This is a genomic window from Vibrio alginolyticus NBRC 15630 = ATCC 17749 (genome assembly GCF_000354175.2).
In the GTDB taxonomy this organism is placed as follows: Bacteria; Pseudomonadota; Gammaproteobacteria; order Enterobacterales; family Vibrionaceae; genus Vibrio; species Vibrio alginolyticus.
Genome location: NC_022359.1, coordinates 230,686 through 288,356, shown reverse-complemented (window position 1 = coordinate 288,356; position 57,671 = coordinate 230,686). Strand labels below are relative to the sequence as shown.

The window sequence follows — 57,671 nt, the reverse complement described above, 5'->3', positions numbered from 1 at the left end:
ATTTGTTCACACTAAATATAAGCCAATTGCGATTATTGCGGTTGGCTATTTTTTTATATGAACAACGTTACTTACGTGCTTTGCAAATTGCACTTCTCTTACTGTCAGTCATAAAAAAGGGCTGACGTGTTACGCCAACCCTTGTGTTTTACTTTACGTTTTAACCCGTTTATCGAGCAGTTCAGTATCCCATCAACTGCAGCAAATTTTCAGCTGTCACAATGGCTTCTTTACGATTAGCAATATTAAGCTTTTGGTACAGGTTGCGAATGTGGGTTTTAATTGTCGTACCTGCCACATCCAGCTCTTGTGCGATTTGCTCGTTACTAAAGCCTGAATAAATCAGTCCCAGAACCTGCCATTCGCGTTGTGTTAATGGGCTGGTACGTACTAGCTCTGGCACATTAGGGTGATTCACCAACTTTTCAATAAAGTCTTCATCAAAGTGAATTGACCGGCTACGTTGATTCGATGAAATGTCCTTCATTAACTGTTGAGCACGGTGACGCTCAAGATCGCCCAGTTCATGGCGGAGGCTCAACTTCTCCAGCAGACCGCCAATGGTTGCACCATCAATCAGGAAGTTTCCGACCATGCCAGTTTGGTTCGTCATTACTAATGCTTCTTTTAACAGTGCCTTGGCTTGCTCCTCATCTTTTTGGCGAGCAGAAAGGACCGCTTCAACCACTAAGTTGCGATTAGTATCTGTGATTAGGTTAGTGCGACGAGCTTCACCTTGGAGAAAATCTAACGCAGCACGAGCGTCGGTATATTGGCCTAAGTTAATGTGGGCGCGAGCAATGTTACGCCATTGCAATTGAGAAAAGTGGTTGCATGCCGATTCAGGACGAACCGCAGTGTTGAGCCATTCTTGCATTGCATCGGTATTCCCGCGCGCTTGCCAAAATAGAATCAACGATAGTGAAGCGTTTGCAGTCCAATCTACGTGGTAAGTCGACTGTTTCATCAAGTGTTGGATGTGCTCAATGAATTTACCGGCTTTGTCTAATTCACCGCGTCCAATCGCAATACGCGCCAACATCGAATAGCTATGTAAGTGCTTGCTTGGTGAATGGTTTTCGAGAATTTGCAGACCTTTGTACGCGCATTCTTCCGCTTCATCAAGTCGGTTCCAGCACCAAAGTACTTGCGCGCGAATACGCAGCAAAAATTCATGAAGAGGAACATGCTGAAGCTGCTGATCTTCAATCAGACGAAATGCGGAATCTTGTAGTTCAAAGGCAGCTTGCACGTAACCTTGTGCAATTAAAATCTCGCTTTGCTGCAATATTGCCCATAACGCTTGGTGATATACCTGATACTGACGAGCTAGCTTTTCAGTTTGTTGCATCATCGGCAAAGCACGGTCTAGTTTACCTAGCACGTGGTTAACTTCACCAACAACCGAAGTCGCCACAATTCGGCTACGGTAAATAGTGTTATCAAGTTGGCTAAGCGCTAGCTCCGCTAATTCGAGAGCTTTTTCTGGTTGGTTACTGTTGATAGCCACTTGAGCAAGCAACGCGTTTGCTTGACCTTGATAATGAATATCTAACGCAATGTTACGCTTTTTGTGTTCCTCTTCCGCTTCTTCAAGCAGGTGGCCCACTTGGTTATAACGATGCTGACTTTGAGCCAACCATGCTCGGAGCATCGTAAGTTTTGGGTGGCTGAACAACAGATCATCGTCCAACTTGTTAATTGAGCTTTCCAGTGTGCTGAGTTCGCCTTGGTTAAACATCTTCCAGCCGAATTCGTTTAGGATCTCTACCACTAAGTCCTTATCATTCGATTTTTGTGCATGATGAATCGCTTGGTGTGGTGCTTTTTGTTGTAACCAAGCGATAGCAGCATTGCGGTGGAGATCTTTTTCTTGCTGAGGAATACGAGCTTGGCGCTCATGAGATAAAAACTCGCCAAATAAGTTATGGAACCGGAACCAGTTCTGTTCCCCTTCGAGCGGGTAAATGAATAAGCCGTAACGGTTAAGCGATTCAATCATTCCCAGTGCATCTTCGCGTTGGGTAAGGGCAAACACTAACTCATCATTGAAGTGGTCAAGCACGGATACTTGCATTAAAAAGTGACGAGTTTCGTGATCGAGTAAGTCAAACACTTCTTCGACCAAGTAATCCCACAAGTGCGCGTGATTGAACTGCGATACCGACTCTACAGTTTGTGCCAATGTGCGGTTTTGATGTTGGGCTTGTAATGCGATCAACTGCATCGCCGATGGCCAACCTTCAACATAGGTTCTTAGGCTGTTCGCCATGTCTTCATCGATACCATCGGCGATACGCTGGTTAAAGAAGCGAGTGGTTTCTTCGGTATCAAACGCCAACATCTCGTTGCCGATTTCGATCATTAAATCACGAACACGTAAGTTTGCAGTGCCCAGAGGCGGCGCTGCACGACTGGTTACCACAACGGTGAGGTTGTCTGGCATGTGCTTTAAGAAGAAACGCATGGATTCATGGATTTCATCATTCGTGATTAAATGGTAGTCATCAAGCACCACGTAGCACTCTTGATGAAAGTCAGCCATTTCAGCGAACACTTCGCTAAATAGGGAGCGTAAAGACGAGATCTGACGTTTTTCCGCCAGTTTTTGTGCGTTAGCGCAACTGAAGTTGGTGGCTTTGTTTAATGCTTGAAGCAGATAGTTTACAAAGCGAAAGCCGTCGTTATCGCTGTCATCAATGCTGTACCAACCGACGTTTGGCTTATCGGATAGCCACTGCGCTGCCATTGTCGTTTTTCCGTAACCTGCTGGGGATCGGAATAAAACCAATTTGTAGTAAGGCGCTTGCTGTAGTAAGTCCAACACTCGTGGGCGCACGATGGCATTGTGCAGGCGTCCTGGTCGAGTAAGCTTAGATGGAATCCACATTAGTAGTTATGTCCTTATTTATGTATACCCAAATGACTGCAACGTGATCATTCTAGTAAAGCCCCCTTGAAAGCCGTCTTACTGAATGATGTCATCAGCATCAAAAACACTGTTTGAATGCCGGATAATGTCGCTACTGTTGGGGCTTGCGTCCGTCTGAAAAACCATTCCATACGGTCACTTAGATATAAAAGCTAGCGAAAACTAGAAATAACTCACATCGCCTAATTCTAGTTTGTATAAAAAGCGTACAATCCTGTGAGCTGAGTGGGATGTTACGACATCAGAAATGTTCGTTACTTTGATCCACTTCCTAATTCTCAAGGGTTGATGGATTTACCATCAACTACGCCCTTTATTTGTGATTGTCGTCACTTAAATATCGTTTGTTTCGTTAGCGTTAAGATCGCGTTGCACATAGATTACGAAAAGTTCTTCTACGCTGACCGAGTTAATGTGACCGATATTACAATTTTCACATCATCAGATGAGTGGACTATAAAAAGCGTCATGAACGGGTTTTAACCTTTCTCACATTCCATTGTGATCAAAATCACTAAGAACTGGTGCAAAGTTCACTTTGTTGAGATTTGGATCACTAACCTAGCAATGGTACCCCCTCTACGCCCTCAGCCCTCCTCCTTCAAAGGATGAGAATTAGGAGGATGTTTATTCACAGAGGTAAATGCACGATGTATGGCAGATGAATTACCAAAAGACGTGAGAATTTCGTAATGAAACCTACTCAACAAAAACAATTTGACAAGAAGTCGTTCCAAGAAAGCGTAAAGAAACACCTATCTGTAACTTACGCTCATACGATTGAAAACGCAGACAGCCGCGCATGGTACCTAGCAATGGGGCATGCTCTGGCTGAATTTACTACTCTAGATTTGCTTGCGACAGAAGAAGATCCACGCATTAAAAGTGCGAAGAGCGTTAACTACCTTTCGCTAGAATTCCTTATCGGTCGTTTGACTGGTAACAACCTAATCAGCATGGGTCTGTATGAACAAGTAACAGAAGCAATGGCTGAACTGGGTTACAACCTAACTGATCTGCTAGAAGAAGAGCGCGACCCATCATTGGGTAATGGTGGCCTTGGTCGTCTGGCTGCGTGTTTCATGGATTCATGTGCGGCACAAGAATTCCCAACTGTCGGCTATGGTTTACATTACGAATACGGTCTATTTAAACAGTCATTCAAAGATGGTCGCCAGCAAGAAGCACCTGACGCTTGGCGCGGTGTAGAAGGCTACCCTTGGGAAATTGCGCGTCCAGAACTTGCGCAAGAGATCGGTTTCTACGGTCACGTTGAAGTGATTAACGAGAACGGTAAAGAAGTTCGCAAATGGGTACCAGGCATGACAGTAAGAGCAATGCCTTGGGATCTTCCAATTGTGGGTTACGAATCAGACACGGTTTACCCGCTACGTCTTTGGGAATGTCAGGCGATTGCACCATTCTCACTAGCAAGCTTTAACAATGGTGATTACTTCGAAGCTCAGCACGCACTGATCGACGCAGGTAACATCACTAAAGTGCTTTACCCGAACGACAACCACGAGAAAGGTAAAACACTGCGTCTAATGCAGCAGTACTTCCACTCAGCAGCGTCTGTACGTGACATCCTACGTCGCCACGAAGCTGCGGGCTACTCGCTAGCGGATCTACCTAAGCAAGAGACTATCCAGCTTAACGATACGCACCCAACGATTGCGATTCCTGAACTAATGCGCATCCTGATGGATGAAAAAGGTTTAGCTTGGGAAGCGGCTTGGGAAATCAGCTCTAAGACATTTGCGTACACCAACCACACGCTACTTCCAGAAGCACTAGAGACATGGCCAGAGTCGCTAATCCAGCACCTGCTACCACGTCATATGGAGATCATTTACGAGATCAACCACCGCTTCCTACAAGACGTACGTGCAATGTGGCCGGGTGATGTCGCGAAGCAACAGAAGCTTTCTATCATCGAAGAAGGTTTCCACCGCATGGTTCGCATGGCAAACCTATGTGTAATCGGCTCTTACGCAGTAAACGGTGTAGCAGCACTTCATTCTGAATTGGTTAAGAAAGACCTATTCCCAGAGTTCCACGAAATGTACCCGACACGTCTACACAACGTAACGAACGGTATTACGCCACGTCGCTGGTTGAAGTTCTGTAACCCAGGTCTGTCTCAGCTTATCACTGAGAAAGTCGGCCCAGAATGGCCAGCGAAACTAGAGCAACTTGAAGGTATTGCGAAGTACTCTACTGACGCGACATTCCAAAAAGAATTCATGGCAGTGAAGAAAGAGAACAAAGAACGCCTAGCAACTTGGGTGAAAGAGAACATGGGTATCGAGCTCGATACTAATGCAATCTTCGATGTCCAAATCAAGCGTCTGCACGAGTACAAACGTCAGCATCTAGACTTGCTACACGTACTGTCTCTGTACCACCGTATTCTTAATGAACCAGGTTTTGAGTGTACGCCACGCGTTGTGTTCTTCGCAGCAAAAGCAGCACCGGGTTACCACCTAGCGAAAGAAATCATCTTCGCAATCAACAAGATTGCAGACAAGGTGAACAACGATCCTCGCATCGGTAACAAGCTGAAAGTGGTATTCATCCCTGACTACCGCGTGAGCATGGCTGAAATCATTATCCCTGCGGCTGACGTTTCTCAACAAATCTCGCTAGCGGGTAAAGAAGCATCAGGTACAGGTAACATGAAGATGGCGCTAAACGGTGCGCTAACTATCGGTACAATGGATGGTGCAAACGTTGAGATTCGTGAGGAAGTAGGCGATGAGAACATCTACATCTTCGGTCTAGATGTTGAAGGTGTGAAAGCGCTGAAAGCTCAAGGTTACAACCCATTTGATTACTACAATGCGGATCACCTACTCAAAGCGTCAATGGACTTGCTATTGGGTGAAGAGTTCACACCAGGTCAACCAGGCTTACTGCGTGCAACGTATGACAGCCTACTAGACGGCGGTGACCCGTACTTATGTCTTGCGGACTTTGCATCTTACGTGAAAGCGCACGAAGACATGAGCGAACAATATAAAGATCAAGCTGGCTGGGCGAAGAAGGCCATTCTTAATACCGCCCTTGTTGGCAAGTTCACGTCAGACCGCTCAATCCGCGACTACGTGAACAATATCTGGAAACTTGAAGCGGTGAAACGCTAATAGAACCTAGTTAAGACCAAGGTAGCCAAGCGCTACCTTTGGTCATTTTCCAAAAGAAGTTATTGATAACAATAAAACCCTACATGGAAGGTGTTGGTATTACCTTCGGAGAAAGCGATGAAAGAACAAACAGCATTAAAGAAAGTCGCGGAAATGGCGAGATTGGCTGATAGCTATGTCAGTGCTTGGGGAGATGAGGCGAAAGTGTCTGAGGAGACGCTACGCCGCTTGCTCGCTTCGCTTGGCTACGATACTAGCAGTGATGAAAAACTACTGGCTTCTGCTGAAAAGAAACATAAAAAAGACGTACTAGCCCCTGTTCTTGTTTTACGCGACGGCGAACCAGTCGAAGTGGAACTAAACCTAGGTACGAGTGCTCGTGAGAGTGAATTCAGCTGGCGTTTAGAAACAGAACAAGGAGAGGTACTTGAAGGCTATCTTCAGTCCCAAATTGTTCGTGATGAGCGTGCTGAGGGTGGCCCTCTAGTGTTTGCATTGCCAAAGAACTTGGCTTGGGGTTATCACAAACTGATCATCAGTCGTAAGCGTCGTAAAACACCTTACGAGATGTCATTGATCATTACGCCGAAAGCGTGTTTCAAACAAGACGATCTAAACCAACACAAAAAGCTATGGGGTCCTAGTATCCAGCTTTACACACTGCGTACTCAGCATAACTGGGGCATCGGTGATTTTGGCGACCTAAAACAACTGGTGAGTGATATTGCCTCTCGTGGCGGTGACTTCATTGGCTTGAACCCTATTCACTCGCTGTTCCCTGCGAATCCAGAAGGGGCAAGCCCATACAGCCCGTCTTCTCGTCGTTGGTTGAACATCATGTACATCGATGTAAGCTCTGTACCTGAGTTCGCGCTAAGTGCAGAAGCACAACAACGTGTTGGTAGCGCAGAGTTCCAACAACGTCTACAAAAAGCGCGAGACTCTCATTGGGTGAATTACACCGAAGTTTCGCAACTAAAAATGAGTGTTCTTCCGCTGCTATTCAGTGAGTTTAAAGCTCGCCATTTAGACAAGAACACCGATCGCGCTCGTGCCTTCTTGGACTTTGTTGAAAAAGGCGGCGACAGCTTGCTACACCAAGCTGCATTCGATGCACTTCATGCTGATTTACATGCAGAAGATGCAAACATGTGGGGCTGGCCAGTATTCCCTGAGAAATACCGCACATTCGACGCAGCTGGTACTCAGAAGTACATCAAGGACAACCAAGATCGCGTTCACTTGTACATGTACCTACAATGGATCGCAGACGATCAAATCAAAGAAGCGCAAGCTCTAGCAGAAGAAAAAGGCATGGCGGTTGGTCTGTACCGCGACCTTGCTGTAGGTGTTGCAGATTCTGGCAGTGAAACATGGGCGGATGAAGGCAACCTAGTGCTGGATGCAAGCATCGGTGCGCCACCAGATATTCTTGGCCCTCTAGGTCAAAACTGGGGTCTGCCACCGCTTAACCCTCAAGTGTTGGAAGCGACAGGCTACGATGCGTATATCAAGTTGCTACGTGCCAACATGAAGCATTGTGGCGCACTGCGTATCGACCACGTACTTGGCCTATTGCGTCTATGGTGGATTCCAAAAGGCGAGAAAGCGACAGAAGGCGCGTACTTGTACTACCCAGTGGAAGACATGCTCGCAATCCTAGCGCTTGAGTCGCACCGTCATCAGTGCTCTGTGATTGGTGAAGACTTAGGTACTGTACCAGATGAAATCGTTGATATCCTACGTGATGCGGGCGTGCATTCGTACAAAGTCTTCTTCTTCGAAACCTCAAAAGAGGACGGCGGCTTTATTTCTCCGAAGCATTACGCAGAGCAGTCTATGGCGGCATTGTGTACACACGACATGCCAACCCTACGCGGTTTCTGGCACTGCGATGACTTGAAAATGGGTCGTGAGATTGGTCTGTACCCAGATGAAAAACAGTTGGAAGGCTTATTCGCTGACCGCTTGAAGTGCAAACAAGGTATCCTAGACAGTGTTCGTTGGCACGGTTACTTGCCAGAAGGTATTGGCCATGATGCGCAGTTCGTACCAATGGATTCATACCTAAGCGAAGCGCTTCAATTGCACGTTGCGGCGGGTGATTCTGCACTGCTTAGCGTTCAGCTTGAAGACTGGCTAGAAATGGATCAACCGGTCAACATTCCTGGCACGGTTGATGAGTATCCAAACTGGCGTCGTAAGCTGTCGATGAACCTAGATGAAATCTTCAGTCGTGAAGACGTGAATCGCATTTCTAAACGCCTTACAGAAGTTCGCGCACAGGCGAGCAAATAAGATGCGTAGAGTGACGTAGAAGAATGAGCGGATTACTAATTTTGTTAGCTCAGAGGTACGAAAGTTCCGTCTAGGTCACTCATTCAACCCACACAATCCGTTAGGATGAAGTACCGTTATTATGCCCGCGACAATAGCGGGCATTTTTGTATTTTGACGCCGTTTACGCGACGAACGTGAGAAGCGGAGTCTTTTGTGAGTTCACAACGTTGGCTGTGGAGAAACCAACATTCGGTTCAAACGAATATTGGCTCTAGGGAGAAAGATTTGAAAATCACCAAAACAAAGAAAATAAAGAAAAAACACGAACGCGCGTACGAACTGCTTGCTGAGGCGGCTTACTCAGATCCATTTGCGGCGTTGGGCCCATTCATTGATGACGGCGAAGGTTCGCTGCGAGTGTGGATGCCAGGCGCAAACAAGGTTGAACTGCTTGTTAATGGTGAACCTCGCGTGGCGCTTGAACGCGATGGCGACAGCGGTTTTATCTTAAAAGAGCAACGCGACTTACACCTGACCCACTACCGTTTAGCGGTCGATTGGAATGGTGTTGAACAAATTATTGATGACCCGTACCAGTACCACAATATCTACCAAGAGTACGAGCATCTGCATACGCCAAAAGACATGTATCACTACATGGGCGCGCACTTTGTCACGCTAGAACGTGGCGGTGAAAACATTTCCGGTGTTCGTTTCCTTGTCTACGCTCCACATGCATCGGCTGTTAGCCTTGTGGGTTGCTTTAACCAATGGGATGGTCGTCGTCACCCAATGCAACGTTTAGATTATGGCATTTGGGGTTTGTTCATTCCTGGTTTAGAAGAAGGCGTTCAGTACAAATTTGAGCTCAAAGGGCCAAATGGGGAAGGGCTGCCACACAAACAAGACCCTTGGGGTTTCTACTCTGAGCAATACCCATCGTTCGCATCCATTACTTACGATCACAAGCGTTACCAATGGCAAGATGCGAAGTGGCAAAACCGCGCAGTGACACAAAAGCGTGATGAAGCGCTATCGTTTTATGAGCTGCATGCTGGATCATGGAAACGCGACGAGAAAGGTGATTTCCTCAACTACCGCGAACTCGCGGAGCAGTTGGTGCCATACCTTGTGGATATGGGCTACACCCACGTTGAGCTGATGCCTGTGTCTGAGCATCCATTCTATGGTTCATGGGGCTATCAACCCGTTGGCTTATTTGCGCCAACCAGCCGTTACGGCTCTCCTGATGATTTCAAATTCTTCGTGGATGCGTGTCACCAAGCTGGTATCGGTGTGGTGCTGGATTGGGTTCCGGCGCACTTCCCATCGGATGACCACGGTTTAGCAAACTTTGACGGCACACCGTTGTTCCACGACCCGGACCCGCGTCGCGGTTGGCACCAAGATTGGAACTCATACATCTATGATTTAGGCCGTGAACATGTGCGTCGCTTCCTTGTATCGAATGCGCTGTACTGGTTTGAACAATTCCATATTGATGGCATTCGCGTGGACGCAGTCGCATCGATGCTTTACCTCGACTACTCACGTAGCCACGATCAGTGGGTACCGAACGTCGACGGTGGCAATGAAAACTACGACGCAATCGCAACCTTAAAATGGATGAACGAAGAAGTGTACAAGCACTTCCCGAATGCGATGACGATTGCGGAAGAGTCAACGGCGTTTCCTGGGGTGTCTGCGCCAACCTTTATGGGTGGTTTAGGTTTTGGCTTCAAGTGGAATATGGGGTGGATGCACGACAGTCTTTCATACATCAAAGAAGATCCTGTTCACCGCAAATACCACCACAATACCATCACATTCCCGCTGGTTTATGCGCACAGCGAGAACTACGTCTTGTCTCTCTCTCACGATGAGGTGGTGTACGGCAAAGGCTCTATCCATAACAAGATGCCGGGTGATGAATGGCAGCAAACCGCAAACCTACGTGCATACTACGGTTACATGTATGGTCAACCGGGCAAAAAGCTGAACTTCATGGGCGCGGAAATCGGCCAAACGGCGGAGTGGAACCACGATGATCAGTTGCAATGGTTCTTGCTGGAATATGAGCGTCATCAAGGTGTCCAAAAGCTGATGCGAGATTTGAACCACTTGTACCGAAATGAAGCGGCGATGCACGATCAAGATTGTGTTCCTGCTGGTTTTGAGTGGCGTCTACAAGACGAAGCGGATGCGAGCATCCTAGCGCACGAGCGTATTAGTAAAGAAGGTGAGCGTATTCTGATCATCACCAACTTTACGCCCGTACCACACGAGCGCTTTCGTTTAGGCGTTCCAAATGCAGGTCAATACGAACTGCTACTGAATACAGACGACAGCAAATACGGCGGCAGCGATTTTAAAGTGCTGACCAGTGTGAAAACGGAAAAAGTTGAAAGTGAATCACTGCCTCAATCACTTGAGCTTCGTTTGCCTCCACTTTCAACCGTGTTCTACAAGCTGCACAAATAATTTAGTCTAATCAAATTCTAAGCCCGTTTTACATTGTAAATCGGGCTTTTTTTGACCAAGTTTTCACTAACGATAAACAGACTGCATACTCTATACTTGCATCATATTGTTTTATTAAATCAGGCTAGGTCGGACTTTGAGAAAGATTAAATCCCTTCTGTTCAATATCTTATTGGTGCTTTTGCTTTTACCAGTGATGCTCGTTGGCATAGTGAAATACATCGATCCACCAATTTGGGGATGGAAGATCAGCCGCATGATTTCTCCTCCTGAAGGATTTCCTGAAGAGAGTCAAAATGAATGGGTGCCTTTGAGTGATATTTCTAAACACATTCAACTGGCCGTGATTGCGACAGAAGATCAAAAGTTCCCGACCCATTACGGAGTGGATTTTGATTCCTTGTTTAAAGTGATCTCAGAGTCTGGCGAGAGCGGTCCCTCTCGCGGTGCGAGCACGATTACTCAGCAAACTGCAAAGAACGTGTTTCTGTTTCCTTCACACTCTTATGTGCGCAAAGCGTATGAGCTTTATTTTGCTCTGCTGATGGAAGCAATGTGGAGTAAAAAACGCATTCTTGAAGTGTATTTGAATGTGGTGGAGTTTGGTCCAGGTATTTATGGCGCGGAAGCCGCTGCGCAAAACTACTTTGGTATTCCTGCTAAACAACTTTCAACACGCCAAGCAGCAAGGCTTGCGGTGGTGCTGCCAAATCCGTATCGCATCAAAGTTTACCCTCAGACTTCTTACACCATCAGCCGCGTCAATTGGGCGATGAGACAAATGCGTAACCTTGGTAGCGTTCAGCTTTAAACTCCTTTTTACCCTGCTCATAAGTAGAACTACGCCCCCATAAAAGCAAAATGTGAAGCGTCACAAGCTTTAGGGCGTAGCTTTTCAGAATGATGTGCTCAGTTTTTCATCCATTTACTATTAGTGTGAATAAAACTACAACACGAATACTGCGCCTATGCGCAACCAATGGACTGAACGATGAAACTGAACCTGATTACCACTACTTTACTGCTTGCGTCGGCAAGTGCCATCGCCGAGCCTAACATCACCATTTCTACCACGACCAACAGCCGTGACTTTCCGTTAAGTGCAGAGCAGCCTTTGGTTGTGCCCTTAACCAAAGACGGATACACGCTCAAAATCACGGGTGTTGAAGGCGACTGTGTCGCGCCTGATGGCCAGAAGGTCAAATTCAACAAACCTATCGCGCTAAATTGTGGCAAGCCGACCGAACTGCCACTCAAAGTTCGCTTTACTGGCGACTATTCCTTCGCTTATGACGACGCGGCTAAGACGTTGCTGTTTAAGCGAGAGCCGAAAAAAGCAGCAAAAACCGAATTTAAACGCCCGATCCCGCAAGTACAATGTGAAGTCTACCAAGGCGGTGAAGTGACGATCGCTGTGGGGGATAGCTTTCCTGAAGGCACCAAGTTACGCGATGCTTATTCAGGTCAAATGGTTGAAGTGAAAGAGCAGAAAGTATCGCTGACGCCAAGTAAAGACTCTGGTGGCCTAGTGCTGCTAGAGCCTGTGCAGAAAACCAAAGAGGCGGTGCTATTTGATTACCGAAACGCGAACATTTACTTCGTGATGGTTGATCGTTTCAACAACGCAGACGCAAGTAACGACAACAGTTATGGGCGTAAAAAAGACGGCAAAGATGAAGTTGGCACGTTCCACGGCGGTGACCTTAAAGGTGTAATTGAGAAACTGGATTACATCAAGAGCCTAGGTACAGACGCGATTTGGTTGTCGCCAATCGTTGAACAAGTGCACGGCTTTGTCGGTGGTGGCGATAGTGGCTCATTCCCGTTTTATGCATACCACGGCTACTGGACGCGCGATTTCACCAAGATTGATGAGAACTTCGGTAACGAAGAAGATTTAAAAACGCTGGTGGAAGAGGCGCACAAGCGTGGCCTCAAAGTCTTGATGGATGCGGTTATCAACCATTCTGGTTACTCAACATTGGCAGATCTACAGTTCGACGGTATCGATGTGTTAAAGCCTAATGCCGAACTGCCCAAGAAATGGGGCGACTGGCAACCAAAAGCAGGCGAAAATTGGCATAGCTACCACCAGAACATTGATTATCAGAGTCCGAACTGGGCGAAGTGGTGGGGCGGCGATTGGGTAAGAACCGGCTTGCCGGGTTACCCAGCTCCGGGCAGTAGCGACATTACGATGTCTCTTGCTGGCTTGCCAGATTTCATCACTGAATCAGACAAAGCAGTGAAGCCCGCGCAGTGGCTATTGGATAACCCTGGCACTCGCGTAGAAGCTCGTGACAACTACACCGTGGCGGATTACTTGATTGAGTGGCAAACTGATTGGGTGAAACGCTTTGGCATTGATGGTTACCGTGTCGATACGGTGAAGCACGTTGAAGGCGATGTGTGGAAACGCTTGAAAGAAGAGGCTTCAAGCAGTCTTGAGCAGTGGCGTAAAGAGAATGGTAAGTCAGGTCAGCCGTTCTGGATGATGGGCGAAGTCTGGGGACACACTGCGTATCGTAGCCCTTATTTCGATGATGGTTTTGACGCGTTGATCAACTTCGATATGCAGAAGAAGCTAGACAAAGGCGCGGCGTGCTTTAGCCAAATGGCAGACACTTACCAAAGCTATGCGGACACTATCGCGAACGAGAAAGACTTCAACCCAGTCAGTTACATGTCTTCTCACGATACGGAGTTGTTTTTCTCACGTTTTAAAGATTACGGCATGCAACGTAACGCCGCGAACGCATTGCTCCTTAGCCCAGGAGCGGTTCAGGTTTATTATGGCGATGAAGTAGGCCGTAACATTGGCCCTTACGCGGATGATTTCCACCAAGGCACACGTTCAGACATGGTTTGGAAGCTATCTGATGATAAACAAGCTTTGCTGAAACATTGGCAAATCCTTGGTCAGTTCCGTCAAGCACACCCTGCCATTGGCGCAGGTCAGCATCGAGTGATTGCACAGGAAGGCGCGTACGTTTTCTCTCGTTCGCTTGGCAATGACAAAGTCGTCGTGGCGTTTGTTGGACGTGATAAGTAACTAAACGCTCTTTATGTCGGTAAATATAAAGCCCTTCCTTGAGTTATCAGGGAAGGGCTTTGTTGTTTTAGTTCGCCAGTTCTTGGTCGATGACTTTTTCTAGCTCGTCAAACGGCACATAACCAGGAATGATCTGATCATTAATGATCAACGCGGGCGTGCCGCGTAAACCAAGTTGCGTGAAATACTGATAGTTTTTATCAAGCAGCGCTTTGGTCTCTTTGTCGTCGACAAGCTGCGCTTCTGTCCCCGTTTTCTTCGCGATCTGTTTTAACGAACGTACATCATGTGCGCCCGGTTTTTTCACCAATAACTCATGCACTTGTTCGTACTTATCTCGCTGGTTTTGCCAAACATTTAATGCGTAACTTGCCGAGTTGTAGCCGTTTTTCTCGTATTGTTCTTTAAAAGAAACATTGAGGTTAAGCACTTTTATCTGCGGATATTCCTTACCAACTTTGACCAGTTCTCCTTCTAAACGTTTACAAAAAGGGCAACTGTAGTCCGTTACGTTAATAATGGTTAACTCAGGGGTTTCAGCACCAAAAGAGGAATGTTTGCCATCATTTAGATATTGACGAACCTCCTTCAAGGTGTCGCCAAATGACTGCTGATACGCAATGTACTCTTGCAGGTTTTGGTGCAATGAATCAAGAATTTGAGGGTTCTCTTTTAGTATCTGAGTAATTTCCTCTAGCTTTTGTTCTGAGGTCTTTTCTGATGCGAAAGATACGGCAGGTACGATAGCCATCGTTAACGCCAAAAGTGTACGAGTGAATGTCATAATATTTCCTAAAACTTTTAGATTTCGTTGTTTGTTGTGTGAAGTGAATAAAATACGTACAAAAGTCAGGCGAGCGGGTTTCTCGCCTTGCTGGGTTTATTCTCTAAACACGCAAAGTTTTAGGTGAACCCGATACTTTTCCCGTATCGGTTCTGTGTATTCCAGATAACGAATTGCTGTGGATGCCATCGGCAGCGCCACAATCAAAGCAAACAGAAAAAATGGAATAAGAATATGATCAAACTGGTGTTGGTACGCTTGAACCAGCTTCTCTGAAAGGTCGCAAGATGGTGATAAATTCACGCTTTCATTTTGCTGACTCTGTATTTGGTGAGCCTTAGGGCAGCTTTTCGAGAAGCCGGAGTTTTGGCTTAAACATACCATCACCACCCAAAACACGAGGGCGAGTGTCCACTTGGCTATTTTAGGTTGTGAGCGTAACAATGGGCTGCCTAGTCCTGTTGATTCTGGTTTAATCCGTTTGCATATGACCGGACAATCCTAACCTAAATTTCATTATGGAATGTTACTTTCGAGTTAATCGATATCGCCTCAATGCCAAAGTATGAAGTACGTCATGAATGTTGTAGAAAGCAATATTCGTTGGAATCATTGGTCGGATTAATGAAGAAGTCCTGAGGTATCGATATAGATTAATATACCTAATTGTTAGCACAAATTTTTATTATCTTTCAAATGTGATTAAAATCATAAAACAAAACTTCATAACTGAGTCGCCAGAATGTTCGGCAGGCGGATTGATTTTGATCATCTCTCTAGCACATTATTCGGGTGAGCATATGTGTCCTGTCCCACATGTGTAGGTAATGTTATGAAAAATCCTGTTCAAACCGAGCGCAAGGTTACGCTGGGGTGCTACTTTGTACTGGCGTTTGCGGTCGTCTTCTTTTCTGGTCTCATGCAATCGAACGAATGGTATGGCGTATTTGATTTCACCACGTTGAATGGCTCTTTTGGCAAGGTGGCTTATGGTGTCACCGAAACGGCTGACGGTGTGCAAGTTGCAACAACGTCGCTTCGTGGTACTGGTGGTAGCGGTGCACGTGACGGTTTCATTTTTGCACTTACTTTGATTCCTACCGTTATGTTCGCACTGGGTATGATCAATGTACTTGAGCACTATGGCGCACTAGAAGCGGCACGCAAACTGTTAACGCCGCTTCTTCGTCCAATTATGGGTATTCCGGGTAACTCTGGTTTGGCTCTTATCGCTTCGCTGCAAAGTACCGACGCGGGCGCTGCGATGACTCGTCAGCTTAAAGATGAAGGCCATCTTACCAAACGCGAAACCGATGTGTTCACTATGTTCCAGTTCACCGCTGGTGCCACCATTGTTAACTTTTTCTCCTCAGGGGCGGTGCTGTTTACGTTGACGATGGCGGATGGCTCGCTTGCCGTAACGTCTTCTATTGGTTTGGCGGTTGTGGTGATGTTCTTGTTTAAAATCGTGGGTGCGAACTTATTCCGTATCTACCTAAACATCACAGAAGGTAAAGAAGACAAGCAAGAGCAAAGCAAATCTGAGAACTTAAAAGAGGAGACGGCGTAATGAGTGACGTAAAAGTAAGTAAGCCGATGGTGACGGATATTTTCGTTGAAGGCGCTAAAAAAGGCTGGGTTATTGCGACAACATCAACCGTGCCTAACGTTCTTATGGCGTTTGTCATCATTAAGGCGTTGCAGATTACTGGCGCGTTGGATTTGATGGGCTCGGTATTTTCTCCAGTAATGGCGGTTTTTGGTTTGCCAGGTGAAGCGGCTGCGGTGCTGATTGGTGCTTGGATGTCGATGGGCGGGGCAGTTGGCGTGGTTATCACATTGTTTGACCAAGGCATCTTGAACGGTACGCACATCGCGATTCTTGCACCTGCAATTTACCTAATGGGCTCACAGGTTCAGTACATGGGTCGAATTATGGGACCTATCGGTACTGAAGGTCGTTACATCCCAATTATGATTGCGATTTCCGTATTGAACGCATTTGGCGCAATGCTAGTCATGAACTTGTTTGTTTAGGGGGCAATCATGCAGTTTTCTCTCAATGAATATCTCGAAGAACTTCGTCCTCTCATCAATGTCGATTGTGGCACGTACACCACTGATGGCATTGAGTTTATCGCTTCTCAATTTGAAGAGAAGTACCAAGCGATGTCAGGTTGGAGCGTAAAACGCATCGACTGTGGCAGAGCGGGCATCGGTCTTGAAGTTCGAAACAAGCCTGAGGCTGAGCAAGTTGACGTGATGCTGATTGGTCACATGGATACAGTGTTCCCTGTCGGCACCGCTGGATTACGTCCTATGTCTCAAGACGCTGACAAAGCGTACGGTCCGGGTGTCTCGGACATGAAATCTGGCTTGCTGAATATTGTGTACGCGATGCGTAACCTCGACCAAGCGGTGTTGGATAAACTGTCGATTTGTATCTGCATGAACCCAGACGAAGAAACCGGATCGTTAGATTCGGTCGACTGGATTCAATCTGTTGCAAAAAACGCGAAAAACGTATTGGTGGCAGAAGCAGCACGCGCAGACGGAGGTTTAGTCAAAGCGCGCAAAGGCATGGCGCGTTACAAAATCACGTTTAATGGCATTGCAGCCCACGCTGGCAACGAGCCAGAAAATGGCCGCAGTGCAATTACCGAGATGGCGAACTGGATTCTCGCAATCAATGCCATGACGAACTTCGAATCTGGCACCACATTAAACGTGGGTATTGTGTCTGGCGGTAACGGCGCAAACATCGTCCCTGAGCACGCTGAAGCGATCGTGGATGTGCGTTTCTGGAGTAATGAAGAATACGATGATGTCGATAGCAAGCTAAACGGCATGCTGGAAACACCATTCGTTGATGGCGTTAGCATCGAGTTGGTTCGTGAAGCTTACAAACCCTCTATGGTGCCAAGCACGCAAACTGAAAGCTTGATGGCATTAGTTGAAGAAGCAGCAAGTGAACTGGCTATCGACATCAACTGGAAAGAAGTGGGTGGCGGCTCTGATGCAAACAATACGGCAATTCTTGGAGTTCCAACTTTGGATGGTCTAGGACCTATCGGTGCAGGTTTCCACAGTGACCAAGAGTACTTGTTGCTTGAGTCTATCGAACCACGTATCAAAATGCTTATGCGTGTATTGGAGAAGATTGCTCAATAAGGCATTCTGCTTCTAAAGCTTGGTTCCCAAAGTTTTTGGTTTCAAAACCATTTGGCTTCCAAGACATTTGATTTCCAAAACTTTTTGTTTCCAAGGCAATAATCCCCGGACTTCGGTTTGGGGATTTTTTATCTAGCCATTTTGTTTCCTTTCTTCATTATCATTACTCGCTATTAATCCTACGTTCAGGTTCATCGTCTTAATATCTTTGCCACAGTCATAAATTTAGGAGGCACGATGACCACAAGCATGTCTGTAAATTCGGCGTCCGATGACGTCTTAGACCAAACGATGCAAGCGCCAGATGAGAAAACATTCTGGCGAAAAATGAAAGGGTCGGTTAAGAAAGCGGGTGAAGAAATTGCCGTAATGGGCATAAAATCATGGCTCGCGATGGCAGATTCCAACACCTCTGTTCGCCACAAGGCTATTTTAGGTGGCGCGCTGGCTTACTTCGTCCTACCAACAGATATGGTGCCAGACGTACTAGCTGGCGTCGGTTTTACCGATGATATGGCGGCACTTACCTTAGCCGCGAACTCAGTCGGTAATGCCATCACTAAAGAACACGAAGCACAAGCTAGAGAAAAACTGAATTCGATGGTGGATTAGAAAGAATATTTCTAGACGCGGAGAAAACAAAAGCCCCGATGTTTCCATCGGGGCTTTCTTTTAGACAGGACTATATAATTTCAGAATGGTAATCGTAGAACGATTTAGGCGTCAGCGCGTTTAAGATGCACTTCTTCTTCGGCTACGCCTGCCATTGGGTCGTTGAAGCGAGCCTCATCCAATGCACCCTCTGATTTTGCAACGATGACGGTTACAGCACTGTCACCAGTGATATTTACCGCGGTACGAATCATATCAAGAAGACGGTCAACACCCATGATGAGCGCGATACCTTCAAGCGGCAGACCAACTTGGTTCAATACCATAGCAAGCATGACAAGACCCACACCAGGAACACCTGCGGTACCGATAGACGCCAGAGTTGCCGTCATGATAACCATTAGGTAATCGCCCATAGTTAAATCAATATTGAAAGCTTGAGCAATAAACGCAGTTGCTACGCCCTGCATGATCGCCGTACCGTCCATGTTCACGGTTGCACCAAGTGGTACTGTGAACGATGATACACGGTTCTCAACACCCATGCGGTGCTTTGCTGTTTCCATTGTCACTGGAATCGTCGCGTTCGATGATGCTGTAGAAAAAGCAAACATGATCGCGTCTTCCATCTTACGTAGGAATGTAATTGGGTTTAGACCTGTGAAACCTTTTAACATTAAGCTGTAAGTAACTAGACCGTGTAGGACAAGCGTACCAGCCAGTACTAAGAAGTACTCTGCCAGATTGACGATCGCGCCCAGACCAAGACCAGTAAATAGCTTCGCCATTAAGAAGAACACTCCATAAGGCGCCAAGTTCATCAAAATCGCGACCAGTTTCATGATCACTTCATTCAGATCAGAGAAGAATGCTGCGATGCGTTCGCCTGGTTTACCCGCTGCACTGATCGCGATACCGAATAGCACGGCGAACACGATAACTTGCAGAGTTTTACCTTCTGCCATTGCGCTGATTGGGTTGGTCGGGAACATATCGATGATCACCTGACCTAAAGATGGCGCTTCGGCTGATTTGAATGAACTTGCTGCCGTTAGATCTGCCCCTGCCCCTGGCTGGAATAGAGTACCCATAGTTAGAGCAAGCGTAATCGCGATAGCCGTTGTCGTAACGTAGAAAGCGAGGGTTTTACCGCCCATGCGACCCAGTGTAGAGAGGTCTTTGAGAGAGCTAGTACCACAAACTAACGAAACAAATACTAGCGGTACAACAAGCATTTTTAAGCTGGCAACGAAGATCTGTCCACCAACTTCGAATAATCCATTAACAATGTATGCGTCGACAAATCCGTTGTCGGCAAAAAGTGTGCGAATTGCAAATCCTGTCAAGATACCCGCAACCATACCTAAAATTACGCGGCTGGTAAGCGACATCGGTTTCTTGGTATTCATGAGAACACTCCTTATAGTTATGCACCTTGAGTTCACTTCAAAGCGGCGAGCAGATTAGCAGCGGAGTGAGAAAATACGAAAGAATAATCCTCTAAATGGTTAATAGATGTGAACTTTATCACTATTAAAAATGGGATTTTAACCAAATATTAACGAATTGGTCGGGTGAAAAGTTTGTATTTTAACACTTTTATCGAATATACAACCGATAACAAAGAGGATTTACAATAAATTTTAATAAGAGATAGAGTGCATACTCTCTTTGAGTGGATGCATTTCTGCATAACTATTTAAGTTGTATTCAGACTAGCGGTCGCTTCTTTAGCGATACTTTAGTATTGAGTGTTCATCAGAGCCAACGAACCTTTTATGCTTTCATATTTGTCAACTCAATGATGGTTGGCAAGTGTAGTTAGTTGGAGGTGATCCCAGCTCCAATAACTTTGACTGGTATTTTTAATCCCTCCAACCCAATAGCATTGTTTCGCTCGTATTAAACCCTCCAAACACTGCTTGCCAGCCTCAGTGATACGGACGCTTTGTTCCCACCAGTGCCTTTCACGTGACTCAATCGTGATCAAAGGTGTTTGACACTGTGCTAGAGGGAGGAGTAACGCGTAAAACATCACGTCTCCTAGGTAAGGAAGAGGTTCTAGTTGTTGATATTGCTCAAACCAATCTTTGATGGGAATTGAACGATTTTGCGAGTTCAAAACCTTTAGTGCGAGGTGTTGTGTCAAGCTCAATCCAGTTTGTGAATTAGGTAACTCTTGCAAATGGCGTTTAAGCACGTCGAGTATATTGGGTAAGCAATCCAGTTGATGTTGCTCTATCAAACTGACGATAGCTTTTGGTGAGGAACATGACACTGCTTTCCAACACTGCTTTGCTTGGCTCAATAACTTAGCAGATACGGGTTTACGATATCGCCAACAAGAACGAATAGCTTCTTCAGGCAACTGCCCAAAGCCGATGAATCGCTCAGTACCCGGAAACTGGTTCAACTCAATGATCTCTATCACTTTGTTCTCTACATTCTCTAACAGTGTTAGAGCACGAATTAGCATCAATTGATCATAGCTGTCATGTTCGACCCAAAAGACGATTCGTTCAAATACATCACTTTGCAACAGATCGAGGTTTGATTGTTCCAATGTGACTATATCTTGAACCGAGTCTTCACGCTTCATCACAGGCAGCAGAGTCTCTACGACATATTGGGCACGAATGGCAAGGAAGTTCTGTGGTGTTGCTGGTATGGGGCCAATACAAAGCGGATCGATCAGGGCTAAAAATGTCCCTTCAAATCCGCTGGCTTTAAGTTGTTGTTGAATGTCGTGGCCACAACGAACGTGTAGCGTTTTTACTTTCGCATCTAGGGGCGTTTTTTGTTCTTTGATGGCTCGTTTGTGCGCTTCTAGCTCTTCGACATGAGCTTTTAGTTTACTCCAACTGGATAAGCCCAGTTCTCTTGCGAGTGCATGTTGAACGTCAGCCAATTGAATTGTATTGGGAGTCAATGACTCTGGTTTGGAGTGACATCGCTTAACTAACTCCAACGTAGCGTCATCGTATAGGCGGATAGCTTTGAGCCTTTTTTTAGCAATGGATTTTTGCTGATTGATATTGATCGAGAAGCTATTTGTAGAGTTCATATTTCACCTTTCTTATTTCTTCCACACTCGCCTAAATAGAAGCTAAAAAGAAGGTAAAAACAGATTTTGCCTGCTAAACCAAGCAGGTGAGGATATTGCCGTGAACCGAGTTCTTTCCGCGAGTGTTGGGTGCTTTAGGCATGAGCAGAGTGATAGTAGGTGGTCGCTATCCTTCGTGCAACCTTTTGTGAGAGTGTAGCGTCACAAAATGGCCGTTTCTCTATATTTAGGGAGAATCAATAGGCGATAACACTAGCGATTCAACTCAATACCACTGTCGCTAGGCTCGAGTTTCTACACTTTTGAGTAAAGTACGATAAAGCGCTTGAGTAGCAGGACCACTTTTGGCTCCTTTGGGTAAAGTGAGGTGCAGCGCAACTTGATATTGATGGGAGTGTTCGATCTCCAATACTTTAATTTTATCGCTCTTGCGGGCTGCGACTAAGTGCGCTGGTAGCCGACAAAATCCAGCGCCTTGCTCTACGGCGTGAAAAGCGTGGTCGAAGTTATCGACGGTAATACGCTGACGTGCGCGTAACCAACCCACATCTCTTTTCGTTTTGTCTGAATCACCTAAGTCACGGATGACAATTTGGCTGGTGGTTGCAAAATCGTCGATGGAAACATGCGGCTTTTTAGCGAGTGGATGGTGTGCTGCGATTACAGGCAGCATGGTTGTTACGCCAAATGCTTCGGCAGGGTAGTTGGTTATCGGTAAGTTGATGATTGCGATGTCAGCGAGCTCATTTACGACCATTTCGGTTGTTTTGCTCAGTGACGTTTCAACCACTTGAACGGAGGTCGTGTTGTTGTCCTCCAAAAATTGACTGAGTGGTGCATAAAGCCAACAAGGGTCACAAAGATGATCTATTGCGACCGTGATTTGAGATTCCACCCCACTTTTTAACTGCTCGCTGATGACTTCTAGTTCCCGCGCTTGTTCAAGCATGGATTGTGCACGACGCAGTATGGTTTTGCCGTGCTCTGTCAAACCCGCTTTGCGCCCTCGTACTTCGATAAGTTGAATACCAAGTTGGTCTTCTAACTTCCTCACCGAGTAGATCAATGTGGTATGGCTCTTGTTGAGCAGTAAAGCTGCGGATTGAATGCTGCCTTCTTGATTAATCGCTTGTAGCGTTTGCCATTGTTCTAAGGTCGTTTTTAGTCTCATGAGTCAATTTTTTAGACAGTTAATGGCAAAATTATGAACTTTTCTGTCAGTTTTATAAAGGTAATAATCTTGTCATCGAAAATGAGTCAATAAGAAGAGGAGACTCAAGATGGCGAAATTATTGCAAGTTGATTTTGAATTTCATGGTCCGTTTGGTGAAGAGATGTCGAATGCTTTGGTCGACTTAGCTAAGTCGATTAACCAAGAGCCGGGCATGATTTGGAAAATCTGGACGGAAAGCGAAAAAGACAAACTCGGTGGTGGTATCTATCTTTTTGAAGATGAAGCCACGGCGCAAGCTTATCTCGAAATGCATGCCGCACGCTTGCGAAAAATGGGTGTAGTCGAAGTACGAGGTCAAATCTTCGATATCAATGTGCTGTTAACGACGCTCAATCAAGGGCCTATTAGAGGATAAGGAGATGATGACCAACCGCACTTTTCTAACCGTTCATGGTGTCGTATATACGGTATTCGCTTTTGCGTTGTTTTTTGTACCAACCATAATGTGGCCGATGTATGGAGTACAAATTAACGACCAGTACGCGCTGTTTTTATCGCAGCATACTTCGATCTTTTTAGGTGGAATCGCTGCGGTGAGTTTGATGTTACGTAATGTGGAATCAGGGCATACTGCGAAACAGCTGTTTAAAGCATTATTGATTACTAATGGCTTAGGGGCAGTGATTACTACCTATGCCGGCATTATCGGAGTATTTGTCGGTTTTGGTTGGAGTGACCCAATATTCTTTGTCTTGCTTAGTTTGATTACGTACAAGCAATTAAGAGTGCAATAGAAAAAGCCCTGCTGTTTCTAGCAGGGCTTTGTCATATTTGGTTTAATCAGCGATCTAAATTCAAGTTATGATTCGCTTTTGTACGCGTAGTTATAGTAGCCGTATCCATAGCCGTATGAGTTAGATGCTTTTTTCTCAACTGCATTGAGAATCACACCTTTAACTTCAACGCCTGATTGCTCGAAGCGACCTTGCGCGACTTCAATCTCCTTCAAAGTCGTTTGATCAAAACGAGCGACCATCAGAGTTGTTCCTGCAAGCGCGCCAACAATGCTTGGGTCGGTAACTGCGAGTACAGGCGGTGTATCGATGATGACTAGATCGTATTGTGCAGACATCTCGTCAACAAAGCTCTTGAAGCGAGGGTGCATAAGAAGTTCTGACGGATTTGGTGGTACTTGGCCGCGAGTCACAACATCTAAATTATCAATGGATGTCGATTTAATGATGTTGCTAAGGGATGTCTTACCGCTCAAGTAATCAGAAAGACCGTTGTCCCAACGTAGACCGAAGCATTGCTGCAAATAACCTTTACGCATATCCGCATCAATAAGCAGCACTTTCTGACCGGTTTTCGCAGCGACGGCCGCAAAGTTGGTCGATACAAATGTTTTGCCGATAGATGGTGCAGGACCTGAAATCATAAGAACGTTATTCTTCGCTTCCATCATTGCAAAGTGCAAGCTAGTGCGAAGACTACGTAGAGCCTCAATGGAAAGATCGGCTGGGTTAGCTTCCGCTAGAAGGACTAGCTCATTGTTGCTGCCTTTGTTGCGCTTAAGCTTGTTTGCAAATTCCAGTTGTTGAATAGATTTTGGAACGCTTGCGTAAACTGGCATGCCAATTTGTTCAATTTGATCTGGTGTTTCCACACCACGGTGGAATGCTGCACGAATTAATACGAAAGCCACGCCTGCCATACCGCCAAGCAGTGTTGCTAGCACAACGATAAGCGCTTTTTTCGGCTTAATTGGCTTAGAGGAAGATTGAGCGTTATCTAAGATTCGAACGTTGCCAACTGTTCCGGCTTTAATAATGTTGAGCTCTTGAACCTTGTTCAATAGTTGGATGTAGATTTGTTGGTTTACTTCTACATCGCGTGTCATACGTAGAACTTCACGCTGTGTTTTCGGTAACTTTTGAACTTGTTTATTAAGACGTTCTTTCTCTTTTAATAGTGTTTCACGTTTATCAAGTAGCGACTTATAAGCTGGGTGATCCTGTGTGAAGCGTTGGCTGATCTCACTTTCTTTGAATGTAAGCTCATTTAGCTGTGCTTCTAACTCAACCATTACTTTCAGCGTTGACTGAGCTTCAAGGCCTAAGTCGATAGATTCATTTTCTTGACGGAACCGATTTAAAACGTCTTCAGAAGCGGTCAGTTTTGTTTTGATGTCTGGGAGGTGACCTTTCAAGAACTCGAGGCTTTGCTCTGCCTCTGCAGAATTTCTTTGAACGTTTTGTAAGAAGTAGTTTTGGCTAATGTCGTTCAAGATATCTTGAATCTTAGCGCGGTCTTCACCAGAGAAGCTTAAAGATATAATCCCGGTTTGCTTACCACGTTCGCTAATCGATAAGTTTTCTTGAAGTTTATTAATTGCATCTAATTTACTGATTTTGCTGACCGTGAATGAGTCACCAGTTTGAGCCACAAGTTCAGTCGCCAAAAACTGGTATCCATTCTTCTCAAGCAGTTCACCAACTTTACCTTCTAGAATGACGTTATTGTCATCTTCTAAGAGCCTGAACGTCTGTTTTTCAGAATCAATAACTTCAAGAGTTAAAGGAACGCCAACTGCGTAAGAAGGAGCATTAAATCGTGAAACGCTCAGACTGATTTGCTCACCTTGTAGTCGAGCTAGGCCTTTACCAATAATTGGCATGTAGTTTGGAGAAACGACAGTCGTTAAGTTGAACTTATCAACAGTACCGCCCAAGATCATACGAGATTTGATGATCTCTATTTCTGTTGTCGCTGATGATTCTGCTGAAAACAGCTCTCCCATATCACCAACCATCGCTGAAATACCACCTGAACTCTTACTTTCGATTTGGATAAGAGCGTCAGCTTTATAGATAGGTGTTGATAGAATGGCAACGCCGACGCCTATAATCGAAAATAGGACTACGGTACATAGAATGAGCCATTTGGCATCGAGAATGATCCCAAATAACTTTCCCAAATCGATCTCATCGTCGGCTTGACGTGATTGCTTAATAGTTTGTGTTGTCATTACTTTAACTTCTTAAATACCTTACCATTGGCGTTTATTTAGCCTTGCGGCTTATAGTTTTTGAGACCACGCTTTTGCTGCTTTTTCTATAAGCGTATATGCATGTTCGAAAGCTTCTCTACTTTGTCTGTATGGATCAGGGATGTTTTGTTCATTTATCCACTGTCCAAACAGCATCGTTTTACCTCGTGCCTCAGGAGCGATTTTGGTTAAGGCTTCTAAATGACCTTTTTCCATAACCAATATCAGATCGTATTGAGCGCAAAGCTCAGGTGTTAATTGTCGTGCTTCGTGTCCATCTAAGCTTACGCCATGTTCGTTCGCGATAGTGGTTGCCATCTCGTCAGCAGCTTTTCCCGTTAGATGGCTCTTATCTACTGCGATTCCTGCTGATGCGACATGTTTGTTTGGTAGTAAAGACTGCAAAAGCCGCTCTCCTGTTGGAGAGCGGCAAATATTACCGACACAGACGACAAGAATATTAGAAAACAAATGCTTACCCTACTTTAAGTTGTATGCTTATGATCTCAACTGAATTGCTGGCTTCTTTATATTGCGCAATTGAGCTGAGTAGCTATCGATTACGTGCCGCAAGAGATAATTTTCTTGCGGCACGTTGTTTTACGGCCAAGTGCGTACTCGTAGTACACCTTCGGTTAGTTCATTAAAGCCGGAAATGGTTGGAACGAGCTGAGCAATCACACGATTCCAACGACTAACAGGTGCAGCCGTCACATAGACTATGTCGTAAGGGTTGAGATCAAACTCAGTACCAATCACCAAAGCAGAAGCGTCAGAAACATCTAGCTGATAAATGTCCGCCATTTTAGCTTCTTCTTTTGAACGTCTGATGACAAACACACCGGTAGCATCTGCGGAGATTTCACTGATACCACCAACGCTGCTAAGAGCCTCAGTAAGGCTCATGCCGCTACGATCAATTTTGAGTAATTTCGGATCGTTAACCTCGCCCATAACAAATACTTTTTGCGCATCGTTTCGAGGAATATGAACAATATCGCCAGGCTTTAGAAGGCGGTTTTGAGTTAAATCGCCTTGTTGCATCAGAGCATACAAAGAGACGTTTTCAACAACGCCATTGCGTGTCAGTGTCGCATTACGCCAATCAGCCTCGGCAGCCAGTCCGCCAGCTCTATTCACAGCATCTAGAAGTGTAAGGGGGATGTTTGTAATTGGTTGTTGTCCTGGCTTGTTAACTTCGCCAGTTACATAAGTCTTTTTAGAGCGAAATGCCGCAACGCTTACATCGACCTGTGGGCTCTCAATGTATTTTGCAAGGCGGCTTGCAATGTCTGCACGAATCTGACGTACGTTTTTGCCTTCAACATGTACGACACCTATGTAAGGGTAGAAGATCGTGCCATCCGAATGCACCCAGTTACCCGCTTCGGCTGAGCTTCGGTATGAGCCCGCTGGGATCGTTAGCTCTGGGTGATCCCAAATAGTGATATTTAGGATATCGCCAGGTCCTACTTCGTATTCATATTTTGCGATTTCAATATCTAACTCTGGGTTTGGTTTTGAAAAAGGGTCCACTGAATTTAAAGACGTTACGCGCTCCAAAGTTAAGGGATAAACGGTAACCTGAGACTCTATATCACTCGATTCAGTGCTCATGACTGTTTTGTCACTGACCGAAAGGTGGCTACCAGGCAAAGTACACCCTGTAAGAAGGATAGGAAGTACTGATATCCCCAAAAATTTATTAAATGTGTTCATTGGTTTATAACTACCGAAAGAAAGTTTGCCGACTGAAATTGATTCATTCTAATTGAACTGCATTTCATCAATATTGATGATTTACTGCAGTTTTAAGCCTTTAGAAAGCGAGTCCATTCAGAATTATTTGTGTAATAAACACTCCAAATGGCTGCTAGCGACTTAGAGCTCTTAGTTTCATTAATGAAGGTGTGAAAATCCGACCCACAAAAAATAGTCAACTATTATCCATCTGGTTGCAATAAAGGCAACAAGTTACTTGAAAAAATACTGACGAATACATGACAAAATTGTGTCTATTTAACGTTAATGAGATGAATGCATGATTTTGCACAAGCAAACAGGCAAGAATGTGAAAAAACTCATGCCAAAGTTGTATGCATCCTATTTACACTATATGCAACTGCCGTTATGCTTCCTGTTGCGGTCGGATATAACAACAAATATTGGAGCTAATTTTGAAAATCAAACTTTTAACGGCAAGTGTGGCAGCAGTCCTACTAGCAGGTTGTGGTAGTGACAGCGATCCTGAGGTAAAAAGATACTCAGTTCAGGCTTATGACCCAGCTGTTATCGGCATGAAAGTTCAAGCAGTATGTGGTGGTGAGACATACGACGCGATTGAAAATACAACAAACTATGAAGGTATGGTTGGTAAAGCGCGTTTTGAAAATATCAACGTTGTAAATGCGCCAGGTGATTGTGCTTTCGTATTAACGCACACAGAAGATAGTAAAGACGCGTCAAATGGTAAACCTATTACATCTGACTACAAAATCCCTCAAGGCCTAGCCCAGACGGATTCATTGGTAACAGGCTCTCCATTTACGACTTTGGTTGCTAACTCTTTAAAAGATGGTGAAGTATACTCTTCTGATATCGCTGAAAAAGTATTCGAGAATTTGGGTATCGATATCAATGCAAGTGGTAAAACAGTTGACGAAATCCTTCGTGATACAGAATCTGTAGTAGCAGGACTTGGTAGTGAGGGTGGTAACAGCGCACTTGCTACTCAGCTAGTTGCAACAGCAAACGTTGTATCAGATATCATCAAAGCGAACCCAACAGCTTCGCCTGAAGCTGTAGCTGTTGCTGCAAAAGCAATAACAGAAGATGTAATCGCGGCGAACCCAAATTATCCTGAGAATGATTCGGGTGATGTTATCTACGTAACGATTCCAGCTGAAGATACTCAGAAAGTTGTTGCTGATGTACAAGAGGCTATTGATAACGACACTCCACTAGAAGATATCGAACCTGAAGTACCACAAATCCCAGATGCGGAAGTCGGTGAGCCAATTGAACCTGAAGATCCACCGGGTCCAGGCACTGGCGCGACAGGCGGTAACTAAGCAAGTTTTTGCTGATAAATTCTAAAGGCCTCTTCAGAGGCCTTTTTTGATCCTATCGTATTGTGGTCATCACCTTTTAGTGAGTCCTTTACTGTTTAAGTAAGGCAGGATATGCGGACGTGATTCCCCAGCCAGTTTACAGGTGACTTCTTGCGACCAAGTACTCTGTTTTTGATTGCTCGAACGGTTTGCATAGTAGTTTTGCATAGTTTGGTCATACGTCTGAATATCATCCAAGCTTAGGTCTTGATACTGATTTTCATGCACCACGACATGCTTAGGTAGGCGAGGTTTTACTTCAGGGGCTTGATCTGGATGACCAAGACACATACCAAATAAAATGGCGGTATTTTTAGGTAAACCTAATAATTCGTCTACTTTTTGGGCATTGTTTCGTAAACCACCAATATACACACCTCCTAGTCCCATCGACTCCGCCGCAAGCAAGCAATTTTGTGCCATGATGCCCGAGTCTACAGCGCCTATTAGCGTTAACTCGGTAAAGTCAGCTTGAACATCTGGGTTGATACTGGCGTGGCGTTGGTAATCAATGCAAAACACCAAAAACTCAGCCGCGCTTTCAACGTACCCTTGATTTCCGGCATATTGAGCTAATAGCGTACGTTTTTCTTTGTCGGTCACGCGAATAATTGAAACGACTTGCAACATGCTTGATGAGGACGCCGCAAGGCCGGCTTGAAGAAGGGCATCTAATTGTTCGCTCTCAATCGGTTGTGAGGTGAATTTTCGAATTGAGCGGTGGTTGAGAATTGTTTGAATCGTGCTGTTCATGGTGACTTAACATCCCCTGTTACGTGTAAAGGCTGAAGACTCACCTTAGCGACATTTGATGAGTCGGTAAACTATCTCAAAAGAAAAACAATGCTTGGTGCATAAGTGTGAAGACGAATCGAGAATACACCACTCGTTCTGTTTGAGAGCGTATATACTGTTTTTAGAATCAATAATTTAAATGCAGTGGAAAATATGAAAGAACTCATTGTTCATACAGTTACGGTGTTTATGGGCTTCTTTGCCATCATGAACCCTATCGCCAATATTCCCATCTTTTTGAGTTTAACTGCTGATGAAGATAAAGAAACCATCCGTTCCATTGCGCTCCGCTCGGTTTTTATTGCATTTATTATCATCGCGATATTTTCTATTGCCGGTAAGTTAATTTTTGATTTGTTTGGCATCACGCTTTATGCATTGCGAATAACAGGCGGTATTTTGGTGTTTTTGATAGGTTTTAACATGCTTCAAGGTGATTCGACGCATCAGAAAACCAAAGAGAAGGCGTATTCACCAGCTCAGCAACGGGCGGCATTGAGTATTGCAGTGTCTCCACTGGCGATGCCAATATTAGCTGGGCCTGGAACGATTGCTACCGCGATGAACTTTGCGACAGCGGGTGGTTTCGATCAAACCATTATTACTATCGTTTCTTTCGCTGTCCTCTGTGTGATCACCTATGTACTGTTTTTATTTGGAGACAAATTGGTCAAAGCGGTTGGACCAAGTGCTCTAAATGTTGTGACTAAAATGATGGGCTTAATTCTAGCGGTTATTGGTACTCAAATGTTCATTGATGGCGCGGGCGAAGCCTATAAAACGGTTTTCTCCTAGATTTCTCTTAGACCTTGCCACCTTGGTTAAGCCCGCAATTACATTTCTAACGGGTACGGATTTTTTGAACTTTAGTTTTCATTTTCTAAGAGAGAAATAAATAGACTTCACCTATTTCAATAATAAGAATATTCAATTGTTGTGATTGCACGAATTTCATTACTCTTTTGGCAAGGAGAATGGGGGAAATATGGCAACAAAAGCAATTGTAGTAGAAGGTGGCGCGATGCGAGGCGTCTTCGCAAGCGGAGTGTTAGATGCGTTTTTAGAGCAGAGTTATAAACCGTTTGATTTTGCAGTCGGTGTATCTGCTGGTGCATCAAATTTGATTGGGTATTTGACCGACTACCCGCATCGCAGTATTAACGTCATTACTAAGCTGGCCACAAGCAAACGCTTTTTTGACCCGACTCGCTTCGTTAAAGGTGGAGACCTCATCGATGTGAAGTGGTTGTTTGAAGAATCTAATCGCTTGTATCCCGTCGATGAAAATAAACTGTTTAATGGCGTTCCTTTTCTCGCAGCGACAACAAATGTAGATACAGGGCAAGCAGATTACTATCGCGTGACACGTGATAATTTTCACCATGCGATTGAAGCGACAACAGCGTTACCGATTGCCTACAAGCATACCCCTTGTTTTTCTGGTGGTTGTTATACCGATGGTGGGGTCGCTGATTCTATCCCAGTGCGTGAGGCTTATCGTCGAGGGGCTCGCGACATAACCGTAGTACTCTCTCACCCGCTGAATTATGCCAAAAAACCAGTTAAGACCACATGGCTGATGAAGAAACTGTTTGCGGAGCACCCCAAAATGGCGGATGCGATGTTAAGACGTGCAGATAACTATAATCAATCATTAGAGTTTATTCGTAACCCTCCACCAGGAACACATGTTAGGGTGATTGCCCCACCAGATAATTTTCATGTTCAGCGCTTATCAATGCGACAATCCGTTTTACTAGAAGGGTATGAAATGGGGCTGATTGAGGGGCGAGCGCATCTCACTAGTTTATCTGGTGTTTATGGTTTAGACCGGGAAAATTGTCATTTTTGCGTTTGATTATAAAAGAGCCTCATAGTGAGGCTCTTTTTACTTAACGTTCGAAGGGTGATTTAGTTGACTTTATCCCAAGCCATCTCCCAGTGTGAACCTATTCCAGGCTCGTAATGGTTTGCGCTTTCTTTCCACTGCATACAGTAACCAGAGTATGGGAAAGGTTTACATTGATAAATGCCCCCGTCGCTGGCAAGCACTTTTGTGCCCGCCGTGTAGCTAGATAGTCCTTCAGGGAAGACAAAATCGTACTCATCAGATGGTGGTGGAGTAACTGACTCTTCTTTTAAGTGAAAGTCGAGTGTTTGCTGATCCACCAAGTTGCCATCTTTATCCTTAATACGTGTTACGAGCATATGGTGACCCGGCTCCGATTTACTTAAAGCGAGCGATATCGCCTCTACCGAGCCGTCTTTCATTTCGTTTGCCCAACTTGCAAGTGGTTCGCGATGGTGATTGTAAACGGTGAGTTCTGCATTTAAATCGCCTTCAGCAGTTAGTGTCAGATCCAACGTTGTCGGTGTTGACTCAATGATATACTCGTCTGCTAAGCCATCTACTGTGAGTGAGTATTCTGGGACAGGAGTTTCAATGTTATAGCCGATCTCTACTCGCTCAAGGCCGCTATTTGCTTGCAGATACACCGGATTAGTACCATAAACAGGAGTGAATTTATCCTCTGCATACTGCCCGGCTTGCAGTTTTGCTTGTTTTTGGTTTAGCTTAGTCGCGAGTGCGTAAGACCAGTTTTTCGCTTGGCCCATTGCTGCATCGGTAATTTCTAGTTCAGTTCTATACGCCAAGTTTTCACCTGCTTGATCAAATACGCGTGTATAAACCGAATCCCCAATATTTAAATCCATTGTAGGAATAATTTGACCGCCTTGCTTCCAATCTGGAATAACGGGACTGTCACCATCAAATTTCACATCGATCACGTTATAAAATGAGGCTGCAGTGTCGCCAACATCCCATACTGCCAGGATGACATGGTATCCCTCGCGAGTAGGCACATTACATTGATGGCTTACCTGTTTCGGGGGTTGAACCATATTGCCGTCGATGACACAGAAAGGAGTTAGATCAAAAGAGTCTCGTGATAGTGAAGCGTTTGGGTTCCAATCAGGCTTGGTGATGTAATATTTCCAGTCGCGCGTCACGTGGTTAGCGGTAAATGTCCATTCAAAAGTTTGTGTACCTGCTTGAATAGGGCGTTTTACCCAGCGGTCGGCAGTTTGCTCATCAAGGGCAGCTGCTAAAGCGGTTTCGGCACTCGCTATTTTACCATCGCGAGGCCCTGTTTCGGGAAAGCCATCAGGGCCTTCAACGCTTTGCGGTTCATATTGAATCGCACCGCAGTTATTATTTTTTTCGTTAGTATCTGGCGTTGGATACTTACATAGTGCCGAGCGACTTGCAGCGACACCACCATTGGTTTCTGATACATAACCGTGAGCCGCAGCACCTGAGCTAATGCTTGCAAGTGCTAACGCGAGTACGGATTTGGTTGGAAATGATTTCATCACATGTCCTCTGTTATGGCTGACAAACTAATGTCACACTCCGGCGCATGCTGAGCATAAAGCAACTCTACAGAAATTGGACTTCTGTAACACTGCGTCATGGTAACCCCGCTATCATGAGCATTCTTTTAGATTTTTAAATGCTGACAGACCGGAAGCTTTGCGTCCCACCCTTTCGAATGGTTTGCCGAAATGTGATTGAGCAGCCAAAATTTAGCTTAAGAATTTACATGTGGAAAAGTAAACGTCACTGACATGGAATCCTGTTCTCAAATTGAAAGATAACGATATCTTAACCTCGTCAATATTGTGCAGTGTTGTCTTGCAAGGTATTGATTTTAATTTTGTTTTTATCTTTTTTATAGTCATCGTGAATGAGTGGGGGTTTGTTGGGGATAAGTGGAGAGGAATCGTGCTAAGGGTGGAAGAAGTTCTGTCTAAAGGGCGGAGTGTACCGCCCTTTGAATGGTGTTATTTCGGCATGATGACAGTATCAATCACGTGAATGACACCGTTTTTAGCTTTCACATCGGTTGCAATGACATTTGCATCGTTAACCATGACTTTATCGCCCATGGTTTTAATCATCACATCTTGCCCCTGAACCGTAGTCGCTTTGTCTAGCTTAACAACATCGGCAGCCATCACTTTCCCTGGGACGACGTGATAAGTCAAAACAGATACTAACTTGTCTTTGTTTTCCGGCATTAAGAGCATGTCGACTGTGCCGTCTGGCAGTTTTGCAAAAGCGTCATCCGTTGGTGCAAAAACAGTAAATGGGCCTTCCCCTTTGAGAGTGTCAACCAAGCCCGCTGCTTTTACCGCAGCAACAAGCGTATTGAAAGAGCCGTTTTCAGCGGCAACGTCGACAATATCGGCTTTCATCATGCCATGCTCATGAGCCTTGACGGGAAGCATAAAAGATAACGTCGCCATCAGTGTCGCCGCGATAACTAAGATACGTTTGAACATAATGTGTTCCTTACTAGTTGAGGGTACAACTGGTTCCCTGGAGTGTGTTTGCATTTGTACGCATTGTGATTGAGAGATGATCATCGCGTCCTACTTTCTTTTGAGGGTCTAACATGTCGCGCAAGAATTCGTCTGCCTTCTTGTTTCACATCGGCTCGTTTCCGCCACGTCCATAAGCGCTCTCTTGCTGCCTTAGCTGCGTTGTCTGGTGTGATAATAGGTGCAAGGTAACGGCTATCTGGCTGCAACTGATACATGACAGCTTCCATCTGGGTCATTGTCCAAGGCTCGAATAAAAGAGGGGGAGGAACCATTTGCAATTCAGGTACCCACTTGTAGATGAACGTGCCGTCAGGATCATGTTCTTGGGCTTGCTTGATCGGATTATAAATACGGATTGTGTTAGTCCCGGTTACTCCTGCTTGCATTTGGAATTGTGGGTAATGAATTCCGGGCTCAAAGTCGAGAAACAGTTGCGCTAAATGCGTTACACCTACTCGCCAATTCATGTTCATGTGGTGAGTAAGAAAGCTAACCAGCATGGCACGCATGCGAAAGTTAATGTAACCAGTGTGGTGCAAACAGCGCATGCAGGCATCAATCAAAGGTACGCCAGTATGCCCGGATTTCCATGCTGCTAACTTTTCTTCATCGAAAGTACTACTTTGTTTAATCAATGGTTCGTAAGCCCGATTAACGCAGTAAAACTCCATGTCGTATTCCGATTCGAATTTTTGGATGAAGTGACAGTGCCAATGAAGCCGTGAAGACAATGCAATTAAGCTGCGACGAAACCCAGCGACTTGCCAGTGTTTCAAAAGGTATTGATAAACTTCACGCAAGGATATGTTACCCCAAGCGAGATATGGAGAAAGTCGAGTACAGGCTGTGCGTGAGGCTGTGGGACTAGAAATGCTTCGATAGTAATCACGACCTCGACGATGGAAAAAGTCCTCTAGTGTTTTCCAAGCGAGCCGGCTTCCTCCCGTTTGCATTCCTTTGCATTTTGATAGCCAGGATGATGGTGGCGAAAACGAACAGCCGAGAGCTTCTGCATCCAATGAATGCAATAAGTCGGTTTGGAGCTCAATAGGGCTTATTGAGGCTCTCATGACAGAGTCCCAATGTTTGTCCCAACCTTGCCGGTTTATTGCACCTCTGATTACAGCACCGTGTTCGAATTCAAACCAGTCGATGTTCTGCTCATACAGCCAAGCGGCAACTTGTCGGTCTCGTTCAAAGGTGCAGTTGAGTCCTATTTCTTGGTGAGAAAAAACAGCGTTGATTTGATATTGCGCTTGAATTGATTGGAAACATGCTAAGGCATCGTCAAACAGCACCGTGATTCGATGCCCATACGCTTTGAGCGTTTCATCCATGTCTTGCAGTGATTGCCAAACAAATCGCCAGTGGCGCTCAGAATAGTGTGGGTTGTTCAATAGCAATGGTTCAACAATATACAAAAGCACAGTTGGGTGCTTTGTTGATAATGCTTGAGTTAGTGGTTGATGGTCAGTCAGCCTTAAATCTCGCTTTAACCACACGACATTGATTGTTTGCATCGGAATCCTCTTTGTTTCCGATGTTGTACGCAAGTAAACCGAAGAAATCTCATCCAATGATCGGTTTTATTCCACAAAACGTAGAGGTAACTTTTAGGGAGGTGACACATGGCAATAGCATTGAGTAAGTTACAAAAATACTTCTATGTGGACAAATTGGTCATTCATTCGCTTGATCTCGCATTGTATCAGGCATCTGTTGTGATTGATGGAGAAGCGCAATTTATCACTGATGACAACGGTATCTTTTTGAGGGCTCATTCCCTGATCGAGATGCAAAAGAAGTGCAGGAATATCAAAGCAAATAAGCAGGTCTTAGTGCATCAAAGTGCTTATGATGAAATGGTGGGGCTACCCGAAGGTAAAAGAGACAATCAACTAGAGGTATTGGTGAGGGATACAAAATTGTATTGAAAGAGTATTGGTGCGCAGTAAAAGCGAGCCACCTTACGGCAGCTCGCTAAATATAAGGAGAGTTAGGCTTAGTCTTGTTTACGCTGCGCTTCTTTTTGCGCGTACTTAGCGGCACGTCGAGCTTCTCTTTGCTTGGCACTTTCACCACCAACATGCTGCTCGCCTCGCTGCTCTGCAAGAACAATTTGTTTTTCACGCTCGCGGAATCGAGCAATTTGTTCTTCTGAGTGTTTGCCGTGACATTTTGGACAGCTCACGCCTTGCTCGAACAATTCTGACTGTTTGTCTTCTTCAGTGATCGGTAGACGACAAGCGTTACATAAATCGTAATCTGCTTTTTCTAGCTGGTGGTTCACGGCAACACGACCGTCAAATACGTAACAATCGCCTTCCCACATGCTCTCTTCTTGAGGAACTTCTTCAAGATATTTAAGAATGCCGCCTTCTAGGTGGTAGACCTCATCAAAGCCCTGTTCTTTCATGTAAGCCGTTGATTTTTCGCAGCGGATACCACCGGTACAGAACATCGCAACTTTCTTGTGTTTTGCCGGGTCCATGTTTTCTTTTACATAGTCTGGGAATTCACGAAAGGTTTCAGTATTTGGGTTTACAGCGCCTTTGAATGTCCCGATCTCGATTTCGTAATCATTACGTGTATCGACAACAAACACTTCAGGATCAGCAATAAGATCGTTCCACTCTTGAGGTTTCACGTAAGTACCCACTACGTGGCGAGGGTCTATACCTTCAACACCTAATGTTACGATCTCTTTTTTCAATTTCACTTTGGTGCGATTGAATGGCTGGGTCTCAGAATACGACTCTTTGTATACGGTGCCAGTCAAACGAGGTTCGTTGTTTAGCCACTCCAGTAGCGTATCAATACCTGCACGATCAGATGCAACAGTACCGTTGATACCTTCACTTGCCAGTAGTAATGTTCCGCGAATATGGTGTTTTTCCATCAACGCAAGTAATGGCTCGCGTAGCTCTTGATAGTTATTCAGCTCAACAAACTTGTACAGCGCACAAACTACATACTGACTCATGAGGTTTCCTTTAAAAATACAGGTGGTCAACGACCTTAAAATTTTAGCGGCACGAAGTATACCTGACTAAACTAGTCGGAAATACGGACAAATTATACGGATATTATGAGTAGGCGGGGCCTGGCGGTCTTTGGTAGGGGGAGCATGTCCGCAGGTGAAGCCGCTATGTGTTCAAATTATAAGCATTAATTATAGTGGGTTAGGTAGGTTGGAGCCGATACTTTTGGTTTAAATTTATGCTGTTATTCTCTTTTAGGCCCTTCAAAAAAGTTAGGCGCAAGAAGCACCAAGTAATCACCGGAGTCATTGACAAGGAAAGGACATGTCGCAGTTTTATACATGAGGTGGTGAGGGATAAAGGTTTAGGGACAAAGAGTGAATGACTGATCGCCATTGTTCATAAACCGCTATAAAACGCCTTTTCACCACATACTGAAAAGGCGTTTTTCTAACGTCTGCCGTGCTTATTTCAACGTAGCTGCGGTCTGTTTTCCCATGGCAATGAGCCTGTCGAGAATACGTTCACCGTCGGCACGTAAGCCGTTGTGCTCGTACTCATTGGTGATCCACGCTTTTGAGTTTGGTATTAACGCGAGCGTCTCTCGGCTGATATCCATTTCAACAAACATATCATCGGCGTAAACGGCGCAACTGACAGGCACTTTGTTCTGAGCCAGTTGTGTTTGATCGTACAGCGTTGTCCAATCTTCTTTCGCTGCCAATATTTCTGCGGTGTCTTTTAGTGGCTTGAGGTTAACGTATTGGTCGAACATCCATGGGAAGACCATTTCCCCCGTAAAGTAAAATGGCTTGCCAGATTCATAATTAAACTCTGATCGGGTTTGGCGAACGCGGTGCGCACTCCAATTCGACGCGAAGCTTTGACAGTAAATCGATTCATGCAAAATGGCGTAGATCGGGTTGGTTTGGAAGTTTTGCTGCGCCAACATATCGTTTAAGAACTCATAACGAAGTTGTGGTTTGCCGTTCACTTCAATCAACGCGCTTTCTAGCCAATAGTAAGTTGGTAAGAAAGTATCACTCACACCAAAGTTGATGCCGATTTGTTGAAATTGCTCCACCGTGAAGCGTTGACCATTTGGTAGGTACTCTTCATTTTCCAGCAAGTGATTCGCAATGTTTTGGCAAAGTTGTTGCGCACTTGGAAATTGTTGGAAGAACGCTTGGTTTTTCTCCATGGTGCGTTTGAAAGTGGCTTCATACACATCGTCGGCATGACGTGAGACTGATGGCACGCCACCTGTGATGTAGCTTTGTAGCAAGCTATCTGGGAACAAAGACAAATAGGTGAGGGAGCAAAACCCACCAAAGCTTTGACCTAAGATCGCCCATTTTTCGACGCCAAATTGCTCACGAATGTATTCCGCGTCGCGCACGATGTTATCCGCTCGGAAGTGGCTCAAGTAGTCTGCTTGTTGCTCTGGCGTGAGGTGAGCAAGCGTCTGGTGATTAATTACGCTGCTGTTGCCCGTACCGCGCTGGTCGAGAAGCAAAACTCGGTACTCTTGCAGGGCGCGTTTTACCCAGCCGTTATTGCCGTTTTGACGTGGAGAGGGAAAGCCAGGCCCGCCCTGAAAGTAAACCAACCAAGGTTTGGTCGATTCTTCATCGCCAACTAGGCAAACCGAACGGGCGAAGACTTCAATGGTGCCTTTGCTCGCGTCTTGGTAATCCAGAGGAACGGTAAAACTGTGGGGAGTGTAATGCAATCCTGCGTCGATAAATGATTGAGCGTTCATTGTTATCTTTATTTCCTTATTGAGGGGTAGCGCTACTTTACTGCGAATGGCGCGAAGAACCAATGCTATTTCCCAATTGCCTCTTTAGTTCTATACCTTGGTCAAATCAATGTAAGTTCAAGAAAATGAAACGATTAGCGACTGGTGCAACTGGTTGAGTGAGCTATGCTCAATAGAGTTGCGACAAAGTAAGAGCATGGAGGAAGTCGGATGAAAGTGTCACTGGCTCGATGGACAATTGTGACTTGTTTAATAAGCGTACCTACTTTTGCCGTTGTTACGCCCAACCCACCTCAGTTACAGGCAAAAGGCTACGTATTAATGGACTTTCAATCCGGTGCCATTATTGCCGAGCATAATGGGCGAGCAGGCCTTGCTCCGGCGAGTTTAACCAAGTTGATGACCGCTTATGTAGTTGGACAAGAAATCAAAGCGGGGCGTTTGAAATGGGATGATGTTGTCACCGTGAGCGAAAACGCGTGGTCGGCCAAGTTTCCCGGTTCTTCTAAAATGTTCATCAAACCGAAAGATGAAATTAGTGTTGCGAACTTAATGCGCGGCGTGATCATCCAATCAGGAAATGACGCGTGCGTTGCACTGGCTGAGCACGTTGCAGGCAGTGAACGCGGCTTTGTCGCCTTGATGAATGGTTGGGCGGAGAAATTAGGACTGCAAGACACCTATTTTGTGAACTCCCATGGTCTTGATAGTGATGGCATCCAAACCTCACCAACCGATATGGCAAAACTCATGCAGTCGATCATCAGCGATGTTCCTGATGTGTATGCGCTATACAGCGAGAAAGTCTTCAAATGGAACGACATTACGCAGTACAACCGCAATAAGTTGTTATGGGATAATTCCATTGATGTCGACGGGGGCAAAACCGGCTACACCAGCAATGCCGGATACAGCTTGGTGAGCTCGGCCAAAGAAGGAAGAATGCGCCTTATCTCGGTGGTGATGGGTACGCCAAGTAAACAGGCTAGGATCAGCCAATCGAAGAATCTACTCAGCTATGGTTTTCGCTTTTATGACACCAAGCAAGTTGCTAAACAGGGGGAAGTTGAGTCTAAAGTTCGCGTTTGGAAGGGAAATGCTAATCAAGTTGAAGCGATCTTCGCTAAAGATGCCTATCTCACTCTACCTCGTTCAATGACGGCTGGGCTTGATAAGAGTGTGGTGTTAAATGAACCGTTGATTGCGCCGATCGCGCAAGGGGATGAGATTGGTAAGGTCGTTTGGAAAAGCGATGACAGTACCGTGGCGAGTTATCCCTTGGTCAGCAGCCAAGCGGTAGAAGAGGGCTCGTGGTTCGGTCAGCTTTGGGACAGTCTGGTGCTGTGGGTGAAATCGTTCTTTAACTAGAATAAAAACGAGCAGAAGTGTCTTTCTGCATTTTTTTGTTGATGGCCGCCCAGCTAAACGCTGGGCGGTGCTTTATTTAACGGTTTATTCCGACAAGGTGATGATTGGTAAATCGTCCCAAATCTTACTTTCATCCGATGCGCCACCGGAGAAGTTCCAAGGGCCTTTGTCTTGTTCTAGCGGACGGTAAGTTGCCGAAAGGCCGTCTAAGTCCCAAGTCGTGACATAGAAGCGGATACCATCGAGCGAATCTGGGCGGCCTAGTGCATCGCTAGCAAAGTCCATCGAAATGGTGTTGTTGGCTTTGTCTACCGTGACCATTGGTGCTGGCGTTACGGCTTCTCCCCATGTCGTCGCATTTGCTCCTTTGGTGTTGTAAATCGAGCTTTGCCAGCCAAAAACAACCGCATTGCGACTCCAGGTTCCGTTTGGCATAGAAGCGTTGATCTTCGGTAGCTCAGACAAGTTGGTTGCGGCTTCTTCCGGTAAATCAATAAAGATGGTGAAACCCACGTGGTCGAAGCCGTTTGGTGGCAACCAAGTGTCGGTGATTTTGTCCATAGTGAAGGTCAAGCGTACGTTACTGCCAACGGTAAACACTTCTGCTTTGTTGATCGCGAGTTGGCTGTTGTCTTTGTCGAACGTTGGATCGGTTGGTAATGAGTAGTTGCCGTTTGGGCCGCCCACGCCGTCTTGTGCATCGCCCGCATCATCAATGGTGTCGTCCGGCGTGTTTGACCAGCTTAGGTTGGAGACAAAATTCACGTCCTCGATGCCTGCTTTTTTCTCGGTGGAATAAATCGCGAAGCGGTGCTGTTGCTCGCCAATCGCAAAATGACGAGTCGACAGCGTGACACTAAACTGACCATCAGCACCTACAGTAATGGTTTGCGCTGTTTCCAAGTTACCATCGACGACGAGGTTCAACTTCTCGTTGGCGTTCGCACTACCCGCGATAACAATATCACCAGTGATGGTTTGTCCTTCCCAATCCTGCGCTAGTTGGATGTTGAGGTCTGGGGTATCTACAGATTGATTGCTGCTTGTTTTTGAGTAAATCACTGCTGACTTGGCTGGCAACTCAAGGGTTACGTGACCGTTTTCATCGGCGATTAACTGCTCTGGAGCGTCCGCCCAATTCGACATGATTTGTTGTTGGAAGACGGTGCCGCCCGCTTGCTCTACATCGAGTTGGTTCATCAACATTGGGGAGTTAGATGTGTTCATTACCACTAAGACTTCGTCGTTATCCAAAGTGCGGGTAAAGGCGAACACACCTGCACCAGCTTTATCGCTGCCAATGACTTTCATTTCGCCGCGTGTCATGACTTTGTTTTCGGTACGTAACTTAGCAAGCTCTTGGATGAACAAGTACATCTCGCTGTTTTGGTCGAATGAGTCTACGTAGTTGCCATCTTCACGGTACCCTCCGGCGAACATCGCATCACGCGCCGCTGACATCGCTTGCTCTGTACCTTGGTAAATCACAGGGATGCCCGGTACCGCCATCATTGTGATCAGAGCTTGCTTCATATCGTTGACACTGCCTTGCGATAGAAAACGTGGCGTATCGTGGTTATCAATGAAGTTCGGCATGATGTATGGATTTGGGAACATGTCCATCATTTTCTCAAGACGGAAACGTAAATAGTCGGTCGGTTGCCCTGATGCAAATACGCGCGTCATGGTCGCTTGCAATGGGAAGTTCAGTACCGAGGTTAGCTGTTTCGGCGAGCCACTTTCACCGATGTAAGTCAGCATCTTCTCTTCGCCTTCGGTGTGGTAAGGCGTAGATGTTTCGAATACTTCACCAAAGGTCAGGAAGTTATCGCGACCGGTATCAACCGCTTGAGTCATCACACCATCGTCGGCGTGCAGGAAGTCGTTCCAGAAATCGTGCTCAACAAACTTCACCGTATCGATACGGAATCCGTCGACGCCGACTTCGCGAATCCATTTTCGGTAGCTCTCTTTTAGATAAGCGCGTACTTCAGGATCGGACGTATTAAGGTCATCCAAATCAGAGAGCTGCCAGGTTTTTTCTTGTACCGGATCGTTGTGGTCGGTGATGGTTGGTGTCCAGTGGTAGCTGCCTGTGCCGTCTGTTTTACACTCGTTCATGTTGAGTGGGTACGGCAGTTCTTGCCCGGCGGGTAGTGTATTTTTAATCAAACGGAAGCCTTGGCAAGGTAGGCTTGGATCATAACTGTAAGGATCATCGTAGGTGAAGAAGTTGCCTACATGGTTGGTCACGATGTCCTGAATTAAGAACATGTTACGCGCATGCACTTCGCGTGCTAACGCTTGGTAGCTTTCCATGTCACCAAAGTGCTCATCCACTTTTTGGAAGTCACGCGCCCAGTAGCCGTGGTAGCCGCCGTAGTTTTGTTCTGCGTCCCACCATTGGTTTGCCACTGGCGGCGTAATCCAGATAGAGGTTGCGCCTAGGTCTTCGATGTAGCCCAGTTTGTCGCTGACACCAACCAGGTCACCACCACTGAATTTTTTGTCTGAGGTAGGATCGTACTCATTCTGACCTTGATCGTTAAGCGTGTTGTCGCCGTCGTTAAAACGGTCGATCATCAAGAAGTAAATGATCTGGTCTTGCCAATCAGGAGATGCCACGTGGCTTCCTGTATCTGCTGGCGTAGTCTCATCGCTACCACAGCCAGAAAGAGCTAAGGCGATCGCTAAAGGGAGTATTTTTATTTTATTCATTGGGTTAGGTAAGGTTTCAAACACGGTTTTTGTCTCCGTTATGCAGCAATGCGGAAACGATAAAGCAAAGGTTAGAAATTGAGAGTGTCATTTTGCGCCAAAAAAGACGTGAAATGATGTCACGAAGAGACGATTTTGATCTGACCGACAGTTTTAATTGAGTGGTTGCACAATAGGATATTGTATCGGGTAATGCTCTTTCGCGAGCTCGTTGTCGGATTCATCATAAAGGCGGAAACGGCACTGCTTTGCAGTTTGAGTGAGCGATAATTGCAGCACCCAACAAGCATAATGTAGCGAGTGTTGGGTCAAGCGCATTGCGTGAGGTGTGGGGTCATCATCGACGTAACAGTTAATCCTCGAAACGTTTTCAAGTCGGCATGCCAGTTCGATAAAGAGCGTGTATTGCGCCCCAATATTAATAAGCTGCCGAGTCGGGACAATGTATTCCGTTGCGCCAATTAAAAGCCCCTTAGAAACCACATAATCACGCTGGTGGTTATTCTCAATGTAACGTTCTCCATCGACTTCATAACACAGGCGAAAGGTAAGGGGATGCGCTACCGGAAGTTCGGTCGTCGCCCATAGTTCGGTGCCATTATTCAAAAAACGCTCGAAGAAGGCTGGGTAGCGACGCCACGTGCCATCACGGTCTCGACATTCAACGGAGACCACTTTTTCAAACGCAATATTATCCACTTCCATCCAGATTTTACCGACGGGTTGGTCAATGTCGTTATCGGCTAAAGTATTCGCTTTGGCGTAGTACAAGCGGATGGGTTGGTTGTTGAGATGAGTGCGGTTATCTAAGCACTGCTGGCGATATTGCATGGGTGAAAACGGATACCAACGACGAAAAGTGCGGTGAAAGTTCGAAGGTTCTTCATAACCAAGTTGATAGGCGATTTGCTGCGTTGTGAGTTGGGTGTCGGCAAGCAAAGTGAGTGCTTGCTTTCTTTTAGCGAAATCAACGCATTGAGAGTAGCTCATTTGCTTTTCTTGCAGTCGACGTTGCAAGGTGCGTTTGGAGACGCCCAGTTGCCTTGCCGCTTGCTCTAACTTGAGCGCGTAATTACTGTTTTTGATGAACAAGGCGTTCAAAACACTCAGCAATTCTGGCTGTTCAATTGGTTGGTGAGAAAGCAGCAAATAAACATGTTTCACCAGTTCAAACACGCTTAAACTGGTTTTAGAATCTCGCGTTTCCCCTAGAAAAATATCGGCCGCGAGTGGATTGCTGGCTTGAACTTGTATTGATTCACTTAGCTCAAGCGTCTCCAACTGCATTTTGAGCAAGCCAAACACCGACTCCGCCCAATTTGGCATATCGGCTGTTCTGCATTCTACTTGCAGATGGATTTGGGCATCACCATGTTGAAATGTGACGTACAAACGGCGGTCGAATAATGAGACACTTTTACTCCACCAAAGCAGCCCTTCCTGGAGGTTAGGCGCTTCTTTCAACATCATGCATTGCAAGGCCACCAACTTCTCAATGTGCCAATATTCGCCGGCAATTCGAAGGTGATTGTGACCGAGCTTTTTGCACAGAAAGGATGTAATAACGTTATCTTGAGGCTGCATGAGTTGAGTTTGGTTGCGAGCAAACATGCATTATTGCCGAAAAGATGAAGAAATTCAGTGAGAACGCTCAAAGCCTTTCTTATCGTTTTATTTTCAAATTTATTTTGAAAATGTTTTTAATCGAAATCGGTTTTTCCCTTTATCTCATGAGGTTATGCTGTTACACAGCTTAAATTCATTAATTGGAGAACCTCATGGATATCGTACAAGCTGCAAAATCTCGTTACTCAACGAAAGTGTTTGACTCAACGCGCAAGCTATCTCAAGAAAAAATCGACGCAGTTAAAGAGCTGATTCGTTTTAGTCCATCGAGTGTGAACTCCCAGCCTTGGCATTTCATTCTGGCAAGCACAGAAGAAGGCAAACAGCGCATCGCTAAAGCGGCGCAAGAGAATTACGCGTTTAACGCGGCGAAGATTCTCAACGCTTCTCACGTATTGGTGTTTTGTGCGAAAACAGGCATTGATAACGACTACATTGAAGCGCTAATGGTGCAAGAAGAAAAAGATGGTCGATTCCCAACTGAAGAAGCGAAAGCGGCTGTACGCGGTGGTCGTAGCTACTTTGTGAACATGCACCGTTTTGATCTGAAAGATGCAAACCATTGGATGGAGAAACAAGTTTACCTCAACGTGGGTACGTTGCTGTTGGGTGCTTCGACGCTAGAAATTGATGCAGTACCAATTGAAGGGTTTGATCCAAAAGTGCTGGATGAAGAATTTGGCTTGCGTGAAAAAGGTTATACCAGTGTTGTGATCGTGCCGCTTGGCTACCACGCGGAAGATGACTTCAACGCGAAAACGCCAAAGTCTCGCTGGGACGCAGAAACCGTATTCACCGAGATCTAATTCAAGCTTACTTGCAGGTTACGTAGAACCCTGTAATCAATATATAAATCGCAAAAGAGTGATAAAACGATGATCCACTTAGTCGCAGAAGTTAAAGCCTATCCAGACCGTAAGGATCAGGTGGCGAATTTGCTTTCTGGTTTACTAGAGCCAACTCGCAAAGAAGAAGGCTGTTGCCAATACGAGTTGTATCTTGACGAGAAAGTTGAAGGCCTATTTATGTTCCAAGAAATCTGGGCATCGCAAGAGGCCTTGGATAAGCATTTGCAAAGCCCGCACATGGCGACGTTTCTTGAAACATTAGAAGAGAACGATTGGGTTGAATATACCCAGATTCGTCCTCTTCGATTTATCGCCTAATGACAGAAGGTTGCCAGCACGTTGGCGCGTTGCTGGCAGCATTTTTGTTGGATAAAGTCGCGGAAAGTCCGAATCGTTGGCGTTAGTAACCGACGATCGGCGCACACCATGTAGAGCGGCACTGGGCCGCAATCCCACTCTGGTAACACTCGCACCAATCTTCCCTCGATTAAGTCTCGGCTAATGTCCATCAATGATTTATTCGCAATGCCTTTGCCTTTGATCGCTAACCGGTGTGGCAAGTCACTATCGTTGCTCAACAAGTTACCGCTGACCACGATTTGTTCTTTCTCGCTGCCACGCGTGAGCGTCCATTTGTTGTAGACCGAATCCGCGACCATGTAGCACAAGCAGTTGTGTTGCGTTAAATCGGCAGGAGAGGCGAGTTCTGGATGTGTAGCTACGTACTCTGGCGATGCACATAATATCCGTTCGTTTGACCCACATAATGCCAATACGACCAGATTGGAGTCGGCCGGCTCGCCGTAGCGAATCGCAATATCGACAGGCTTTGTGTACATATCCGTCAAGCTATCGGACAGCTCTAGTTTGATGGAAACATTTGGGTAGAGATCGATGAACTCATCCACCCAATCGAGCAACATATTGCGACCAAAATCGGAGGGTGCAGTAATGTGCAGCTGACCAGACAACTCCCCGCGCGCACTTGAGATCTGATCCAACCCCTCTTGCAATGTTGCCAACGCTTGCGTGGTTTTGTCTAAAAACAGTTCGCCCTCTGAGGTTAAACGCAGGCTTCGGGTGGAACGCACAAACAACGGGAAACCGATTTGCCCTTCAAGACGCTTAATCGATGCGCTAATGGCGGCAGGTGTCATGTCCATACTGTTAGCGGCTTTTGAAAAGCTGCCTTGGCGCGCGGTTTCGACAAAAATATTGAGGTCGTTGAGGGCTTTCATAATGAAAAGGGCTTTTAAGAAGTTTGGGCTACTATAGGGGAGAGTCGTAGGCCAATTCAAGGTTAAAACATTAGGTTGCACGGCGAGTTTGAGTTAGATTAGCGCGCAACTTCACTTTACCGGATCAATAGCATGAGCCAACAGCAGCCGAATAACCCACTTCACGGGTTGAGTTTAGAGAAAATCGTCACCCGACTAGTTGAACACTTTGGTTGGAATGGCATGTATGAGCGCGTTCGTGTGAACTGTTTCAAGAAAGATCCTTCAATCAAATCGTCGCTGAAGTTCCTGCGTAAAACGCAATGGGCCAGAGATAAGGTGGAAGCGCTGTACATCGAGACATTCTGCTAACCGCTCTATGGTCTGCAGCAAGCGGCAAGCAGATTCTTAGTCTCGCTATGGCTCGCTAGAATGACGCAGCTTTTCTTATCGCGTAGGCTGGAAGAGTCGCGCTGCTGATGCGTCTCAAGCGAGATTTCGGATGGTCACTTAGGCTTGTCTGGAATCGCTTTTTTAGATGGTTTTGTAGAGGTCAGAGTCAAACTCGAACCGTCATTCTGAACCGCGAGGAACGAGCGTGAATCAGAATCTACCTTCAGATTGTATTGAGTTTATTCATGGCTTTATGGTCTGCAGCAAGCGGCAAGTAGATTCTTAGTCTCGCTTTGGCTCGCTAGAATGACGTAGCTTTTCTTATCGCGTAGGCTGGAAGAGTCGCTCTACTGATACGTTTAAAGCGAGATTCCGAGTGACTCACTTAGGTTCTTCTGGAATCGCTTTTTTAGATGGTTTTGTAGAGGTCAGAGCCAAACTCGAACCGTCATTCTGAACCGCGAGGAACGAGCGTGATTCAGAATCTACCCTCAGATTGTATTGAGTTTATTCATGGCTTTATGGTCTGCTGCAAGCGGTAAGTAGATTCTTAGTCTTGCTATGGCTCGCTAGAATGACGAAGTTTTTCTTATCGCGTAGGCTGGAAGAGTCGCTCTGCTGATGCGTCTAAAGCGAGATTCCGGATGGTCACTTAGGCTTGTCTGGAATCACTTTTTTAGATAGTTTTGTAGAGGTCAGAGCCAAACTCGAACCGTCATTCTGAACCGCGAGGAACGAGCGTGATTCAGAATCTACTCTCAGATTGTATTGAGTTTATTTATATCTCTATAGGCCTGCAGCAAGCGGTAAGTAGATTCTTAGTCTCGCCTTGGCTCGCTAGAATGACGCTAGTTCTCTTATCGCGTAGGTTGGAAGATTAGCCATACGTTATTCCCGACAGCGATGAAGAATCGCTGTCGGGAACCTCGCCTTTAATCTCTCATTTCTTGCTACTCTAAATGATGCGTGCTACCCACAGTTCCTTCCAAATCTAAAATCGACTGGCGAACGTGGTCTGGAATCGCCGCTTTTACGTTGTTCTTAAAATCAAACATCACACCAGTGGCGGTCGCGATGGTCGCAATTTTACCCCACTTCTTACTCAGCACTTGGTACTCCATCGTGATGCGATCTTCTTGCATGTCGATTACGCGAGAACCGACTAATAGCGTGTCTGGGTAAGTAACAGGCAATTTGTAGCGGCATTGAGTCTCGCTCAGTACTGGCCCAATTTGCGAGGTCTGCAGGTCGACCAGCAGGTTAATTTTGTTGAAGTAATCTAAACGTGCGGTCTCGAAGTAGCGAAAATAGACCACGTTATTAACGTGTTGCAGAGCATCCATTTCACCCCATGCGACTTTTATCTCTGTGATAACGGGAAAGTCCTTTAACAGTGTGTCCATTTCTATTGCTCCTTTTTCATCTGCTTTGCCACAAATTGCGACGCGACTTATCACTTTGAGCATTTATTCTAGATGTAATCATTTAATATGTAATAAAATTGTTTTTAAAATGTGAAATGAAATAGTGGTTTGATTATGTAAACCAGAAACTTTACATAATCGAGTTGAAGGCGTAAGTTTAACTAAGAGTAACCAGATAGGAGGTGTCTCATGATTGAACTCAAAGGTTTCAACCTCGCAAGAGTTGAGAAACGCATCGATTGGACAGGTGAGCTGTTCAGTTTGAGAATATCTGGCGCGCCTCTTTCCTTTAAAGCTGGCCAATTCACCAAGCTTGCTTTGCTTGATGATGAAGGTAAGCCGATCAGCCGCGCTTACTCTGTGGTTAATGCGCCAAGCGAGCAATTCGATTGGTTGGAGTTTCTAATAGTAGCCGACCCTCAAGGACAACTTTCTCCACGGCTCCAAAAGCTTAAATCTGGTGATAGCATTTATGTCGGTACCACCGCACATGGCGATTTAATCCATGATTCTATTCCTAAACAGGCTCATGACCTGTGGCTGCTATCTACAGGTACGGGGATTGGACCGTTTTTGTCGCTGCTGGATGATATAAACTTACCGCCTCACAATGAGCGCATTGTGCTGGTTCATGCCGTTCGTTTCGAAAAAGATCTGGTTTATAAATACCTAATTGAACAGCTTCAGCAACGATATGAAGGCAGATTAAAGTATATACCGATAGTCAGCAGGGAAGTGGTTGATGGTAAATTACAAGGCCGAATTCCTGAACTCATCGAATCGGGTTTACTGTCCAACGCCGCTGATGCGCCATTCTCAGCTCAGCGTAGCTTTGTCATGATGTGTGGGAATCCACAAATGATCAAAGATACCGTGCCCGTTTTACAAGAGCTAGGCTTGGAAAAGTATCGCCATCAAACTGGGGGAAATATCATTTACGAACGTTACTGGTAGCGTTTTGTTAAATTGATACGGTTATGCTCAAGATGTAATGATTACTTTTGAGATACGACCGCGATTTAGTATGTTCTTAGTTGAATATTATGTTGGCAATACCTAAACTGCGCTCACCATTGCGCGTCTGTACACTCAGTCATTCTCGCTTAACCAATTACATTGAGGTGACTGAAGTCCATGTATGCTTTTATCGCGAGCAAGCAACAGAGAATCATTGCTGGTTTTATCGACCTGCTCTTTGCGATGGTGGTCGTGTTAATCATCGCATTGAGTATTAACTCTTTTCTTAACGACTTTCAGCTCTCTTTAGCAGATAACCTCACGCTTGTTCGTGAAACTCAGGCGTTTTACTTGCTTTCTTTACCAACGGTTTTAATGATCAACTGGAATGCATTGAGTCATGGGCAAACCATTGGTATGCGCATGATTGGTATTAAAGTTGTAATGAAAAATGATAGTAAGGCAACGAAAGTTACAGCAGGGTTAAGGCTTGTTATTAGCTACTTGCTGGAGATGCTCATTCCGGGGATCCCGTTGGTAAATTTGGCATTGTTGTTCTTTCATCCGGAGCGACGATTGTTGCATGACTTGATCGCCAATACTAAAGTTGTCCAAGCTTCCTAATTTTTGATCAAAAAAGCCACGTGAAGTGGCTTTTTTAATATCGATAAAGTTAACCAGATTTACTGTTGATTAACATATTTCTTAAAGCGAGCTTTGGTTTCTGCGTCTGCTTTTTGGTACCAGAAGTGCAGCATCTCTTCAGCTGTCGAATCCGCTTTAACCGCAGTTGCTCTCACTTGCTTCATATCCGCAGGAACCTTTGCAGGAAGCGTGACTGGCTGCATGGTTGCTGCGCCAGCAAAAGCCACGGCTGCTGCACCGCCAGCTTGGTTATAATCTTCGATTTCACGCACGTAATCACGACCGATTTGCATACCCGGTTTGAGCAACTTGTCCTGGTCAACCGCGATTGCGTTGCCAGAATCATCAACCAGTTTCCAATCTAAGTCTTTGATCTTCTCTTCCGCATCACGTAGGTTGCGGTATTCTGGCATTTGTAGAGTGAGTTCGGCATTGGTCGCGTCAAATCGTGTAACGATAACATCGCTTTCAACACTTAAACGGTCATTACCTTGGTTGAAGTAAGGGGCGAAACGAAATACGACTTGGTTAAGGCCATCAGGTAACGTCAGTGTTCTTTCAGAGGCGAAAAAACCACCCGAAAGATCTGCTTTTTCACCGTTAGCCGCTAATACTGAAACGTTGTCAGGAACACTCACGGTTACATCTGCGAATGCCATGCCACTCATTGCGAGAGCAAGCGCACAAGTTAAAGGCTTGATCAATTTCATTGTTTTTATCCTAAGCAAATTAGTGGTCATCGAGAGTGCATCGTTCATTGCCCGATTGCAACTCCCAAGTGTAATAAGTATGAAAATTTAACAAGAACGTCATTTTTATCGCATTTATTACGACGAAACTGTGATCCAAATAGAATCAAACCGCTGAAATGCAGCGGTTTGATATCATAAGTTATAGATTAAATTTATTTCTAACTTATTGATTTATTATATGCCTGCACCGTGTCCAGGTTCTGATTGGTCATTAGAAGCGTCTTGTTGTTCTGCCATTTCTTCTTGCTGTTGTGCTTTCTCAATGCTTAACCACCAAACAAATAACTCATACCAAATTGCTAGGATAACGGCACCTAAGAACAGACCAACGATGCCGTAGAAAAGCATACCACCGATGGCACCGAGCAGAATCACAGGCATTGGCACGTCGACGCCACGTCCCATTAACATTGGTTTGAACAGGTTTTCAGAAAGAGCCGCAACTACGACCCAAACAGTAAACATGGTTGCTGTTGAGGTGTCTTGGGTCATGTACATGAAGCCAATCACAGGTAGCACAGCGAGCAACGCCGGGAGCTGAGCGATACATAAAATCATTAGAAGCAGTGTGAGTAAACCTGCTGCCGGAACGCCAAATACGAAGAAACCAGCACCGATCAACAGTGCTTGAATCGCCGCTACACCGACTACGCCAAGCAGTACGCTTTTAATTGTCGCTGCGATAAGCGTGGTCCAGCTTTTTGCGTTTTCACCTGCGGTTCGAATCGCGATGGTTCTTAGGCCTGATGCCGCAGATTCAGAGTACGTCATGAAACCTGCTGCAATCGCAAGTGACAAGATTGAAAGCAGTAAACTTCCCAATACGCCCCCAAGTGTACCCAGTAAAGATGTGAGCCCTGCCTTTATTTGTGGCATAAAGGTTTGAATAGCTTGTTCAAGATTAGTAGCGAATAGGGTCCACACTTCGTAGAGCTTATCACCCACGATAGGCCAATCCGCTACGGAAGCTTTTGGCCCTGGTATTTTCACTTGTCCATTTTGTAGTACTTCAAGCGCGTGCGTTGCACCATCCACAATGGAGCCTGATACCATAACAAGTGGCGTGACAAGGAGGGCAATACCAAGTAAAGCAATGGTTGTGGCTGCCAGGCCTCTGCGACCACCATATACACGCTGCAATTTTTGGGTAAGCGGCATTAAAGCGACGGCTATAATAGCGCCCCAAATAACCGGAAGTATGAAGGGTTTGATGATGTCGTACGTAAACATCAGCAAGACAAAGATCAAGCCAATGCGTATTGCTGATTCCACCATATTACTGATGAAAAGCTTACTGTCGATTTTTACCGATTGTTTATCCATTTTTGTTTACCTGATGATCAATGTTAGAACTGACGAGACTTGAAACAACAATCGCCATATAAAAAACACCTGTGATGGCCTCTAAATACACCACGACTTGAGCCAGTGGTGTTAGAGGACTAATGTCGCCATAACCGAGCGTGGTTAAGGTAACGAAACTGAAATACGCTGCATTGGAGAAGTTCTGCCCCCAAGAAATCGCTTCCATACCGGTAAAGGCTTCAGGCGAAAACTCAAGCAGAATGAGGTAGGCAATCGCCCACATCAGACCAAGCAGCAAGAAAAGCGCGACCGAGCCAATGACTTTGTTGCTGTTGACATGGCCGGTGAAAAGAATCTGTCTTGCGATGGATTTAAAAGTGCCGAAAAAGAACGCAAAGGTGAGGGCAAGCATCACCACATTCATCTCTCTGATGTCGAAAACGGTCTTGATCACAATCACAAGAACCCAAATACCAAACAGGCTGTAGAGGAAACGAGACCAGGTTTTGTCAAAGCGAAGGCTCGCAAAACAGACGATAAACGTCAGAACCGTGAAAGCCTGAAGTATGTGTTCAATCGTCCCTTCACCTACGACTTGTGCCATCGCACTCCCTAGCAACAAAATCACTAGTGCTAAGGTTAGATAGAAGAAGTTGTTTTCTTCATTAATATTTTTGAGGTTTTTACCAATGACCATGGCTCTTCTCACTTAGTTATTGTTCACTTTCTGCGGATGACTCTTTCATCACCATGATGGACGCAGAAAGCCCGAATCGAAGGTCAACATCTTCAGGAAGTTCTTGTAGGGAGATTCGCACCGGAATACGTTGTGCTAAGCGAATCCACTGAAAAACAGGGTTTACGTTTGGAAGAAGGTTGTAGCCGACCGTGCCGTCTTTGGGCGCAATACCCCAACCAATCGAGTCAACCGTCGCGTCAATTGGCGTGTCTGGGTGAGACATCAAAGTGACACGCGCTTGGCTGCCAGGTTCGATTTGCGCAAGTTGGTTTTCACGGAAGAAACCAAATACCCAAAAGCTGTTTTTGTCGATCAGTGCGAGCAGTGGTTGGTTTGCGACCGCTTGCGTACCGTTTCTAATATCGAGGTTAGATACAAAACCATCGACGGTCGCATAAACTTTGGTAAAGCTGAGGTTAAGGCGTGCTGATTTTAGTTGCTCTTCTGCAGATTTGATTTGCAGTAGCGATTCTTCGTAAGCGATTTCACGACGAATCAGATCCTTGTGCGAAACCGCGCCACGGTCTTTGGCACGAATGTCTTTTAAGCGGTCATATTCGATTTTTTTACCGCGAGAGCTAACAATGGAGCGCTCCAGTGCTACTTCGGCTTGAGATAACGCAACCTGGTAAGTCGCAGGGTCGATTTCAAACAGTAAATCCCCCGTTTTTACTTCTTGGTTGTCTTGCACCGCGACATTTACAATTGGGCCTGAAACGCGAGGAGCCACTTTGATGACGTTGGCACGCACTTGTCCATCTCGTGTCCATGGGTTATTAAAGTATTCCTCAAACTTTTGATAGCCGAGCCAAGCTGCGCCACCAAGAATGACAAGATTGAGTACGATTACGAATAGTTTTTTCATCTTGTTTGGCACCTAAAATTGAATATAAAAGCTGTCGATGGCCACCACATAACCGACCATGATGGCAATAAACGTCAGAGACGGAAAAGCGATGAAGCGAGACAAACGTGTCTTGTTCAATATCATCACCGTTATCCACGTGGCCGTGACGGCGAGAAAGAGCACGAGTAGCGTAGGAGAAAAGTAAACGTCTCCCCAAGAGAGTTCATGAGGCATTACCGATCCTCCGTTTTGTTTTCATCACTGGTCTCAGCCGGAGTTTCGAGTCGCAAAGGCGGCAATACGCGGTTTTCTTCATTTAAATAACTTCCCCAGTCAGTGCGCTCTGTCATCTGCGTGGCAATCGATTCACTGATGAAAGGCTTGCCTGTTTGGGTTTGCCAGCCTCCACCGAGGGCTTTGTAGAGCGCGACAACTTGGTTCGCAACATTACCTTTGATCGTTGCGTAGCTGTCTTCTGCGCGGGTCATTTTTTCTACCGAGTTAAGCAGACGTTCGAATGAAATTTGTCCGTTTTCGTACTGTGTCATGGATATGTTGAACGCACGAATGGAAGAGTTGACCGATTGCAAGCGTAAATCTTTTTGCTGCAAATACAGGTCATACGCTTCGATTGCATTGGTGACTTCATTAACGGCTTGCAGTACCTTTTTGTTGTAGTTCGTCAGCGTTTCTTGGAAGCGAGCATCTTCGAAACGAATGTTATTTTTCACGCGTCCGTATTGGAAAATGTTCCAACTGAACGTTGGGCCAACCACCATGGTGAGCGAATCGCTAAAACTGAAACTGCTGCCATCGGGAACCGTACTGTCGATACCGATGGAACCGAACAACGAAAAGCTTGGGTACAGAGCGGTTTCTGCCACGCCAATCTGCGCACTTTGCGCGCGAGCTTGCATCTCAGAGACTTGCAAATCCGGACGTCGCATCACTAAGTTAGCATCCACTTGCGTATCCAAAAGCGGTGGACGTGGCACAATGGAGCGCTCGTCGGTGCCCGATAGCGCCGATTTTCTGCCCGTTGATTTGAACTGGGCTTCGTACTCAGCGATTTGCTTGTGCATCCCATCCGACTGTAGCAGTCCATCTACTTCTTCTGGTAACAGACCCAGTAGCAAAGCCAACACAGTACGTGATTGCTTCATTGCCACTTCGAGGCTCGGTAGCGCTGCTTTGGTGGTGTAGAGTTGGTTTTTAGCTTGTTGAACGTCCAATTCTGTAACGTTGCCAGAGTCGAACTGCACCTGTGTAATGCGGACGACACGCTCTTGAATCTCGATATTGCGGCGAGACAGCAAAATACGTTCTTGGAATGTGCGATAGTTGATGTAATTGCGCGCCACTTCGGCGGTTATGGTGACCATGATGTCGTGATACGATGCGATGGATGCGTAGTAACCCGCTTCTGCCGACTCAATACCGCGAGCATACTTGCCCCAAACATCCATTTCCCAAGCAGCATCAAACGACAAAGTGGCGTTATTCACGCCCTGATCATTTACGTAGGCACGCGCTAGGTTTCCTGACACGGTTTGAACTTGTGGGTATTGCAAGCCAGTCGAAATACCAAGCAATGAACGTGCTTGGACAATTCGTAGCCCTGCGGCTTCTAAATCGAGGTTTTGTTTGCTCGCCAACTCAACCAGCTGATTAAGAGTTGAGTCATTAAATTGCTGCCACCATTGTTGTAGCTGTTGCTCTGATTGCTGCGTATCTTTGGCTGCTTTTTGCACCGACCAGTCACTTGGCAGTGGCGCCTGCTTTGGATGAACATAATCTGGTCCTACCGTGGTACACGCACTGAGTCCGAGCAAAGAAAGTATGGCGAGGCTTGGTTTGGTTAGTTTTGGAAGCATCATATCCCCACCTTTAAAAACGCTTCTGTTGTAAGTTCACCCAATCGATATCCTCGTAGGTTTGCTTGCAATGCTTGATTGCTTCGAACACGTTCCGTTTTAAATTCAGCAAGATATAAAAACCGGCTATCTCTGAATAAGCGTAGTCAGATAAATCCAACTCACTAAAAAAATCTTCCAGTTTATCTTCGAATGTTTGGTAATCCTGACTGTATTGGTCGAATACGGAGTCGAGTTCTTGTGTTGCTTGATGGCTGGCTAAAGCGCCTGCCATCAAAGGAATGATGGAATCGCGGTGTTGTTGACGAAGCTGAGTAATCAGCGGATTGGCCATCAACTTTTTCTCGGCGGCCATTAAGATGTTGATGTGATTACTGAGTACATCACACGCTTTGCTAAACGCGCCAATCGCTTCTGGCGTGGTTTTATCAAAGTGTTTGTGGTTGATTTTCGAACCCCAGACTTTGAGCTTTTTCGATGAGACATTGAGCGTCACCAAGTGCAAGGCCCGTTTGAGCGGCGTAATAACCGAGCTGGACTGCTGTTGATAGGTAGTGAACAGCTCTCGGGTATGTCGGAAGTAGCGTTCTTTTATGGTCAAAAAGAGGTGTTCTGGTCGTGAGCTAAACGGGAAGTAGTGCGCGAAAATAATCATGAACACCACCATGTAGAACAACAGCATGATCGTCATGAGGATCCCGAAGTGATAGAACATGTTGTTGTCTAAACCCAGAACAAACAAGCCCACCATGTAGAAAATCGTCACTGGCCCGTTAAACAGATAAAAGCCGATAAAGGTGTAGATAAAGATGAACAGGCCAAGTTCTAACCCGAGATCCAATTGCGGAAGAATGAAGACGTAAGAAGGCACCGCGAACAAGAAGCCGAAAGTGAACAGCACAAGTAACAATATCGGGTGCACAGGTACGAACGACAGCAAAGACATAAACATGGTCGAGAAGACCACGAACGAGTAGCCGCCTGGTGGATTGAAATAAATCCAAATCAGTCCTGCAACCCAATAGGTAACAAAGGTTTTGACCGCAGTTTTAAAGTTTTCTGCGTCCCACCATAGAAACTTGCCTTTCGGTTTCGGCAGTGGCACGTCAAAGGAGACATTGTTCGTCACAGAGTCAATACAGCTAATGCTCTCCGCTAAACGCGACAAGTTTTGATGCATCAGTTCCAACAGGTGACCAAGCGTAAGCGCAGAGCCTTTCTCTAGGTGAGCTGCGTCTTCTAGCAACGCTTGGTTGTATTTGACTTTGAACTCCTGAGCACGATAAGCGGGTTCTTTTTCGTCCCAGACTTGTTGGCAGGTATCAAATAGCGCGTCAATTTCCGCCACGGCTTGATCAAAGTTGCTGATGCTTTCACGGTCTTGTTGGTGGCTAAAGTGGCTGTGCGCCGCAACGGTCAATTGTTGCGTTACTTGCTTGTTCAAATGAACCGCCAAGCGCCACTCTTTCATGTAGGCCGACACGTCGCTGCATTCCACACTGACTGTGGCAAAACGCTGTTCGAGCGCATTTTGGGCGGCAAACATCTGTTCGATGAGAGTGTCCACGCTAGGTTGTGGCTCTTCAGCTTCTGGATTTTCTTCTCCGCCTTCTTGAGGAGAGATTTGCCCTGCCGATTTTTGCTCGAAATTTTGCAAGATAGCGGTGAACAACGCGCGTTGTGCTTGGTTGAGTTGTTCGATGAGCTGTCTTAGGTTTTGTTCTGTTTTGGTCGGGAATAAGAAAGTCCCCACGAGTGTGTAAACCACCACCCCAAACACCGTCATATAGGCGCGGTCAACGCCATAAAGGAACGCACCTTCTGCGTCACCGCCATTGGACATCATCAACGTCATCACACCGGTCAGCATGAGTAGCGTAGGATCTTTTTGATAGGCATTACGGAAGTAAAAAATGAATGAGACCACAACCGACACGCTCAGCATGTACAGCAAGCGGTCTTGAGCAAACAACCCCACCAGTAACAAGCCAACCACGGCACCAACCAATGTACCTAACACGCGTAAGGTACCTTTGGCGAGTGATTCACGACGACTGCCTGTGGATGCAATCAGCATCACTGTGGTTGCGGCCGTCGATGCTTGCGGCCAACCCATGGCAAACGGGATTAGATAAGCCAGAGTCAGGCTAAGCGATACTTTAATAGCGAATTTTAT

General features: G+C 45.7%; 47 protein-coding genes and 1 riboswitch (1 of these 48 running past the window's edge). Of the genes, 21 read left to right on the top strand and 26 right to left on the bottom strand.

Annotated features, from left to right (window positions below; genetic code table 11):
• Window positions 1-181 precede the first annotated feature (181 nt).
• Window positions 182-2,890, bottom strand: a complete 2,709-nt coding sequence (gene malT, locus N646_RS16600) for an HTH-type transcriptional regulator MalT (RefSeq protein WP_005374834.1) — start codon at window positions 2,888-2,890, stop codon at window positions 182-184.
• A 734-nt stretch (window positions 2,891-3,624) separates the two neighbouring features.
• Between malT and N646_RS16595 the strand changes: the two genes are divergently transcribed.
• The 5 genes from N646_RS16595 (at window position 3,625) to N646_RS16575 (ending at window position 13,891) form a co-directional block, all read left to right on the top strand.
• Window positions 3,625-6,078 (top strand): glycogen/starch/alpha-glucan phosphorylase, encoded by a 2,454-nt coding sequence (locus tag N646_RS16595; protein WP_017820125.1) that lies wholly within the window; start codon window positions 3,625-3,627, stop codon window positions 6,076-6,078.
• A gap of 117 nt (window positions 6,079-6,195) precedes the next feature.
• Window positions 6,196-8,376, top strand: coding sequence for a 4-alpha-glucanotransferase (malQ, locus tag N646_RS16590; RefSeq protein WP_017634461.1), 2,181 nt, complete (start codon window positions 6,196-6,198; stop codon window positions 8,374-8,376).
• Between the two features lie 267 nt (window positions 8,377-8,643).
• Window positions 8,644-10,839: a 1,4-alpha-glucan branching protein GlgB gene (gene glgB / locus N646_RS16585; protein ID WP_017820126.1), complete on the top strand. Its 2,196-nt coding sequence runs from the start codon at window positions 8,644-8,646 to the stop codon at window positions 10,837-10,839.
• 136 nt (window positions 10,840-10,975) lie between these two features.
• Window positions 10,976-11,650, top strand: coding sequence for a monofunctional biosynthetic peptidoglycan transglycosylase (gene mtgA, locus N646_RS16580; RefSeq protein WP_017820127.1), 675 nt, complete (start codon window positions 10,976-10,978; stop codon window positions 11,648-11,650).
• 180 nt (window positions 11,651-11,830) lie between these two features.
• Complete coding sequence (locus N646_RS16575; protein WP_017820128.1) at window positions 11,831-13,891, top strand: alpha-amylase; 2,061 nt, start codon at window positions 11,831-11,833, stop codon at window positions 13,889-13,891.
• 67 nt (window positions 13,892-13,958) lie between these two features.
• On the opposite strand, the gene N646_RS16570 is transcribed toward N646_RS16575, so the two are convergent.
• Complete coding sequence (locus N646_RS16570) at window positions 13,959-14,675, bottom strand: DsbA family protein (RefSeq protein WP_017820129.1); 717 nt, start codon at window positions 14,673-14,675, stop codon at window positions 13,959-13,961.
• A 96-nt stretch (window positions 14,676-14,771) separates the two neighbouring features.
• Entirely contained in the window at window positions 14,772-15,059 is a 288-nt protein-coding gene (locus tag N646_RS25000) for a hypothetical protein (protein WP_005484669.1), read from the bottom strand.
• A gap of 448 nt (window positions 15,060-15,507) precedes the next feature.
• Between N646_RS25000 and N646_RS16565 the strand changes: the two genes are divergently transcribed.
• From N646_RS16565 to N646_RS16550, 4 genes are all read left to right on the top strand, one after another.
• Window positions 15,508-16,245 carry a nucleoside recognition domain-containing protein gene (locus tag N646_RS16565; RefSeq protein ID WP_017820130.1) on the top strand — a complete coding sequence of 246 codons (738 nt, stop codon included), beginning with the start codon at window positions 15,508-15,510 and terminating at the stop codon, window positions 16,243-16,245.
• Window positions 16,245-16,712: a YjiG family protein gene (locus tag N646_RS16560; protein WP_005458317.1), complete on the top strand. Its 468-nt coding sequence runs from the start codon at window positions 16,245-16,247 to the stop codon at window positions 16,710-16,712. The genes N646_RS16565 and N646_RS16560 overlap by 1 nt, the downstream gene beginning before the upstream one ends.
• A 9-nt stretch (window positions 16,713-16,721) precedes the next feature.
• Window positions 16,722-17,846 (top strand): M20 family metallopeptidase, encoded by a 1,125-nt coding sequence (locus N646_RS16555; RefSeq protein WP_017820131.1) that lies wholly within the window; start codon window positions 16,722-16,724, stop codon window positions 17,844-17,846.
• A gap of 237 nt (window positions 17,847-18,083) precedes the next feature.
• Window positions 18,084-18,458 carry a YkvA family protein gene (locus N646_RS16550; RefSeq protein WP_017820132.1) on the top strand — a complete coding sequence of 125 codons (375 nt, stop codon included), beginning with the start codon at window positions 18,084-18,086 and terminating at the stop codon, window positions 18,456-18,458.
• 104 nt (window positions 18,459-18,562) lie between these two features.
• Here N646_RS16550 and N646_RS16545 read toward each other — a convergent pair whose 3' ends face one another.
• The 3 genes from N646_RS16545 to N646_RS16535 form a co-directional block, all read right to left on the bottom strand.
• Window positions 18,563-19,867 (bottom strand): dicarboxylate/amino acid:cation symporter, encoded by a 1,305-nt coding sequence (locus tag N646_RS16545; protein ID WP_017820133.1) that lies wholly within the window; start codon window positions 19,865-19,867, stop codon window positions 18,563-18,565.
• Between the two features lie 389 nt (window positions 19,868-20,256).
• Window positions 20,257-21,522: a DUF1835 domain-containing protein gene (locus N646_RS16540; protein ID WP_017820134.1), complete on the bottom strand. Its 1,266-nt coding sequence runs from the start codon at window positions 21,520-21,522 to the stop codon at window positions 20,257-20,259.
• Window positions 21,523-21,802: 280 nt separating this feature from the next.
• A complete protein-coding gene (locus N646_RS16535; RefSeq protein WP_017820135.1) occupies window positions 21,803-22,693 on the bottom strand; it encodes a LysR family transcriptional regulator in 891 nt (296 codons plus the stop codon).
• 109 nt (window positions 22,694-22,802) lie between these two features.
• Between N646_RS16535 and N646_RS16530 the strand changes: the two genes are divergently transcribed.
• Together N646_RS16530 and N646_RS16525 are read left to right on the top strand one after the other, a co-directional pair.
• Window positions 22,803-23,111, top strand: coding sequence for a monooxygenase (locus N646_RS16530; RefSeq protein WP_017820136.1), 309 nt, complete (start codon window positions 22,803-22,805; stop codon window positions 23,109-23,111).
• Window positions 23,112-23,118: 7 nt separating this feature from the next.
• Window positions 23,119-23,490: a hypothetical protein gene (locus N646_RS16525; RefSeq protein ID WP_017634450.1), complete on the top strand. Its 372-nt coding sequence runs from the start codon at window positions 23,119-23,121 to the stop codon at window positions 23,488-23,490.
• Window positions 23,491-23,555: 65 nt separating this feature from the next.
• On the opposite strand, the gene N646_RS16520 is transcribed toward N646_RS16525, so the two are convergent.
• From N646_RS16520 to N646_RS16510, 3 genes are all read right to left on the bottom strand, one after another.
• Window positions 23,556-25,724 (bottom strand): polysaccharide biosynthesis tyrosine autokinase, encoded by a 2,169-nt coding sequence (locus N646_RS16520; RefSeq protein ID WP_017820137.1) that lies wholly within the window; start codon window positions 25,722-25,724, stop codon window positions 23,556-23,558.
• Window positions 25,725-25,775: 51 nt separating this feature from the next.
• Window positions 25,776-26,216, bottom strand: a complete 441-nt coding sequence (locus N646_RS16515) for an arsenate reductase/protein-tyrosine-phosphatase family protein (RefSeq protein ID WP_017820138.1) — start codon at window positions 26,214-26,216, stop codon at window positions 25,776-25,778.
• A gap of 129 nt (window positions 26,217-26,345) precedes the next feature.
• Entirely contained in the window at window positions 26,346-27,464 is a 1,119-nt protein-coding gene (locus tag N646_RS16510; protein ID WP_017820139.1) for a polysaccharide export protein, read from the bottom strand.
• Between the two features lie 458 nt (window positions 27,465-27,922).
• On the opposite strand from N646_RS16510, the gene N646_RS16505 reads away from it, so the two are divergent.
• Window positions 27,923-28,816: a hypothetical protein gene (locus tag N646_RS16505; RefSeq protein WP_017820140.1), complete on the top strand. Its 894-nt coding sequence runs from the start codon at window positions 27,923-27,925 to the stop codon at window positions 28,814-28,816.
• A gap of 69 nt (window positions 28,817-28,885) precedes the next feature.
• On the opposite strand, the gene nfsA is transcribed toward N646_RS16505, so the two are convergent.
• A complete protein-coding gene (gene nfsA, locus N646_RS16500; protein ID WP_017820141.1) occupies window positions 28,886-29,608 on the bottom strand; it encodes an oxygen-insensitive NADPH nitroreductase in 723 nt (240 codons plus the stop codon).
• 195 nt (window positions 29,609-29,803) lie between these two features.
• Here nfsA and N646_RS16495 point away from each other — a divergent pair, with 195 nt between their 5' ends.
• The gene (locus tag N646_RS16495; protein WP_005374889.1) at window positions 29,804-30,445 is read left to right on the top strand and encodes a MarC family protein; all 642 of its coding nucleotides are present in this window, start codon (window positions 29,804-29,806) and stop codon (window positions 30,443-30,445) included.
• A gap of 190 nt (window positions 30,446-30,635) precedes the next feature.
• A complete protein-coding gene (locus tag N646_RS16490) occupies window positions 30,636-31,508 on the top strand; it encodes a patatin-like phospholipase family protein (RefSeq protein ID WP_017820142.1) in 873 nt (290 codons plus the stop codon).
• Window positions 31,509-31,561: 53 nt separating this feature from the next.
• Here N646_RS16490 and gbpA read toward each other — a convergent pair whose 3' ends face one another.
• The 3 genes from gbpA to N646_RS16475 all read right to left on the bottom strand — a co-directional run bounded on the left by gbpA (window position 31,562) and on the right by N646_RS16475 (window position 35,559).
• The gene (gene gbpA, locus N646_RS16485) at window positions 31,562-33,025 is read right to left on the bottom strand and encodes an N-acetylglucosamine-binding protein GbpA (RefSeq protein ID WP_017820143.1); all 1,464 of its coding nucleotides are present in this window, start codon (window positions 33,023-33,025) and stop codon (window positions 31,562-31,564) included.
• A gap of 98 nt (window positions 33,026-33,123) precedes the next feature.
• Window positions 33,124-33,224, bottom strand: a riboswitch (cyclic di-GMP riboswitch).
• A 272-nt stretch (window positions 33,225-33,496) separates the two neighbouring features.
• Window positions 33,497-33,997, bottom strand: coding sequence for a fasciclin domain-containing protein (locus N646_RS16480; RefSeq protein WP_005384595.1), 501 nt, complete (start codon window positions 33,995-33,997; stop codon window positions 33,497-33,499).
• A gap of 80 nt (window positions 33,998-34,077) precedes the next feature.
• Complete coding sequence (locus N646_RS16475) at window positions 34,078-35,559, bottom strand: cryptochrome/deoxyribodipyrimidine photo-lyase family protein (protein ID WP_017820144.1); 1,482 nt, start codon at window positions 35,557-35,559, stop codon at window positions 34,078-34,080.
• Window positions 35,560-35,667: 108 nt separating this feature from the next.
• Here N646_RS16475 and N646_RS16470 point away from each other — a divergent pair, with 108 nt between their 5' ends.
• Complete coding sequence (locus N646_RS16470; protein WP_017634442.1) at window positions 35,668-35,973, top strand: DUF6482 family protein; 306 nt, start codon at window positions 35,668-35,670, stop codon at window positions 35,971-35,973.
• Window positions 35,974-36,041: 68 nt separating this feature from the next.
• On the opposite strand, the gene trhO is transcribed toward N646_RS16470, so the two are convergent.
• Window positions 36,042-37,022: an oxygen-dependent tRNA uridine(34) hydroxylase TrhO gene (trhO, locus tag N646_RS16465; protein ID WP_017820145.1), complete on the bottom strand. Its 981-nt coding sequence runs from the start codon at window positions 37,020-37,022 to the stop codon at window positions 36,042-36,044.
• A gap of 464 nt (window positions 37,023-37,486) precedes the next feature.
• Window positions 37,487-38,782 carry an alpha/beta fold hydrolase gene (locus tag N646_RS16460; protein WP_017820146.1) on the bottom strand — a complete coding sequence of 432 codons (1,296 nt, stop codon included), beginning with the start codon at window positions 38,780-38,782 and terminating at the stop codon, window positions 37,487-37,489.
• Window positions 38,783-38,992: 210 nt separating this feature from the next.
• On the opposite strand from N646_RS16460, the gene N646_RS16455 reads away from it, so the two are divergent.
• Complete coding sequence (locus N646_RS16455) at window positions 38,993-40,150, top strand: D-alanyl-D-alanine carboxypeptidase family protein (RefSeq protein ID WP_005484191.1); 1,158 nt, start codon at window positions 38,993-38,995, stop codon at window positions 40,148-40,150.
• An 84-nt stretch (window positions 40,151-40,234) separates the two neighbouring features.
• On the opposite strand, the gene N646_RS16450 is transcribed toward N646_RS16455, so the two are convergent.
• Both N646_RS16450 and N646_RS16445 read right to left on the bottom strand, forming a co-directional pair.
• Window positions 40,235-42,892, bottom strand: coding sequence for an alpha-amylase family glycosyl hydrolase (locus N646_RS16450; RefSeq protein WP_017820147.1), 2,658 nt, complete (start codon window positions 42,890-42,892; stop codon window positions 40,235-40,237).
• A gap of 129 nt (window positions 42,893-43,021) precedes the next feature.
• Window positions 43,022-44,479: a helix-turn-helix domain-containing protein gene (locus tag N646_RS16445; protein WP_017820148.1), complete on the bottom strand. Its 1,458-nt coding sequence runs from the start codon at window positions 44,477-44,479 to the stop codon at window positions 43,022-43,024.
• 167 nt (window positions 44,480-44,646) lie between these two features.
• Between N646_RS16445 and N646_RS16440 the strand changes: the two genes are divergently transcribed.
• Both N646_RS16440 and N646_RS16435 read left to right on the top strand, forming a co-directional pair.
• On the top strand, window positions 44,647-45,300 hold the full coding sequence (locus N646_RS16440) for an oxygen-insensitive NAD(P)H-dependent nitroreductase NfsB (RefSeq protein ID WP_017820149.1): 654 nt from the start codon (window positions 44,647-44,649) through the stop codon (window positions 45,298-45,300).
• A gap of 69 nt (window positions 45,301-45,369) precedes the next feature.
• A complete protein-coding gene (locus tag N646_RS16435) occupies window positions 45,370-45,660 on the top strand; it encodes a putative quinol monooxygenase (protein ID WP_017820150.1) in 291 nt (96 codons plus the stop codon).
• On the opposite strand, the gene N646_RS16430 is transcribed toward N646_RS16435, so the two are convergent.
• Complete coding sequence (locus tag N646_RS16430; RefSeq protein ID WP_005374928.1) at window positions 45,657-46,580, bottom strand: LysR family transcriptional regulator; 924 nt, start codon at window positions 46,578-46,580, stop codon at window positions 45,657-45,659. The two genes, N646_RS16435 and N646_RS16430, sit on opposite strands and share 4 nt — an antisense overlap.
• Window positions 46,581-46,712: 132 nt before the next feature.
• On the opposite strand from N646_RS16430, the gene N646_RS16425 reads away from it, so the two are divergent.
• Window positions 46,713-46,931, top strand: a complete 219-nt coding sequence (locus N646_RS16425) for a VF530 family protein (protein ID WP_005374929.1) — start codon at window positions 46,713-46,715, stop codon at window positions 46,929-46,931.
• Window positions 46,932-47,902: 971 nt separating this feature from the next.
• Here N646_RS16425 and N646_RS16420 read toward each other — a convergent pair.
• The gene (locus N646_RS16420; protein WP_005374933.1) at window positions 47,903-48,355 is read right to left on the bottom strand and encodes an acyl-CoA thioesterase; all 453 of its coding nucleotides are present in this window, start codon (window positions 48,353-48,355) and stop codon (window positions 47,903-47,905) included.
• A gap of 210 nt (window positions 48,356-48,565) precedes the next feature.
• Here N646_RS16420 and N646_RS16415 point away from each other — a divergent pair, with 210 nt between their 5' ends.
• Together N646_RS16415 and N646_RS16410 are read left to right on the top strand one after the other, a co-directional pair.
• Window positions 48,566-49,330, top strand: coding sequence for a ferredoxin--NADP reductase (locus tag N646_RS16415; RefSeq protein ID WP_017820554.1), 765 nt, complete (start codon window positions 48,566-48,568; stop codon window positions 49,328-49,330).
• Window positions 49,331-49,510: 180 nt separating this feature from the next.
• Window positions 49,511-49,957, top strand: coding sequence for an RDD family protein (locus N646_RS16410; protein ID WP_005374936.1), 447 nt, complete (start codon window positions 49,511-49,513; stop codon window positions 49,955-49,957).
• Between the two features lie 59 nt (window positions 49,958-50,016).
• Here the strand turns inward: N646_RS16410 and N646_RS16405 are convergent, their stop codons facing one another.
• The 7 genes from N646_RS16405 to N646_RS16375 form a co-directional block, all read right to left on the bottom strand.
• On the bottom strand, window positions 50,017-50,688 hold the full coding sequence (locus tag N646_RS16405; RefSeq protein ID WP_017634411.1) for a DUF2057 domain-containing protein: 672 nt from the start codon (window positions 50,686-50,688) through the stop codon (window positions 50,017-50,019).
• A 216-nt stretch (window positions 50,689-50,904) separates the two neighbouring features.
• On the bottom strand, window positions 50,905-52,053 hold the full coding sequence (locus N646_RS16400) for an AI-2E family transporter (RefSeq protein WP_017820553.1): 1,149 nt from the start codon (window positions 52,051-52,053) through the stop codon (window positions 50,905-50,907).
• Window positions 52,046-52,732: a potassium channel family protein gene (locus N646_RS16395; protein WP_005374942.1), complete on the bottom strand. Its 687-nt coding sequence runs from the start codon at window positions 52,730-52,732 to the stop codon at window positions 52,046-52,048. Before N646_RS16395 ends, N646_RS16400 begins: the two co-directional genes overlap by 8 nt.
• Window positions 52,733-52,748: 16 nt before the next feature.
• A complete protein-coding gene (locus N646_RS16390; protein WP_017820552.1) occupies window positions 52,749-53,639 on the bottom strand; it encodes an HlyD family secretion protein in 891 nt (296 codons plus the stop codon).
• A 12-nt stretch (window positions 53,640-53,651) separates the two neighbouring features.
• A complete protein-coding gene (locus N646_RS16385; protein ID WP_005374946.1) occupies window positions 53,652-53,855 on the bottom strand; it encodes a DUF1656 domain-containing protein in 204 nt (67 codons plus the stop codon).
• A complete protein-coding gene (locus N646_RS16380) occupies window positions 53,855-55,498 on the bottom strand; it encodes a TolC family protein (protein ID WP_017820551.1) in 1,644 nt (547 codons plus the stop codon). The genes N646_RS16385 and N646_RS16380 overlap by 1 nt, the downstream gene beginning before the upstream one ends.
• A 10-nt stretch (window positions 55,499-55,508) precedes the next feature.
• Window positions 55,509-57,671: the 3' portion of an FUSC family protein gene (locus N646_RS16375; RefSeq protein WP_017820550.1), read on the bottom strand. 12 nt of this gene lie beyond the right edge of the window; only the last 2,163 of its 2,175 coding nucleotides appear in the window; its start codon lies beyond the right edge, outside the window — the gene reads right to left on this strand; the stop codon is at window positions 55,509-55,511.

What these genes read in the sequence shown, in the direction of transcription:
- malT (WP_005374834.1), bottom strand. Translation starts at nt 2,890, where the DNA reads ATGTGGATTCCATCTAAGCTTACTCGACCAGGACGCCTGCACAATGCC.
- N646_RS16595 (WP_017820125.1), top strand. Translation starts at nt 3,625, where the DNA reads ATGAAACCTACTCAACAAAAACAATTTGACAAGAAGTCGTTCCAAGAA.
- malQ (WP_017634461.1), top strand. Translation starts at nt 6,196, where the DNA reads ATGAAAGAACAAACAGCATTAAAGAAAGTCGCGGAAATGGCGAGATTG.
- N646_RS16575 (WP_017820128.1), top strand. Translation starts at nt 11,831, where the DNA reads ATGAAACTGAACCTGATTACCACTACTTTACTGCTTGCGTCGGCAAGT.
- N646_RS16570 (WP_017820129.1), bottom strand. Translation starts at nt 14,675, where the DNA reads ATGACATTCACTCGTACACTTTTGGCGTTAACGATGGCTATCGTACCT.
- N646_RS25000 (WP_005484669.1), bottom strand. Translation starts at nt 15,059, where the DNA reads ATGGTATGTTTAAGCCAAAACTCCGGCTTCTCGAAAAGCTGCCCTAAG.
- N646_RS16565 (WP_017820130.1), top strand. Translation starts at nt 15,508, where the DNA reads ATGAAAAATCCTGTTCAAACCGAGCGCAAGGTTACGCTGGGGTGCTAC.
- N646_RS16560 (WP_005458317.1), top strand. Translation starts at nt 16,245, where the DNA reads ATGAGTGACGTAAAAGTAAGTAAGCCGATGGTGACGGATATTTTCGTT.
- N646_RS16555 (WP_017820131.1), top strand. Translation starts at nt 16,722, where the DNA reads ATGCAGTTTTCTCTCAATGAATATCTCGAAGAACTTCGTCCTCTCATC.
- N646_RS16550 (WP_017820132.1), top strand. Translation starts at nt 18,084, where the DNA reads ATGACCACAAGCATGTCTGTAAATTCGGCGTCCGATGACGTCTTAGAC.
- N646_RS16545 (WP_017820133.1), bottom strand. Translation starts at nt 19,867, where the DNA reads ATGAATACCAAGAAACCGATGTCGCTTACCAGCCGCGTAATTTTAGGT.
- N646_RS16540 (WP_017820134.1), bottom strand. Translation starts at nt 21,522, where the DNA reads ATGAACTCTACAAATAGCTTCTCGATCAATATCAATCAGCAAAAATCC.
- N646_RS16535 (WP_017820135.1), bottom strand. Translation starts at nt 22,693, where the DNA reads ATGAGACTAAAAACGACCTTAGAACAATGGCAAACGCTACAAGCGATT.
- N646_RS16530 (WP_017820136.1), top strand. Translation starts at nt 22,803, where the DNA reads ATGGCGAAATTATTGCAAGTTGATTTTGAATTTCATGGTCCGTTTGGT.
- N646_RS16525 (WP_017634450.1), top strand. Translation starts at nt 23,119, where the DNA reads ATGACCAACCGCACTTTTCTAACCGTTCATGGTGTCGTATATACGGTA.
- N646_RS16520 (WP_017820137.1), bottom strand. Translation starts at nt 25,724, where the DNA reads ATGACAACACAAACTATTAAGCAATCACGTCAAGCCGACGATGAGATC.
- N646_RS16510 (WP_017820139.1), bottom strand. Translation starts at nt 27,464, where the DNA reads ATGAACACATTTAATAAATTTTTGGGGATATCAGTACTTCCTATCCTT.
- nfsA (WP_017820141.1), bottom strand. Translation starts at nt 29,608, where the DNA reads ATGAACAGCACGATTCAAACAATTCTCAACCACCGCTCAATTCGAAAA.
- N646_RS16495 (WP_005374889.1), top strand. Translation starts at nt 29,804, where the DNA reads ATGAAAGAACTCATTGTTCATACAGTTACGGTGTTTATGGGCTTCTTT.
- N646_RS16490 (WP_017820142.1), top strand. Translation starts at nt 30,636, where the DNA reads ATGGCAACAAAAGCAATTGTAGTAGAAGGTGGCGCGATGCGAGGCGTC.
- gbpA (WP_017820143.1), bottom strand. Translation starts at nt 33,025, where the DNA reads ATGAAATCATTTCCAACCAAATCCGTACTCGCGTTAGCACTTGCAAGC.
- N646_RS16480 (WP_005384595.1), bottom strand. Translation starts at nt 33,997, where the DNA reads ATGTTCAAACGTATCTTAGTTATCGCGGCGACACTGATGGCGACGTTA.
- N646_RS16475 (WP_017820144.1), bottom strand. Translation starts at nt 35,559, where the DNA reads ATGCAAACAATCAATGTCGTGTGGTTAAAGCGAGATTTAAGGCTGACT.
- N646_RS16470 (WP_017634442.1), top strand. Translation starts at nt 35,668, where the DNA reads ATGGCAATAGCATTGAGTAAGTTACAAAAATACTTCTATGTGGACAAA.
- trhO (WP_017820145.1), bottom strand. Translation starts at nt 37,022, where the DNA reads ATGAGTCAGTATGTAGTTTGTGCGCTGTACAAGTTTGTTGAGCTGAAT.
- N646_RS16460 (WP_017820146.1), bottom strand. Translation starts at nt 38,782, where the DNA reads ATGAACGCTCAATCATTTATCGACGCAGGATTGCATTACACTCCCCAC.
- N646_RS16455 (WP_005484191.1), top strand. Translation starts at nt 38,993, where the DNA reads ATGAAAGTGTCACTGGCTCGATGGACAATTGTGACTTGTTTAATAAGC.
- N646_RS16445 (WP_017820148.1), bottom strand. Translation starts at nt 44,479, where the DNA reads ATGTTTGCTCGCAACCAAACTCAACTCATGCAGCCTCAAGATAACGTT.
- N646_RS16440 (WP_017820149.1), top strand. Translation starts at nt 44,647, where the DNA reads ATGGATATCGTACAAGCTGCAAAATCTCGTTACTCAACGAAAGTGTTT.
- N646_RS16435 (WP_017820150.1), top strand. Translation starts at nt 45,370, where the DNA reads ATGATCCACTTAGTCGCAGAAGTTAAAGCCTATCCAGACCGTAAGGAT.
- N646_RS16430 (WP_005374928.1), bottom strand. Translation starts at nt 46,580, where the DNA reads ATGAAAGCCCTCAACGACCTCAATATTTTTGTCGAAACCGCGCGCCAA.
- N646_RS16425 (WP_005374929.1), top strand. Translation starts at nt 46,713, where the DNA reads ATGAGCCAACAGCAGCCGAATAACCCACTTCACGGGTTGAGTTTAGAG.
- N646_RS16420 (WP_005374933.1), bottom strand. Translation starts at nt 48,355, where the DNA reads ATGGACACACTGTTAAAGGACTTTCCCGTTATCACAGAGATAAAAGTC.
- N646_RS16415 (WP_017820554.1), top strand. Translation starts at nt 48,566, where the DNA reads ATGATTGAACTCAAAGGTTTCAACCTCGCAAGAGTTGAGAAACGCATC.
- N646_RS16410 (WP_005374936.1), top strand. Translation starts at nt 49,511, where the DNA reads ATGTATGCTTTTATCGCGAGCAAGCAACAGAGAATCATTGCTGGTTTT.
- N646_RS16405 (WP_017634411.1), bottom strand. Translation starts at nt 50,688, where the DNA reads ATGAAATTGATCAAGCCTTTAACTTGTGCGCTTGCTCTCGCAATGAGT.
- N646_RS16400 (WP_017820553.1), bottom strand. Translation starts at nt 52,053, where the DNA reads ATGGATAAACAATCGGTAAAAATCGACAGTAAGCTTTTCATCAGTAAT.
- N646_RS16395 (WP_005374942.1), bottom strand. Translation starts at nt 52,732, where the DNA reads ATGGTCATTGGTAAAAACCTCAAAAATATTAATGAAGAAAACAACTTC.
- N646_RS16390 (WP_017820552.1), bottom strand. Translation starts at nt 53,639, where the DNA reads ATGAAAAAACTATTCGTAATCGTACTCAATCTTGTCATTCTTGGTGGC.
- N646_RS16385 (WP_005374946.1), bottom strand. Translation starts at nt 53,855, where the DNA reads ATGCCTCATGAACTCTCTTGGGGAGACGTTTACTTTTCTCCTACGCTA.
- N646_RS16380 (WP_017820551.1), bottom strand. Translation starts at nt 55,498, where the DNA reads ATGATGCTTCCAAAACTAACCAAACCAAGCCTCGCCATACTTTCTTTG.